Below are 54,384 nucleotides of genomic sequence, written 5' to 3'. Positions count from 1 at the left end.
TGTCCAGCTCGGGGAAGTACATGCCGCTCCCGCCGAACAGCTCCGCCAGCCGCACCGTGTCCGGTATGCCGATCTCACGCGCCATGGTCTGATAGGGCTCCGGAAAGCGTTCCGCGGGGAGCTCGTTCAGCCACTGCAGCTGCGCCTTGTCCAAAGCTGCCGGCCTCCTTTCCTATGCTCTTCCGGCCATCTTCCCCAGGATGCCGAACAGCTCGCCCACCGTGACGCCCTCGCTGAACTTCGCCGCCCAGTAGTCCGGGCTGTCGATGACTCCGGCCGCCTGGAGGGCCGCCAGGCCGTCCCGCTGCCACGCCGGGAACCCGGCCAGCGCTTCCGGCTCCGGGGACGGGGCGGGGCTCTGCGGCGTCTCCTGGGCCTGGATCTGCTCCAGCAGCTTCACGATGCTCGCCCCGTAGCCCGGGCCGGGGAAGGCCCAGCCCTTGCCCTGGGGGTTGTCCGCTGCGCCCAGCCACTCCACATACGGAGCGCACCCCCGCGTCACAAGGGAGAACCGGGGATCTACACAGGCGTTGGCCAGCGTATCCGTGCAGGCATATGCCTTCAGGTGCTGGATCTGCGCCCGCACACCGATCCGTGGATCGGGGAAGGTGGCCGCCTGCCCCTGGGCGTTTCCGTTCAGGGCCCCGATCCCTGCGTAGTTATTCTGCTCCGGGAGCACGATGCCCCCGTACCGGAAGAAGCCCGTCTCCTTCAGGCTCTGCGCCCAGGCCACGTCGCCGCGCACGCCCTCAGCCGCACCCTCCTCCAAAAACACTTGTGCAAGCTCCTCTACCGAGCAGGCCGGCAGCTTGGGCGCTGCGTTCCTGCTCCGGCAGAACAGCGCCATCTGCTGGGCCGTGGCCTGGGCCATGCCCAGGATGGCCGTCTTGCCCTCCGGTACGGCGCTCAAACCGTAGTGCTCCGCCAGCACCTCCGCCTCCGCCAGCGCCAGACCGGCCAGGTGGATGTCCGACAGCAGCCATTGCGCCGCCCGGGCGTTGGTGTGGAAGCTGTGCTCCACCAGCAGGTATTGCGGCGTGCCCACCGCCCGGGCCCCGCGCAGCACGCCGTAGTATTCGTTCCCGGCGCTGTTCTTCCGGATGGCCGTCCGCCCCGCCTGGGCCGTGCCCATCTCCGCGCCGATCCGCGCCGCCAGCTTACCCGCCAGCACGTCCGAGCCGTTCAGCCCGTCATAGGCCCGGTACACCACCGGGTAGTCCACGCTCTCTGTCCCGCAGGCGTTGGAGTGCAGGGACAGAAATACGTCGCACCCCTTGGACGCCGCGCCCCGGTCATACACGTCCATCTTCGTGTCGATGCTGGCCCGGGTGGTGACTACCTCAAAGCCCAGCGCCTCCAGCGCCGTCTTCAGCTTCAGGTGCAGGGACCACATAGCCGCGCTCTCGTAATACGTCTTTACTACCGGGCTCTGGTTGTACCGGCTTCCCACGTGCCCGGCGTCCAGGCAGATCCTGATCTTATTCATCGCCGTCGCCCTCCTCGCCCGGATCGTGGTAGATGGGTTCCCCATCCGCTTCATTGATCTCCGGCTCCTGGGCCGGTGCGCTGGTGGCCGCCGAAGCGGCCTGCCTGCTTGTCTTTGCCATGATAGATTACCTCCTATAGATCAAATCGGTATTGCTCCGGCGTCTCCGCCCGGACGGACAGCACCCGGACGTCGCCCAGCGGCTCCAGCAGGATGGCGACGTCCTCCTTGACGCCCTGGGCGTCCTCTGCCGGCGCATCTACTTTCACTACGATGGTCAGCATTCTTTCTCCCTCTCTTCCTTCAGGGCCCGCCTCGCAGCCTCCGACCATTCGAAGTCCGCGCACCCCTTGTAGCCTGGCAGCCAGTTCCAGCCGCCCGGGCGGAGGCAGCCCCGGTCCTCTTGCCCGTGCCACCGGCAGTTCTGGCAATCCCTCCGGTGCAGGGCGAGGTCGATGATGACGCCCATACTCCTACAGCTTCCACACCGGCATGACTACCTCGTCCACCAGCTCGCCGATGCTGTAGTCCTTCCGCCCCTCCGCCTCCAGCCGCGCCAGGAATCGGTCATACTCCACCGCCACCTTCAGCAGCTTGCAGATGCCCACCCGTTCCGCAGTCACCTCCGGCAGCTCTGGGCCCAGCAGGAACCCAATGGCGTGCAGCAATACCCATTCCGCATGGATGGGGTCCCGCCCCAGCAGCGCCTGGAACTCTAACCAGGTCTCCCGGGCAAACTTCTTCCGGTTCAGACGGGGCTTGTCCGGGGGCAGGACGCCCTGCTCCTGAAGCTCCTTTTTTGTCCTGGCCCGCAGGTCCTTCTCCCGCTGGGTCATGCGCTTGCGCTTCGCGGTCATACCGGCTTCATCCCTCCTCAAACTCCGGGCACGCCAGCACCCGGTAGCTCTCCAGATCTCCGTTCACCCTCCGCCGGCTGTCCTTCTGGATCTGCACGTCCCGCCGTTCCGCCGTCCAGCCGGGCACCGGCGCGTGCTCCTTCCGGCTCCAGCTGCATCCGGCCCCCGTCTCCGGGCTCGGCACCGCGTTCCGGCAGTGCCAGCACAGCGTTTCCCCGCCTTGCCGGAGCGGCGGCGGGGGCCCGGGGTTCTTTCTTCCGCCCATTCTCACTGGCCCTCCCCGTGCGGCTGCGGCTTCCGCTGGGCCTCCTCCAGCACGTGGGTCCTGGGGATATAGGTCCGGGTTTCCGTCTTCCGCTCCAGCTTCCGCAGCTCCCCCAGCAGGCGCTCCAGCCCTTTGACCGTGGCGCGGTTCTGTTCCGCCCAGGCCGCCACCGGTCCCGTCTGCTCCGCCGTATCCTTGGCTTCGCGGCGTGTGCGCCGCACCTCCCGCAGCTTCAGCGCCAGACGGGAGCGCTCCTTTGCATGGTGCTCCCCCAGCTCCAGCGCGTGCAGCAGATCCTGGGTGGCGGCGTCCGCCTCCGCCCGGCTGGCCTCCGCCATGCGGTGCCGCTCCTCTGCGTCCCGCAGATACGCCAAGAAGTCCTCTAGGCCCCTGCTCACAGGCTCATGCTTCATGGGCTGCCTCCCGGCGGGCCATGGCCTTCAGCGCCTCCGCCAGCTTCTGGCACTGCGCCGCCGTCAGCCACTCCTGCCGCTCCACCCCGAACATCCGCCGGGCAAGGCCGTTTACCACCTTCTCCGGCTCCGCCCGGCCCATCTCCCGGCACAGCGCGTACAGCTTCCGCCGCAGCGCCGCCGTCTCCGGGTTGCCGCCGGCGTCCGTCCGCTTCCGGCGCGGGGCCTGTTGCCCCCCGTCCTTCATCCGGCCCATGCTCACCACCAGCCGCCGCAGCTCCGGGTCCGTCAGCTCCGTCAGGCTCGCCCGCCCTGTCTCCCGGTATATGTATTCGTGCAGGCTCTCCCGGTCCATGCCAAGCCCCTTGGCCAGTCCGTACACGGCCCCATAGCGGTTCTTCTGTGCCGCCGCCATCCGGTCCACCCCTTTCCTAATCCGTGACGCCCGCCTTGATCTGCTCCAGCCGGGCGATATTCACCTCATACCCGAACACGTCCCCCTGCTTCCAGGTCGCGCCCACCGCGTTCACCGTGTCCTTCCCGTATTTCTTCAGGGCCTCCTTGCTGACCTTCTCCTCCACCACGATGCAGTCCGTCATCTGCCGGGACTTCAGCCGCCGGACGATCTCCTCCAGCTTCTCCTTCGCACGGGGCAGGGACACGCTGGTGGACAGCCGGAATCCCACCTCCCCGAAGGTCAGCGTCATACTCTTCGTTTTGCCCATATCCTCCCGGTGCTCCGTCACGAAGCCCTTGATCTCCCGCTCCAGACGGGCCACCTCGTCCTTATACGGCTTGCTTTCCTGCTCGGCCACCTTCTGCGCGCCCAGCACCTGCTTCTGCATTTCGCTCTCGATGTCTCCGATGGCGATCTGCGCCTCCGCGATCTGCCGCAGCGCCTCGTTCACGTCCTCCCAGCTCTTCAGCGCCGGGGCCTCGATCACTCGTTTTCTTCCCATGATACCTTACTCCTTTCCATTCGTTGCGCCGGCGTTGCGCCGGCTCCGCAGCCGCGCCGGGCAGTCCTGGGGGAGGGGGCCCAGCCCCTCCTCCGTACCCCTCGTTTCACCGGATGCCTCGCCGTCATACAGGATATAGCTCCGTGTAAACATCATGTACACTCCAAGCGGGCCCAGAAGCAGCGCCGCCGTCCCGTCCCGGTCCTCCGGGCGCTCGCCGGTACCGGCCAGCACGCACACCAGCGCCGCGACCCCCACCAGCACCAGCCCCATCAGCCGCTGTTTTCTCATTTTCGTTGTCCCTCCTCGCACGCAAGACAGACATACCAGGTTTGCGTCAGGCTGATGCGTCCGCGCAGCTTCCTGGTGTACTTGATCGACTGCTCCCTGGCAGGGATGTCCTTCCCGCATTTCCGGCAGATCTGAGCCCGGGAGGAGCGGGTATATCCGATCTCGATCTTCATCCCCGCTGCCTCACAGCATCATCATGGCCGACGCCTGCTCGATCACCTTCACCGTCACACGCGTCTCCCCGCTGTCCGCCAGGATACGCTTTACGTTGGACAGCGTCCGGTCCAGCAGCCGGAAGCACCCCGTCTGCGTATTGCACGCCCGGCCCTTCAGCTCCACCAGCGCCTCCGGCGTCACGTCGAATCCCTTCAGATACCCTTCCACCTCCGACGGCGACAGGCCCCGAAGCAAGGCATAGAAGTCTACCCGGTTCGCCATACGCTCCAGGTACGTCTTGATCTGCACCTCCAGCTTCGGCTCGCCCGCGATCACCAGCCCCACGTCGCTCTGGTCGAAGACGGCACGCAGGATCTCCATCTTCTTTTGGGTGTACTTGCTCACCAGCTTGTCCGCCTCGTCGATGATCAGCAGATAGCCCCGGTTCGTGTTGAAGAAGTCCCGGATGCCGTTCACCCGCTTCCAGATCGTCCCGTACCCGTTGGGCAGGCCCAGGCTCCTCTCGATGGCTTCCACCAGGTCCCGGCTGCTCATCGTGTCGTCGCACTCGATGTACGCCACCCGCGCCAGCTTCGCGTACTCCTTCAGCGTGTGGGTCTTCCCGTACCCGGACCGCCCCACCACGATCCCAAGCCCGATGTACTCCTGGCAGCTCTGGCATACCCCCAGCACCGCCTTTGCGTCCCGGCTCTCATAAAACCGCGGCGGCTCGCCGCCCCGCTGCGCCCCTCCCCGGGCGGGTACTTCCACCGCCTCGCCCGTGTGGGCCTCCAGGAATTCCGCCAGCTTCTCCTCCAGGGAGGCCGCGCAGGAGTCGTACTTCCCGGACAGATACCGGGATACCGACGTCCGGCTGTACCCGACCTCCTTCGCCACCGCGTGGATGCTGCTGTGCTGGGTGAGGATGTACGCGTTGACCCGCTCCGCCAGGCTCTGCTCCCCGGCTATGCCGCTGGTCCGCTCCACTGCTGTTCCTTCCATGCTGTTCGTCCTCCTATCCGTTCATGGCCCTCAGCTTCGTGAGGGCGCTCTCCGCCTTCGCCGCCAGGAACTCGTCCCCGGCTTCGGCCTTCTTCTTCCGGCTTGCCGCCAGCTCGCCTCGGAACTCCTTGTCCATCGGCAGGCTCACCACCTTCTGGGGCCGCGCGGCCTGGATGGTCAGATCCAGCCTGCCCACCACGGCGGCCTCCGCATCCATGCGCAGCTCCGGCGGCATGCGCCGCTCCTCCAGGAATTCCCGGACCAGCGCCTTGTTCCGGTTCTTCCGCCGGTGCAGGGCCTCCAGCGCTTCCTCCGACACCCGGTCCCCGAATTCCAGCAGCTCCGCCGCGTATGCCTCGCAGATCTTGGCCCCGCTCTTGACGTCGTACACATACATCCGGCTCACGTCCCCGGCGTCCCAGCGGATGTTTACCCACTTGCCCACATAGAACCCCAGCTCCGGGGCCGTATACAGGGTATGGAACCGGGTGAAGCCCTGGCTGTTCACCTTGGCCCGGCCTGGCTTCATCAGCAGCATCGCCGCGTACTCCCGCATGGGCGGGGCCTTCTCATAGTGCGGCGCGTGCTCCCACAGCGCGGCGGGCGTCGTCCACCGCTCGCCCGCATCCTTCAGGCCCCGGTGCTCGTGGGTGTCGTACCACCCGCTCAGGAACTGTGTCAGCGTCTCGTAGAACTCCTCCATCGTCAGCAGCTCCCCGCGCTCCAGCATCCGCTGCACGTCCTTCTCTACCTTGTCCTCCGTGCGGGAGCCTGTCAGGGTGCCCGTGTAGGACGCGAACTTCCGCGAGTGCCGCAGGCAGAACGTTTTGAAGGCCCGTTCGATGGGCTTGTCCCACGGGTGGTAGGGGAGGGACCGCGACCAGTCCCGGGCACCCATCGCCAGGTAGAAGCCCTTCAGCTCCGCGTCCATGGCCCGCTGCTCCATGGCCCGGATATTCCGGTCCTGGCCCAGCGTCTCCCGGTTGGCGAAATCCTTGCCGTTGTCCATGTGTACGTGCTTCGGGACCGTCCCCGCCTCGTAGCACATCTTGATGAACGACTCCTTGACCACCCGGGTGTTGGAGTGCTCGCACAGCACCGGGCCCAGGATGCGCCGCGTCCGCATATCCTCCCAGGCCACCAGCACCGGGCGGATCGCCTTCTTCTTCCCGTTGGGGGCCGTGTATTCCACCCACACGTCGAAGGTGTGACCGTCCGCCACCACGTACTCCATCACCTCCAGCGTGGAGGCGTCCCGCTTGCCCTTCACCTGCATCCGGTTCTCCCACGCCCGGTCCCCCCGGGCCGACAGGTACAGCGCGCTCTTCGCCGGCGGCAGCTCCATCAGGTACTTCACATACCGCCCCACCGTCTTCACGCTGGGATACTCCGTCCACCCACGCGCCGCCGCCTGTGCCTCAAACGCCGCGTACAGCAGCGTCACCGTGGGCTTGTTCTGCGAGAACCTCCGGTCAAACCAGATGTTCTCGATGATCGCCTGCTGCTCCGCCGTCAGCGTCGGGAACGTGTCCTTCTCCCGCGGCTTCCGGCACAGCGCCAGCGCACGGAAGTAGTCCCGGCTCTGCCCGTCCTCCCGCTCCAGCTTCAGCGCCCAGGCGTTCGCCTCCAGCACCGTCTTCATGTACCGGTACAGCGTCGGCGGACTCACGCCCAGCCCCAGCGCGTACCGCTCCGCGTAACCCGTCCGGTCCGGGCCGGTGTAGTCGATGAAGTCCTGCACCCGCGCCGCCAGCTCCACCGCCTCGTAGTACGCCGCCTTGTGCCCCGCGATGTAGCGGTTCAGGTCCGCGTCCACGTACCACGGCCTGCCCTCCGTCCGCTGCGCCACGATCGCCTCGCCTCCTTCCACCTTCTGCGCCGCCCGCCAGGCCCGCCGCCCCTTCGCGCTCAGGGACGAGACAGAGATCAGCACTTCGTCCTTCCCGCCCTCTTCGCGGCGGCGGGTCTGCGTCGTGTATTGCCTGGGATTGCGGGCGATGCGTGAAGCCATACCTTTATATGCCATACCTTCAAAATTTGCTGCTTCTGCCAGTGGGATAAATACTTCCGGCACCTCTGTCCCTCCCCTCCGCCGTCAGGCTGCGATGGCCTTCTCCACGTCCTCCGGGTCCAGCCCAAGGGCCGCGATGAGCGCTGGGATATACTTCGTGCCGGGCCGCACCCCGTGCAGGATGTAGCTCAGGTACACCGGTGTCGTCCCGATCTCCGCCGCCAGCTCCGACTTCGTCTTGTCCTGGTCCGCCAGCGTCTTCACCACCAGCTTCCCCAGCGCCGTCAGCCGCTTGTTCCCCTTCCTCATCTCGGCCCCTCCTTTCTCTATGGTTCGCGTGACTTTTTCAGTGCGCCTTGCGCGCTGGTTCGTCTTTGTGCAGAATATGCCGGATGCAGGCCGCTGCCACCGCAAGGAGCACCGCCGCCAGGATGACCGCCGGTAACCCGGTATGCAGCACATCGGCCCAGAACCGCAGGGACAGCAGCAGCAGGAATAACGCGGTCGTTCCGCGGAGGATATAGCCCAGGCACGTCGCCGCATCCAGCGCGATCTGCTCTCCCAAGGATTTCTCCTGTGCGACTGCCTCGACTGCCTCATAAGTTTCTTCGAAGATATCCGGCTTACAGGGGTATTGCTCGCCACGAAGGCCGGTGATGATCCAATCCCCTTTTTCCCCCTTCAAATCTCCTTCTAATGTGTGTATCGTGATCGCAGTATCTGTCTGGTACGCTTCGACAATCACGGGCTTTTTCCTATATTGCCCCATGCCTCTCCTGCTCCTTTCCAATTCCCGCCCCCTGCGGTATAATGTCCTCGGGCTTCCTGCCCGGATGGGGGGTGATGATGATGAGCGCTTTGATTCCTGGTTTATTGGTCGCTGTTGTTACCTTGGCTGGCACATTCTTGATCAACATGCTTCAAACCTGGCTTTCAAGCAGAAGGGCTGCGCGGAGAGAGGCATATGACAACTTCTATATTCCATTCATTGCACTCCTCTACAGTGCCGATGTGTGGAATTTGAATTTTTCCGAATTGCCCGAAAGAAAGCAGGTCGAATTCTATAAGCTGATCATAGAGAACATCCGCTACATGGATGACTCCATTCTCGAATGGGTTGATGTGTTCTACGGTCATCTAAGCGATTTCCTGTTTGGGAAACGAGCGGATACCCTCGATGCTGGCTTGCTCCGCCATTTGGATGAGGTGTTCGCCTGTGTTGTTGAATCTGTTTTGAAACAGGCCAATGGCCTGGCTAAGAAAATTCATCAGCCGCAGCTCGGCGGTCATGCTCTAAAGCTATACCAGGAAACCGGACCACACATCGGTGAGTACAGCAATTCACCCTGTGATCACGCCGATGGAAACGCAGTGGATAACAACGACGATGCAGACAATTAGGAAAATCGAAGTTAGGATCGCTGCTACCCCGAGTTTTATATCATCCCAATGCCGGATGGGCCATTCGCTCCAGATTTCGTGCAGCCCGATTCCTGCAGCGTAGACTGCGAGACAGATCCAGTACCCAAGGTGAAATCCAATCCAATTCACGGTCCACCTCCTATTCCCCGGAATCCTGCAGATACTCTGGAGCCGTCTGTCCAACAGGCGGCACCTTCTTTGCTGCCCGGTACTTCTGCACCGCGTAGTTATCCCGGTACATCCGCCGCAGCTCCTGGAACTCCTTCCGCAGCGCCCCCCGCAGCACCAGCGCCGGGTACCCGTCCGCCGTGTCCAGGGCCTCGTCCAGCTCCCGCGCCATCTGGAAGATGTTCCGGTACAACGCGCAGTCGTTGTCCGGGCACCCCGCCTCCAGCGCCAGCCCCAGGGCGTACACGTTCCGCGCCGGGGCTCCGCCCCCGTCCAGGTGGGCAAAGGTCTCCCGTGCCTCCGGCTCGGCACAGCGCCGGAACACGTCCGGCAGGGTGTAGCACTCCTCCTCCGGCAGCATGCCCAGATCGGTGAGCGCCACCTTGTACCCCTGCAGCGCGTGGGTCGCCGTCACCTCGTCCACCTCCGGGTGGTGCCGGCTTTCGATCAGGCCCCGCAGCGTCCGCTCCCACCCGGCGATCAGCATCTGCGCGTCCACTTCCTCCACCGACACGTCCTCCGCCGTCTCCGTGATCACCGTCACCTTCCGCTCCGGCTCCTCCACGTCCAGCTCGCTCTCCAGCCCCCGGGCCTGCTCGATGGCCGCCTCCAGGCTGTCCGCGTCCTCGTACTCGAACACGTCCCGGTCGATCTCCAGGTGCCCCGTGTACAGCTCTGCGTCGATCACCCCGTAAGTGCCCAGCGTCTCATACTCCCGCTTCTCGCGCTCGTTGAACCGCACGACCAGGTACCCGTTGATCTTCTTCAGTTTTCTCATTTTTCCTGTCCCTTCCTTTCGTCGCGCCCTGCCATCTTCAGACCTGGGGAGGGCTCCCCCGGGTGACGCCCCGAAGGGCGTTTCGGCTTATTCGCCTTTGGGTTCCAGTGCGTCCAGAGCGGCGGCCCGGGTCTCCATCTCCTTGGCCCGCTTCTCCTCCTTGCGGTACTCGGCGACTGACTCCTTGAAGCCCACACAAGCCGGATTGTCGGCACAGAGGGCCATCATGTGGGCGGCCTTTGCCATCCGAGCCCGGCTCTCCTCGGCCTCGCCCGTCGCCATCATCCAGAGATCGCGCCGGAGCTCCTCGGGGAAGGTGCGCTTCGCAAGTCTCACGGTGAGGGCTCGGTTCTCGTCCTTCAAGGTCTCCACCAATCGGCCCAGCTCCTCAAGCCGCTCCTGTGCGCGGGCGGCGTCTGTCTTGACGGCGTTGTAGTCCCCGCCCAGCTCCCGGAGCTTCTCCTCGGCGGCCTCGTATCTGGCCTTCATACTGAAAGCGAAGTCGTTCTCAATGTTGTCCTCGGCATCCTGGAAGCATCCCTCGAACGCGGTCGCGAGGTAGGACTGCGGGCCCAGATCCTCGACGAGTTTCTTGATGGTCGCCAGGGCGTCCCGCTCCTGGTCTTTGGTGGCGGGGACGTTCTCGGCGACGAGCTCGACGTCCGTGATGGTGCTGCCCTTGACGCGGACCTTGAACTCCTTACGGGCTGCGGCCTCGCTGCGCTCGACGATCTGCGTCTGCAAGCTCTTGTCCTCGAGCTCGTAAGTGATGCGGTAGTTGTTCATGCTGCTGCTCCTTCCTGTCTGGTGGGTTATTGTCCCAGTGCCGGAACCACCCGTATCCGGTCCGTGTGCTTGTGTAGGATGACCAGCCCCCCCGTCGGGGCCTCCCGTACCACCAGCCAGTTCTCCGGCGAAAGCCCTGCCTGCCCCAGCCGGATCTTCTGCTTCCGCGTCGGCTTCTTTCCGTGCCGCATAGTGTCCCTCCTTCTTTCATTTTCCCGTGAGGTGTGGTAGAGTAAAAGGGTACGGCGAGGGCCGTGTACTATGAAAAGAAATGAATTGTGTACCTACACATCGCTTGACGATCTGACGAGCAACTGCTGCAACAGTAAGCTCATCGGCTTGGTTTCAAGGAGGTGTTGGCCCTCGCCGCACCCTTTTACTCTACCGCTGCCCCCTTTTTCCCTTGCTTTTTTCCTCACGTGTGATATGCTGTCTGTGCTTAATTTTTTCATCTACAAGCATTATAGTAGTCCATTCACTAATTGTCAAGCAGAATTTAGCCCATTCACTATAATTAAGGAGCTTATTCACTATGAACATATTTGATAGAGTTCAGAAGCTCATCAAAGCGCAGGGCCTCACTGTAAAGCAACTTGAGAGAGAATGCGATCTTGCTAATGCAACAATTCGAAGATGGGAAACTCAGACACCTAACATTGAGAGCGTCCGAAGAGTAGCCCATAGGCTAAATGTAAGCACAGACTATCTCATCACCGGGGAGCGCCCAGATGCTACTACACATACTTTAACCTGTGATGGCATCCCGCTATCAGAGCTTGAATCAGACTTAATTGCTATGTACCGATGTCTCCCAATGGAAGATCAGGAAGAAATTTTTGCTTTTACCAAGTTCAAATATAATCGACAAGAGAGGAAAAGGGGCTCATCCTTTTCCGCCTATACCGGCAATGGGAAGACGAAAATAAGCGACCCCGGGGAAGATGAATCCACCTCTGGCATCGCTTGATTTTTTGCGCCTGTTTGATTAAAAAATAAATCACGAATATGCAGAATTCATCTAGCTAAAGTTCAGCCCTTCACCAATGCCGCAAACCATTGCGCCGCAGTCAATTCTGCAATTTTTCTGGTTCTCGTGTTGTTTGCAGAATTGTGAGCAGGCCCTTTTCATCTCTTAGGTACACACCCTCAGCCGAACTCGCACGCGCCGCGCACGCTGTTCCGCACGCCCGTGCATACCCGCAATCCCTTGCGCCGCCTCTGCTTTAGCCCCCGCGCGCTCGCGCCGCCCGCCCGCGTTTTCGCACGCGCGCACGTCTTGCCCTCCCCGCCCCGCTGTGCTATAATGTGCCTGGGCGGCTCTGCCGGCTCGGCCCTCGGGCCCCACCCCCGTTTGGCCCCGCCGTTCCGCCCTTGTCTGTTCTTTCCTTTATTCGTGAAAACCCCCGGAAAGCCTTGAGATATCAGGGCCTCCGGGGGTTTTCCTATTCTGGCCGGCCGCCGCGCCCCCGCGCCGATCCGCGCCGCTGCCCATAAAAAAAGAGCCCCGGCTCCCGCCGACGCCCTTCCCGGACAGCTTTGTTGAGAAATCCCGCTCTCATCCCGCCTCCGTCCCGCCTGTATCCCTTGAAAACACTGGCTTTTCCCATCCTGTCCCGTCTCATCCCGCCTTATCCCGCTTTTCTCAAATATCTTGTCCCCCTACAGTATCCTTGTTGATACAGAGCTTGTTGTAGGAATCTACATCCAGGTAGTTCCGGGAATACGCCTGACCAAAGAGCAAATAGAACTGCTTTAGGAAGCTCTCCACATAGCGATAGGAGAGGCCACGCCCGCAATAAAGTTCCGTCAGATAGTCAACCACTTCCGCTGCGCTGACTTCATCCACAAAGCGGCTGCCGAACCGAGCGGAAAGGTGGTTTTTCCACAAGCTGTCCTGCTTGCGGATGGTATTGTAGGCCCGATCACTACGGCCCGTGGCACAGTATTCTTGATAGACCTCCTGAATGGTTTTCCGTACCGTGGGTTTGGGCTTGCGGGAGTTCTGTTCCCGGTCAATGGCAGCTTGCCGCGCCTTCATTGCTTCCCGTTTTGTTTTGAAGGGCGTACCAAATTCATCTTTGGTTTTCCTGGCCTCCTTGCGGACGCCATTGACCATCACAACATAGCGATAGCCCCAATTCCCATTTTTCAATTTGTAGACCCCTGCGTCATTCTGCTTTGCCATGTCAAATCCTCCTGTGTTGTGGATTTTTTGTGGCAATAAACGGAATCGTCACAAATGAAAAATATCCAATTGTGGCAAGAGGGGAAATGACCAAAAACACCGAAGGAAGCCCAATTCGTGCTGTTGCACGCTGTCCGGCGCCGAACGGCGCAGCCGTTTGGCTACCTGGAGATGCGTGTGGACGCCGAGAACGGCGCTACCCAGGGCAAGACTGACCTGGCTAAGCTGGCCAAGCAGCACAACCTGGACGCCATCCACGACACCGTGCACGAGATGGCCCGCGACGAGGCCCGCCACGGCAAGGCGTTCGAGGGCCTGCTGAAGCGTTACTTCGGCTAAGAGAAAGGAAACGGCGAAACCATGAGTAAATATGTCTGCCCCTGCGGCTATGTCTATGACCCCGAGGTTGGAGATCCGGACAACGGCATCGCCCCCGGCACCCCTTGGGAAGAGGTCCCTGAGGATTGGGAGTGCCCGGTCTGCGGTCTGGGCAAGGACGCGTTCGAAGCGGAATGATCCCCGGCGGATACAGCAATAAGAGGGCGGAGCGAAAGCTCCGCCCTCTTCGTTTAGCGCAGAGGCCCCCGGCAACGCCAGGAGCCTTTGACCACGGGGTCAGCCGCACTTGGAGTAGCCGCAGTTCCGGCAGGTGACACAGCCGCCCTCGTGCTCCAACTGCGCGCCGCACTCCGGGCAGTACTTCGCCAGCTTGGACTCCGCGGGCGTCATGTCGGGGGCGGGCCGGCCCTTCCGGCCGGACCCCATGGGGGGAGGACAGGGGGGAATCTGGTTTGTTTTGCTGGCCTGCATCACCTTTTCGATGGCCTTGGCGATGGCGTCAGGGCAGGAGGTGACGGCCATGCCCTGCTGCCGGATGGTGGAGGGACAGCGGATGCCCTTGAGCTGCCGGATGAGCTCGTCGGAATCCACGCCGGCCCGGAGGGCCACCGACATGAGCCGGGCGGTGGCCTCCGACTGGGAGGGGCAGCCGCCGGCCCGCCCGGTGTTGGTGAACACCTCGCAGACCCCCTGCTCGTCGTAATTGACGGTGATATACAGGTTGCCGCAGCCGATCTTCACCTTCTCGGTGTAGCCCATGGTCACGTCGGGCCGGGGGCGGGGCTTGATGCTGCCGCTGCGCAGCAGGCAGGCGGTGGAGTCGCAGCCCGACTCCAGCAGCTTTTCCACATGGTCGGGGAGGGCGGTCTCCTGCTTGGCCTTGACCACCCCGATGTTGAGCACCTGCTCGTCCCGGGAGCCGTCCCGGTAGATGGTGGTGCCCTTGCAGCCCAGCTCGTAGGCCAGACGGTAGACCTCAGCCACCTCCTCCTGGGTGGCGGAGTTGGGGAAGTTCACCGTCTTGCTCACAGCGTTGTCGGTGAACTGCTGGAAGGCGGCCTGCATCTTTACATGCCAGATGGGCGAGACATCGTGGGCACAGACAAAGACCCGCTTGACCGCCTCGGGGATGCCCTCCACGTGGGCCAGGCTGCCGTGCTCGATGATCTGGCGCATGAGCTCATCGGAGTAGAGGCCCAGCTCAGTAAGCTTGTCCCTCAGGATCTGGTTGGTCTCGATGAGGTGGGTGTTGTCCATCACGTTGCGGTAATAGGCATAGGCAAAGACCGGCTCCACGCCGCTGGATACCCCGGCGATGATGGACAGGGTGCCGGTGGGGGCGATGGTGGTGACGGTGGCGTTGCGGAGAGGCGCGCCGTCCCGGTAGACGCTCTCGGCAAACAGGGGGAAGGGGCCGCGGACCTGGGCCAGCCGCTGGCTCTCCTGGTGGCCGATGGTCTGCACCAGCTCCATGACCTGAGAGGCCATGGCCACGCCCTCGTCAGAGTCGTAGGGGATGCCCAGATAGAGCAGCATGTCCGCAAAGCCCATGACGCCCAGGCCGATCTTCCGGGTCTTTTTGGTCATGGCGTCGATCTCGGGCAGGGGATACTGGTTGACCTCGATGACGTTGTCCAGAAAATGGACGGCGGTGCGGATGGTCTGCTCCAGCTTGGCCCGGTCCAGGGCGTAGCCCGTCCCGGTCCTGCGCAGGTGGCGGACCAGGTTGATGGAGCCCAGGTTGCACGCCTCGTAGGGCAGTAGGGGCTGCTCGCCGCAGGGATTGGTGGACTCGATCTCGCCCTGCCCGGGGCAGGGGTTGTCCTTGTTCAGCCGGTCCAGGAAGAGGATGCCCGGCTCGCCGGTCTGCCAGGCGGAGCGGACGATGGCCTCAAAAACCTCCCGGGCGTTGAGCCTGCCGGTGACCCGGCGGGAGGCGGGGTCCACCAGCTCGTATGAGCTGTCCGACTCCACCGCCTCCATAAAGGACTCGGTAAGGCCCACGGAGATGTTGAAGTTGGTGATCTCCTTCGTGTCGTTCTTGCAGGTGATGAACTCCAGGATGTCCGGGTGGTCCACCCGCAGGATACCCATATTGGCCCCCCGGCGGGTGCCGCCCTGCTTCACCGCCTCGGTGGCGGCGTTGAAGACCTTCATGAAGGAGATGGGTCCGCTGGCCACGCCGCCGGTGGAGTTCACCGTGGAGCCCTTGGCCCGCAGACGGGAAAAGGAAAAGCCGGTGCCGCCGCCGGACTTGTGGATGAGAGCGGCGTTCTTGATGGCGTCGAAGATGTCCTCCATGGAGTCGGCCACCGGCAACACAAAGCAGGCGGAGAGTTGCCCCAGAGGCCGGCCGGCGTTCATCAGCGTAGGGGAATTGGGCAGAAAGTCCAGCTCGGTCATCATGCGGTAAAAGCTCCGGGCGGTGTCGGCCACGTCGGCCTGGGGATCGAAACGGACGTCGGCGGCGGCAACGGCGTCGGCCACCCGGTGGAACAGCTCGTCCACCGTCTCCACGGCCTCGCCGTGCTCGTCCCGGATCAGGTAGCGGCGCTCCAGCACCGCGCGGGCATTTTCAGAAATGGGCATCTATCTCGTCTCCTCTGTAACTATGAATCAATCCTCTGTTGAACACCAGATATTGTAGCACAGAATTTGAACGTGTCAATATATAGAAAGAAAAAGAGGGCGTAAAAAATAAAAAGGCCGGTTCGCGCAGATGCTGGGGAGACAGAACGGAAATTTTATGATACAATAGAGCCCGCTGAACGGATGGGAGGAGAGGGGACATGTTTCAAGGCCTGAGTCAGACGCTGCGCTGGGAGGACCGCCAGGTGTTTTCCCGGGTGGGCTGGGCCATGACGCTGCTGGTGGTGCTCCAACTGGCGGTGCAGGTGTTAGGTCTGCGCCTGGCGGCGGCTCTGGCCCCCGGCCTTCTGGAGGCCGCCTGGTTCGACTGGGTGCTGTCGGCGGCCGGCAGCTATCTGGTGGCCTTTCCGGCGGCCTACCTGACCCTGCGGGCTCTGCCCGCCGTCCGGGCCGAGAAGGAGACTCCCTGGACGCCCGGCGGCCTTTTGCAGGGCTGGTTCATGGCCCTGGCGCTGATCTATTCGGCCAATCTGGCCACGATGGGGCTGGTCCGGCTCATCGACGGCCTGCGGGACACCCCCATGGCAAACCCGGTGGAGACCATGCTGGACCAGCCGGTCTGGTTCAATCTGCTGCTGGGCTGCGTTTTGGCGCCGCTGGCGGAGGAGCTGCTGTTCCGAAAGGCCCTGCTGGACCGGCTCAAGCCCTATGGCGAGGGGTTTGCCATTCTGGCCTCGGCACTGCTGTTCGCCCTGGTCCACGGAAACCTCTTCCAGATGCTCTACGCCTTTGCGGTGGGCGGATTTTTCGGCTATGTGGCCCTGCGGACCGGGGGGGTGCGCTGGACGATCCCCCTTCATGCGGGGGTGAACTTCGTCTCGGCGGGCCTGTCGCCCCTGCTGGAGCACTTCGGAGACCGGGGCGAGAGCGCCCTGTCCTATTTTATCCTCTTTTCACTGGTGTTCGGCTGGTATCTCCTGTCCGCCCGCTATCGGGACCGGGACCGGGACGAAGGGCTGGCCCCGGGCTCCGCCGGCATGGAGGCCGGGGAGAAGTGGGGGCTGTTCCTGGTGAATCCGGGCATGACGGTTTTCTGCCTTTTGATCCTCTTCGCGGTCCTGCTGGCCATGCGTATGTAAAAAGCGTTCGGGTTTGGCCCGAACGCTTTTTGATTACGGATAGGCGTCGGAGTAGGTCTGACCCGCCTCCAGGGGCAGACAGCGGGCGGCGAAGAGCTGTTCCACGGTGACGAAGAGATACCCCTGCTGGTGAAGTCGGTCCACGATTTGAAAGGCGGCGTCCACACTCTCGGGGAAAATGTCGTGCATGAGGATGATGGCGCCGTCCCTGGCGCTGGACACCACCTGCTCCACCACGCGGGCGGTGTTCTGGTCCTTCCAGTCCTCGGGGTCGATGGACCAGAGGATGATGGGGCAGCCGGCGTGGCGGCGGATGCCGTCATCCATGATGCCGTAGGGGGGGCGCAGCAGGAAGTCATTGTGCCCCAGGATGTTTTTCAAAAGCTGCCGGGTTCGGTCCACCTGGGCGTCGAAGTCGACCTTGCTCAGGCCGGTGAGCCGGACGTGGTCAAAGGTGTGGATGCCCACCTGGTGGCCCTCCTCGTCCATGCGGCGGACCACATCCTCGTTGTTCTCCAACTGCCCCCCGATGAGGAAAAAGGTGGCCTTCACGCCCCGCTCGGCCAGGCCGTCTAGCAGAGCGGTGGTGGTGGAGCGCCGGGGCCCGTCGTCAAAGGTAAGGGCGATGAGCTTGGGCTGCCCATCCCCGGACCGGACCTGGGACGAGGGCGGCCCTCCGCCCTCGTCGGTGAGAACCTGGGCGTCCGCCTGGACCGCCGGAGGCGGTATGGAGAGCACCAGGGCGAACCAAGGGGCGGCGGCGCCCAGCAGGAGCCCGAAGGCGGCCAGGACCGCCGCCCAGTCGGGATATGATTTGCGTCTGAACATGATGCGCCCGCCTTTCCTGTTCGTTCCCGAATAGGATGTACGGCGGGCGGCATTTTTCCTCATGTAAAATTTGTTAGAATCAAAGCGATTCAAACGATCAGGCCCTGGGGTCGGGGTCACCCTCCAGCGAAAGGAAATAGGCGTAATAGGGGGCCAGAAAGTCGTAGCCCTCCGCCAGGGTTTGGACCAGGTCCGGCGAGAAAAGCCGCTCGTCGTGGGGCCGCTGGCAGATGAGGGAGAGGTTCTTGCTGTTGTACCAGGGGGAGAGGAGCTTGCCCAGGTCCCCCTTTGGCTTTTTGTAGCACGCGTGCTCCAGCGTGAAGACATCCTGGCGCTCCAGGGTCCGGGCCAGCTTTTCAAAGGGCTTGGGGTCCCGGTCCAGCCGGGCGCGGAACCGGGCCATGGTGGCCGGCTTGGCGGCATAGTAGCCCATGCCGTAGGAGTAGCCCTCGGGGGCCAGCTCAAACCAGAACACCGGGTCGTGGGTCCACGCCTCCGAGGGGCGCTCCATGGAGAACCACAGCCGATCCTTATAGGGGCCGCGGCCCCGCAGCCGCCGGGCGTCCCGGTAGATGCGGGATACCCGGGTCGCCAGCTCCAGGTCCCCGTGCCGGTCCTGAAAGATCTCGTACACCTGGGCGGCCAGAGCCTTCATGGGCTCGTAGAAGTGGGCCCGGTAAGTCTCCTTGTGCTGCTCAAACCAGCTTTTTTCATTGTTGAACCGGATGCCCCACATAAAGTCGATGGTCTCGTTGGAAAAGCCCTGAAACATGGCGCGTCACTCTTTTCTGTTTGGTTTTCACCGTATACCACAACCGGGCGCAAACGCAAGCGGCACAGCTCGACAGGCTGCGGCATAGAATGAGCCGGAGGGATACAGTATGGACTTTTGCGACATTTGTCTGGACCCGCCCCGGCCGCTGGAGGGCCGAATCACCGGGGCAGTGCGCCTGGACGCTGTGGAGGGGAATCGCCGCCTGCTGGCGGAGCTCCCCCTCCGGGAGCCGGTCCGGCTCCACTTCGTGGAGGTGGCTGTCCGGGAGCGGCTGTGGGAGGCCGCCGAACGGACGGTCCGGGTGGTGACGGTCTACAACCGCTCCTCGCTGCCCCTGAGCGAGGTAGAGGTAGCCGGCGGCGGGGCCGTGCCCGGCTCCGTCCGGCTGAACGGCCTGCCCGAGCCGGAGGCCGACCCGGCCGCCGGCGTGGTCCTGCCCGGCCTGGGCGCGGGCTGCGCGGCCGCCCTCACCTGGGAGGTGGAGGACGGTGGGGAGCGGGAGCCCGTTCGGGTGCGCTACCAGTACCTGTTTGCAGGCGAGACCCTGACCGGCGAGGCCGCCCCCGCCTGACGGCAGAGAGGAAGGGAGCTGTCAGCCGACAGCTCCCTTCTTGCCTGTGGGTTACAGCAGAGTCAGGTCCGGGCCGCCGGGTGCCGCCCGAGCGGTGTCCAGCGCAGTGAGGAACAGCATGGAGGCCATGTGCTGGTAGGGCACCACATACAGGTCCAGCACCTGATAGAGCATCAGGGAGACCAGGTGCCACACCAGGAAGGAGAGCTGGAGGAGAAAGAAGTCCCGGCCGCTGCCCTTCAGCAGCCGCAGGCCCTGGCGCAGGGCCTGTCCCACGCCCAGCTCCGGCGAGCGGGCGAGCAGGTACTGGGCGGGGAGCAGCCGGACATAGCAGAAGTAGCCGGCCAGGGACCCCAGCAGGGTGAGCGGTAGGGCCAGCAGCACCAGAAAGTCCGGCGCGCCGGACTGGCTGCCCAGGATCGTGCAGACCAGGCCGGGGATCATGCACACAAGGGAGGTGGCGGTGCGCCACACGCTGAGCAGGAGCTGAAGCGCCACCGCCCTGCCGGTGAGGCGCAGGTCGAGATACCAGGAGAAGAGGCTGCGGAAGGGGAGAGGCTCCCCCCGGAGGATGTGCCAATACTGCTGGAGGGCCCCGTAGAGGATGGGGGTGGACAGCAGCAAGACCGCCAACTGGATGAGCAGGGCCATGGGGATCTGCCGGAAGGGGATCAGCAGCAGGTAGACCAGCCCGGCGGCGTCCAGCCGCAGAGCGCCCAGAAGGGCGCCCGCACCGCCGAATGCGGCGGGCAGGCCCACGGTGGTCATCAGACGGGCGGCGGCCCCGGCGTCCAGCCGCCATACGCCGGTCTGGAAGGGGTAGTCCTCCACGGCGGCGGAGAGGAAATAGGACAGGCTGGTGCCCGGGGTGACGGCCTGCACCACCTCCAGGAGAAGGGTGAACAGCAGCAGGGCGGCGGAGGCCAGCATGCAGGGCCTGGCCCAGCGGGCCAGCGTCTGTTTGGCCTGGGCCTTGAGCTCCCGGCGGGTGAGGGTGGGACCGCTCATGCCTCGCTCCCCCCTTCCGCGTTCTCCTCCGAGGCGGAGGGCGTATAGATGGGGATGCCGATGTCTGGGGCGGGGCTCGTCTCCGGCTCCTGGGAGGGCTCGGAGGAGGGCGCCTCCGGCGACGGAGAGGCGGACGGGTCGGGACTCAAGGCGGGGGATTCGCTCACCGCCGGGGATTCGCTGGCGGGGGGCTGGCTGCCGGTGGGGGAGGGGTTGATGGCCGGTGTGGAGGACGCTGCGCCGGGGGCCAGGGGCGTGCCGTCGGCGTTCAGACCATATTGGGCGGCGTCGGCGGGGTTGACCAGCAGGATGCGCTCCCGGACCTTGTACTTGTTGGTGGACTCCAGGGTGGAGCTGACCAGATTGCCCTCGGCGTCGTAGAGGTTGCGGTAGGTGTCGGCATTGCGGCCCTTATAGCCGTTCTGCCCCTCCTTGACCGTGCCGGCTGGGACGGCGGCGTCCACCTGATAGACGGTCTCGTACTCCACCCAGTTGTAGACCTTGTTGGTCATCTTCACATGGAGGTCGTCGGTCTTGGTGCCGTAGATGGTGACGGTCAGGTAGGTGGAGCCGCTGCTCTTGTAGCTCTTGGCGACCAGCTTGACGGGGTAGTCGGTGTCGTTTTCAAAGCGGAAGTCCAGGCTGCCGTAGTAGACGGTGGCGTCCAGGCCGTCGGGGACATAGCCCACGGCGAACTGGTGCTGGTGGCGCTCCACGATCTTCAGGTTGGAGTTGAGCGCGGCCAGGTAGAGGGTGGAGGAGGGCTGGCAGATGCCGCCGCCCACCTCGTCCACCGACTTGCCGCCCTTATAGACCGGGGCCATCAGATAGCCCTTCTCGGCAGTGCGGCTGCCGGTGGTGTCGTTGTAGGAGAAAACGTCGCCGGGCAGCAGGATGCGCTCGTTGAAGGTGGAGGCGGCCAGGGCCACGTTGGATTTCCGGTTGGCCGAGCCGGCGACCTTGCTGGTGGCCTCGCCCAGAACGTCCCGGAAGAGCAGCTCCCGGAGGTTTTCCGTGGAGATCTTGGGCTCGGTGATTTCCAGCGGCACGGCGCAGTCGCTGCCCCAGGCAGCTCCCTCCAGGAGCTGCCGGGCCTGGGCGATGTCGAAGGTCATGCCGGTGACGCTGGGGGTGATCTCAAAGGTCGTGGGGTCCAGGGAGGCGTCGGCCACCTCGGCGTAGAGCGCCCGGTGGATGGCCTCCAGGTCGGGGAAGGAGGGCTCGGTGGTGATGGGCTCCACCTCATAGGGCGAGCTGTCCAGGGCGGCCAGGCGGACCAGGACGGTCTGGCGCAGGGCCGCCTGGTCCACGCCGGTGCCCGGAGAGCCCATATGGAAGACCAGATGGTCCCCCTGGATCTCCCAGGTGGTCTCCTCCAGATCACCGCCCACGGCTTGGGAGATGTCCTCCAGCATCTGGTCCACCTGGGCGCGGCCCGTCTCGGAGTAGCGCAGGGGGGCCTCCACCTCGTGGCCGGTGATGAGGGTGGAAAGCAGGTATCCGCCCCGGGTGAGGAAGCCGCCGGTGCGGCCGTAGTTCCAGGCGGACTGGGCCACCCCCTCGGCGTCGGCCTCCACCAGCGCGCCGGTAAAGACGGCGGTCTGGCCGCTGTAAGTAAGGTTTACGGACGCATCGGCATAGCGTTCGGCCACGCCGGTATTCAGGCGCTCTGTGGCCTGCGCCTGGGTCAGGCCGCCCAGGCCCACCCCGGCGGCGGAGACCCGGGGCAGGATCGTGCTGCTGGCTCCCACCCAGGCGCACAGCCCCACATAGGCCAGCGCCAGGACGACCGCCGCGGCGGCCAGAAGCAGGGCCAGCGTCCGGCCCGCACCCTTGCCGCTGCCCGAAGCCAGCCGCTTGCCCGGTTTATGTTCTTCCATAGCATATATCCTCCAAATCGTCGCTGCGGGCGCCGCCCACAGCAAATCAGAGTATATTATATGATGCAGCCGGAGAAAAAGCAATTACAGAACGGTAACACCCCGGTAAAATGCGGCGCGGCCACTTTACATCCCCCCAAATCCGTTGTATGATAAAGACTACCGAAACGCCGGACCCGCCCTGGGGACCCGGCAATATGGAGGCCCGTTCATGGCTGATTACAACCACAATTACAATGGAGACCGGGGCGGCGATTTTGCCTCCTGGATTCCCACGCTGATTATGCTCTTCTGCTTCCCGCCGGTGGGGGTGGTCATGCTGGTGCTGAAGCTGATGGGCCTGGCGGGGAGCCCGCGCTCCCGCGCCAGCCGCCACCCCTATGACATCCAGCGGGAGCAGGGTGCGGCCCAGGGTCTGGGCGGGACTGCACCCGCGGCCGGAAAGAAAAAATCCGCCAAGCCCAAAACCGGCGCCCGCTTCGCCCGGGGCCGGGAGGGCCGGGGCCTGACCATCGCCGGGGCCGTCGTGGCCGGCGTGTTCGGCTTCGGCGGCCTTAGCGAGCTGCTGGACGCCCTCTCCTACGGGTGGTTCTGGACCAGCCTGTCCGACATTTTTATCCCTCTGGGCATCGCCGGGGTGGGCCTTATTATGCTCTACATGGGCGTGGCCAAGGGCAAAAAGGCCAGGCGCTTCCGCAAATATCTGGCCCTCATCGGCCGGAGGGAATCCATCTCGGTGGCCTCTATGGCCCAGGCCATGGGCCTTTCGGTACGGAAGGTGTGCGATGATCTCCAGGATATGCTGGACGAGGGCGTCATCCCCACCGGCTACCTGGACGTGGGCGGTGGGCGGCTGGTGCTCAACGACGAGGGCCTGCGGGAGGAGCCGCCGGCGCCCGCACCGGAAAAACAGGCGGAAAAGCCCCCCGCCGGCATGGAGCGGGAGGACGCCGTGCTGATGGAGATCCGGGAGGTCAACGATGCCATCGCCGACGAGGTGATGAGCCGGAAAATCGACCGCATCGGAGAGATTACCGGCAAAATCTTTGCCTATCTGCGGGAGAAGCCGGACAAAGAGGGGCAGCTTCGCAGCTTTTTGGGCTACTATCTGCCCACCACGCTGAAGATTCTCCGGGCCTACGCCCAGATGGAGGCCCAGGGCATTGAGGGAGAGAACATCAAGTCCGCCAAGGCGCGCATTGAGGGCATGATGGACAAAGTGGTGGACGGCTTTGAAAAACAGCTCGACAAGCTGTTTCAGGACGACGCCATGGACATCCGCACGGATGTGGAGGTCCTGGAGCGGATGCTGGAGAAGGATGGCCTGGGCGAACAGGGTATGACCATGGGTGGCACCTAAAATGGGCAGAAACACCAGAAAACAAGGGGAAATGGCGGCGTATCTTGTGCAGAACGCTTGCCGTTTCCCTCTTTTTATGTTAGGATAGAGGCAGAAGGAACAGGAGGAATGCGGACCGACGGAAGGAGGCCGGAACCATGAAAGCCAGGACGATCACCATCAGCCGGCAGTATGGCAGCGGCGGCCACGAGGTGGCCAAAAAGCTCTCCGAGGCACTGGGGCTCCCCTGTTATGACAACGAGGTCATCTCTCTGGCCGCCAAGGAGAGCGGCGCGCAGCTCTGGGAATTCCAGATGGCGGAAAATCTGCGGGACACCAATTTCATTTACAACCTGTCCATGATTGCCCCCCACAGCGACATTCAGGAGGAACCGTACAGCGTCAAGCTCTTCCGCGCCCAGTCGGAGGCCATGGCCGAGCTAGCCGAGCGCGGCCCGGCGGTCTTTGTAGGGCGGTGCGGCAACTTTGTGCTGCGGCAGGACCCGGAGGCGGTCCATTTTTTCATCTGCGGCTCCTTGGCCAAGCGAACCGAGCGGGCGGTGGCCCAGTATGGTTTGGCCGAGCGGGGCGCCCAGCGGGAGGTGGAACGAGTGGACCGGCAGCGCGCCGCCTACTATGGGGTCAACACCAGTTGGCGCTGGGGTGACGGCTCCTATTACGACCTGGTGATCAACACCGACCGCCTGGGCGTGGACGGAGCGGTGGCGACGATTTTGGATTATCTGAACCAGTTGGAATGAACGCTGAGACTCCCGGCGGGCCGCCAGAAAATTGGCGGCCCGCTTTTTTGGTATATTTGTCCATGCAGCGCCCGTCCGGCGGATGGAAAACATGCAGAAACATGCATTGCGCAGGGGGACGCGGGCTTTTATAATGACATTACCCGGCGAAAGGCCGGGAATCGGTACAAAAGGAGATCGAGAAATGAAAAAAACAGTCACTCTGGCGGTTGCCACTGCCGCGCTGCTGGCCATGCTGGCCGGCTGCGCCACCACAGGAGGGGCAGCGACGCCCGGGGCGGCAGAACCATCCCTTGCGGATGCGAACCCGAAGAAGAGCACCGAGAATTTCACCGACGAGATGAAGATCCCTTATGCCATCGACCTGTCTCCCGACGACGGAGCGGACTCGGTGGAGCGGGCGGGAGACCATGCGGACTCCCCCTACTTTGCACATCCGGACGTCTACCATCTGGAGTCCACCGACACCCTCACGGTCCTGACCCATTTCCGCACCATGCAGCAGACCAGCGAGTGGGCCTGCGGCGTGACCTCGGCGCTGATGGTGCTGGACTGGTATGACAGGCTGGACGACTGGAACGAGGAGACTCTGGCGGCGCTGCGCCACTCTCTGGACGGTACCGAGTTGGAGGGCTATCCGGGCACCACACTGAAGCAGGCCTTGGATATCTTTGACGGCGTGGGCGGCTTTACCTATACCACCACGCTGGAGCAGCCGGACATCTGGATGGAGGATATCCAGGCGTGGCTGGCGGAGGGGACCCCGGTCATGGTGTGCTGGAATGACTGGGGCGGACATTGGCAGGTCATCGTCGGTTACGATACCATGGGGACCGAGACCCAGCAGGACGACGTGTTCCTGGTGGCCGACCCCTATGACACCACCGACCACAACCAGGACGGCTACGGCGTCTATCCCGCCGAGCGGTTCCTGTATAACTTCAGCATGTACGATTCTTTCCCCGAGGAGGAGGGCGGAAACGACATGCTGTATATCGCCGCCAAACCGGCGGAGTGAAGAGAAAACGGGGCCCGGACAGCCAAGCTGTCCGGGCCCCGCTGGGTTATTGCTCCATTGCAGTGATGAGGCCCACCCGCCGGGCGTGGCGGCCGCCCTCGAACTCGGTGGTGAGGAAGGTCTCCACGATGGCCTCCGCCAGATTGGGGCCCACGATGCCCGCCCCCAGGGCCAGCATGTTGGCGTCGTTGTGGCGGCGGGTCATCTCCGCCATGAGCGGGTCGGTACACAGGGCGCAGCGCACGCCGTGAACCTTGTTGGCGGCGATGGAAATGCCGATGCCGGTGGTGCAGATGACGATGCCACGCTCACACTCGCCGGAGGCCACCGCCTCCGCCGCAGCCTTGGCAAAGACGGGATAGTCGCAGCTCTCTGTGGAGTGGCAGCCGAAATCCCGGTAGTCCAGGCCGTGAGCGTCCAGGTATTCGATGATGTGCTGCTTCAGGGCGTATCCGCCGTGGTCGGAACCCAATGCGATCATAGTGATACCTCCAGATTGAATTAAGTGGATGCTACAGTTTGACGAAGCGGGGCTTTCGCCCCTCGTAGACCGCGATGTACCGGAAACCGGCGGCGCGGATGAGGTCATAGGCTTCGGGGACGCCCTGGCCCACGTTCTCCGGCACGTGGGCGTCGCTGCCCACCGTGAGAATCTCGCCGCCCAGCTCCCGGTAGAGGGCCAGCCAGGGTCGCCACTCAGCCAGAGTGCAGCCATTGTAGGTGTTGAGCTCCATGCCCCGGCCCGAGGCGATGGCAATGGCCAGCGCCACCCGGATGCGGTCGGCATAGCGGTCCATGGAGACCTCGGGGCAGCCGCGGGCCATATAGCGCAGCGGGTAGATGATGTGCCCCAGCACGTCGTAGGCGCCGGCGGAGGCCAGCCGCTCCAGGGAGGAGACGTAGTCGTCCAGAGCCTGATAACAGGCCCCGGGGGAGTGGTAGTCTCCGTAGTAGAAATCGTCTCCCCCGGCGGCCAGACTGCGGTTGTGGACCGAGCCGATGACGAAGTCCAGCTCCGGCGGGGCGGCGGCCAGGGCGCTGCCGTCCAGGTGGCCGCTGCCGAACTCCAGGCCCAGCCGAAGGGTCAGGCGGCCCTGAAACTGCGCCCGGACCCGCTGAAACTGCTCCACTGCCGGGGCCCAGTCATAGGGGTCCATAGGGCCGCCGTGGAGCCCCACGGTGTCGTAGTGGTCGGTAATGCAAAGCTCGCTGAGGCCCGAGCGGACGGCGGCCTCGGCCTGCTGCTCCAGCGGGACACTACTGTCGGGGGAGAGCTGGGAGTGGGTGTGGTAGTCGATGAAGTAGCTCATAGGATGCCTCCGGATGAATGGGATATACGCTCAGAAGGGCCAGGCGCCGCCGGGAATCCACCGCAGGAAGCGGGTGGGATACCAGGAGGGCACCATCAGCCCGATGAGAACGGGGTAGAAGGCGGCGAAGAGGACCACGGAGAAGGCCGTCATGCCGTAGACCGCCCACTGCCAGCGTCCCACCTTCCGCTCCATCATGTCGTTCATGGCGTAGCTGATGGCCAGCACCAAAAACAGGGTGGAGGGGAAGTAGTGGTAGGCGAAGGTGATGCGGCCGATGGCGAACCAGGGCAGAAGCTGGGACAGATAGCCCACCAGGAGGAACAGGGCCTTACCGCAGCGGCGGCGGACCGTCTGGACCGCCAGGATGACCACCGACAGCAGGCCCGTCCAGGCCACCACCGGGTTGTTGAAGCAGGCGAAGGCCGCCTTGAAGCCGGGCACCGAGGTGGAGTCTAGGTAGTAAAGGATGGGGCGGCCGTCCACGAGCCACTGATACCAGCGGGACTCGTAGGGGTGGTGCTCGGTGACGCCCACGTGGTAAGTGAACATAAACTTCTGGTTCTCCAGCATGGCGTCCACCAGGTTGGCGGAACTCTTGAGGATGAGCTCCCGCTCGCCCCGCAGGACCTGGGGAAGCTGGACGAAGGGCCAGGAGAACAGCTCGCCCAGCATGTCGAGAAGCCCGCCGTCGTTGCCCCGGGCGGCGGCGTAGGGCCAGTAGGACAGGGTGTAAATGATCACCGGGATGACCACCCAGCACAGCACGGAAAACAGCAGAGTCTGGACCAGCCAGGGGGCGAAGGGGAAGTCCGCCGGGCGGTCCCGCCACTTGAACCACACGCCCAGGAAGTAGAGCAGGGCCAGGCCCGCCCCGGCATAGATCACCGTCCACTTGCTGGCCGCCCCGATGCCCCAGAACAGCCCGGAGAGGAAGAGCGGCAGGGCGCCGCCCCGGAAGGAGGTCCCGGCGGGAAGGGTGAGATAGCGGTACATGAAAAAGTAGGCCAGCAGGATGAAAAAGACCCCGTAGGTGTCGATGGTGGCGATGCGGGTCTGCACCAGGTGCATGAAATCGAAGGCGAACAGCGTGGTGCCGCAGAAGGCGATGGCGGTCCTGCCGAAGAGGTTTTTCAGGAAGACGTAGAGGATGGGGAGCATCAGCACGCCGAACAGGGTGCCCATGAACCGCCAGCCAAAGGGGGTGAAGCCGAACAGCCGGATCCCCACCGAGAGGATGAGCTTGCCCAAGGGCGGGTGAGAGACCTCATAGGGCTCGATGCCCCGGATGTGCTCATAGGCGGTGCGGGGATGATAGATTTCGTCAAAATAGGAGGAGTTGTACCAGGTGGATTTGTCCGGAACGGTGTCCTGCTCGTCAAAGAGGGCCAGGTCAGCGGAGGGGACGGCCTGCGCGGGCTGGGCAGCCACCACGGCGTCGGGGACGGCCCGGACTCCGTCCTGGTCGTAGAGGGCCAGCTCGCCCAGCTCCAGGGGGGCCTTGCCGGGGAATCCGGTGAGCCGCAGATACCGGACCTGGACCGGGCCGCCCTCCGGCTCGATGAAATACCACTTGAACAGGGTGTTGTACTTCTGGTGGATGGAGCGGACCGAGCCGGCCGGAGCGTTCCGGTCTACCGGGGTCCAGGCGTAGGCGGATTTGTTGTCCTCGTCCACGCTGACCTGAAGGGCGGTCCAGCTTTGCCCGTCGGCGGAGACCTCCAGGGAGTAGTCTCCCGTCCCCAGGCCGGTGTACCAGCCCAGCCGGGTCAGGGCGACGGTCCGGTCCAGGGAGAATTCCACGGTGGCGGTCTCGTCAAAGGACTGGAAGGACTGGGGATTGGTGAAGCTGCCCAACTGGAAGAAGGCGGTGCAGGCATAGGCCGCCGTCACCAGCAGCAGGGGCAGGGCGTCCTTTTTCCCCATGGGATACCGTTTGGCGGAGAAGGTCATGGGCCGCCGCTCCCGCATGGCAATCCACTCCAGGCTGTCCCGACGGGGAGCCTGGGCGTGCCAGTAGTAGAAAAAGAACAGCAGGACCAGGATCAGCGTGCCCAGGGGGAACACCAGGGTCCAGGACAGGTAGGGCAGGACGTATTGGTTCACAAGGTCCGCCGCGGACTGGAACAGGTCGGGCATGGTACACCTCCGAAGAGCGGTAGAAATAAAATAGAGGACAGTCCATATGGACTGTCCTCTATTTTATTTCTTTTTCCTTCTCTTGTCAAAAAGATTCTTAAGTGGATCACCGGAGTCCTCTTTTTCCTCCCCCATGGACTCGGCAAAGGCATGCAGGGCCTCCTTCTGGGCCCGGCTCAGGCCGGTGGGAACCAGGACCTTTACGGTGACGTACTGGTCGCCCCGGCCCCGGCCGTTGAGGCTGGGAATGCCCTTGCCGCGCAGACGGAAGGTGGTGCCGGTCTGGGTGCCCTCGGGCATGGAGTATTTCACCGTGCCGTCGATGGTGGGAATCTGGAGCTCCGCCCCCAGGGCCGCCTGGGCGAAGGAGACCGGCTGTTCCATGTAGACCGACGTGCCGTCCCGGCGGAAGATGGGGTGGGGCTGGACGGTGACGCCAATGAGCAGATCGCCCGCCGGCCCGCCGTTTTTGCCCGCGCCGCCCTGCCCCCGCAGGGAGACGGCCTGGCCGTTGTCGATGCCCGCCGGGATGGTGACGGACAGCTTCTTCTGCCGCCGGACGCTCCCCGCGCCGCCGCAGGATTTGCAGGGCTGGTGGATGATCTTTCCGGTACCGCGGCAGCGGGTGCAGGCCGCGGTGGTGGAGAAGGAGAAGCCGCCTCCTCCCCGCTGGATCCGGACCACGCCGCTGCCGTGACAGTCGGGACAGATCTCCGCCGTGGTGCCGGGGGCGCAGCCGGAGCCCTTGCACTCCTCGCAGGGCTCCGTGCGGGTGACGGTGATCTCCTTCTCGCAGCCGAAGGCCGCCTCTTCGAAGGTGATGGTCACCCCGGCCCGGATGGTCTCTCCCTTCTGGGGGGCGTTGCGGCTGCGGCCGCCTCCGCCTCCGCCGCCGAAGCCGCCGCCGAAGAAGGAGCCGAACAGGTCGCCCAGGTCAATGTCACCCATGTCGAAGCCGCCGAAGCCGCCGCCAAAGCCGCCGCCGGGTCCGCCGGCGCCGAAGTTGGGGTCCACACCCGCGTGGCCGAACTGGTCGTAGCGGGCCCGTTTGTCCTTGTCGGACAGGACCTCGTAGGCCTCGTTGACCTCCTTGAACTTGGCCTCGGCGGTCTTGTCGCCGGGGTTGAGGTCGGGGTGGTACTGCTTGGCCAGCTTGCGGTAGGCCTTTTTCAGTTCATCGTCCGAGACGCCTTTAGACACGCCCAGGACTTCATAGTAATCTCGTTTTTGATCAGCCATATCGTCGTCGCAAAGACCGCGCCGCATGAAACGACCGTCGCCCTTCCGTGCGGTGCCGCTTTGCTCCTCCTCTCCGCCCAAAACCCGCCGCGCTGGGCTTCGGGCCTGGGATACAGGGTAGCAGAGCCGCTGCAAGCAGCGGCTCTGCAAATACAAAATTTACGGATTGTCGTCGCCGTCCACCACGGTGTAATCGGCGTCCACCACGTTAGGGTCGGTGTCCGCGCCGGCGGCGGAAGCGCCGCCGGTAAAGCCCGCGCCGCCCATGTCCGGGCCCGCGCCTGCCTGGGGGCCGCCCGCCTGGTTGTACAGCTTCTCGCTGATGGGGTAGAAGGCCTTGCTCAGCTCCTCGGTGGCGGTCTTGATGGCCTCCACGTCGGTGCCCTTCAGGGCGTCCTTCAGCTTGCCCAGGGCGGCGTCCAGGGTGGCCTTGTCGCCCGCGTCGATCTTGTCCTTCAGGTCCTCCATGACCTTCTCGGTCTGGTACACCATCTGATCGCCCTGGTTGCGCACGTCCACCTCTTCCTTGCGCTTGGCGTCCTCGGCGGCAAACTGCTCGGCCTCCTTGACGGCCTTGTCGATGTCCTCCTTGGACATGTTGGTGGAGGAGGTGATGGTGATGTGCTGCTCCTTGCCGGTGCCCAGATCCTTGGCGGAGACATTGACGATGCCGTTGGCGTCGATGTCGAAGGTCACCTCGATCTGAGGCACGCCGCGGCGGGCCGGGGCGATGCCGTCCAGGTTGAACCGTCCCAGGGTCTTGTTGTACTGGGCCATCTCACGCTCGCCCTGGAGCACATGGACCTCTACGGAAGTCTGGTTGTCGGCAGCGGTGGTAAAGGTCTGGCTCTTCTTGGCGGGGATGGTGGTGTTGCGCTCGATGAGCTTGGTCATCACGCCGCCCATGGTCTCGATGCCCAGGGAAAGGGGGGTGACGTCCAGCAGCAGCAGGCCCTTCACGTCGCCCACCAGCACGCCGCCCTGCAGCGCCGCGCCCATAGCCACGCACTCGTCGGGGTTGATGCCCTTGAAGCCCTCTTTGCCGGTGAGCTTCTTCACCATGTCCTGCACAGCGGGGATACGGCTGGAGCCGCCCACCAGCAGGACCTTGGACAGCTCGCCGGAAGAGAGGCCGGCGTCGCCCATGGCCTGCTTGACGGGGCCGGCGGTGGCCTCCACCAGATGGGCAGTGAGCTGGTCAAACTTGGCCCGGGTCAGGGTCAGGTCCAGATGCTTGGGGCCGGTGGCGTCGGCGGTGATATAGGGCAGGTTGATGGCAGTGGAAGTGACGCCGGACAGCTCGATCTTGGCCTTTTCGGCGGCCTCCTTCAGGCGCTGCATGGCCACCTTGTCGCCGCTGAGGTCGATGCCGGTGTCCTTTTTGAATTCAGCGGCCATCCAGTCCATGACACACTTGTCGAAGTCGTCGCCGCCCAGGCGGTTGTTGCCGGCGGTGGCCAATACCTCGATAACGCCGTCGCCGATCTCCAGGATGGACACGTCGAAGGTGCCGCCGCCCAGGTCGTAGACCATGATCTTCTGGTCGGACTCCTTGTCGATGCCGTAGGCCAGGGCCGCGGCGGTGGGCTCGTTGATGATCCGCTTTACTTCCAGACCGGCGATGCGGCCGGCATCCTTGGTGGCCTGGCGCTGAGCGTCGGTGAAGTAGGCGGGGACGGTGATGACGGCCTCGGTGACGCTCTGACCCAGATAGGCCTCGGCGTCGGCCTTCAGCTTCTGGAGCACCATGGCGGAGATTTCCTGTGGGGTGTAGTTCTTGCCGTCAATGCTCACCTTAAAGCTAGAGCCCATCTCGCGCTTGATGGAGCTGATGGTCCGGTCGGGGTTGGTGATGGCCTGGCGCTTAGCCACCTGGCCCACCATGCGCTCGCCGTCCTTGGAGAAGGCCACCACGGACGGAGTGGTGCGGTTGCCTTCCGCGTTGGGGATGACGACGGCGTCGCCGCCCTCCATGACGGCCACGCAGGAGTTGGTGGTACCCAGGTCAATGCCGATGATCTTAGACATAATATATTCCTCCAATAATCAAGAAATTGGTTTTTACAAAAGAAATGCGGAGAAGCCGAAAACCGGGCGTTGGGGCGTGGCGGCCTGCCTCAGTTGGCTACCTTCACCATGGCGAACCGGATGACCTTGTCGCCCAGCTTGAAGCCAGCCTGGAACACATCCACGATGGTGTTCTCGCCAGCCGCTTCGTCCTCCACATGCATGACGGCGTTGTGGAGGTTGGGATCGAAGGACTCGCCCAGGGCGGGAATCTCCGAGATACCCAGCTTAGTCAGGATCTCCCGGAGCTGAGTCATGGTCATCTCTACGCCCTTTTTGAAGGCCTCGTCGGCGGTCTCCTGCTTCAGGGCCCGTTCCAGATTGTCGTAGACGGGAAGGAAGGCGGTGAGGGCGTCGGCCTTGGCGTCGGCGTAGATGCTCTCCTTTTCCTTCTGGCTGCGCTTGCGGAAGTTGTCGTACTCGGCGGCCAGCCGGAGGTACTGCTCCTCCTTGGCGGACAAGGAAGCTTTCAAATGCTCCAGCTCCTCCGGCAGCGGGTCCTGGGTTCCGGCGGCGGGCTCCTCCGGAACGATATCCTCCGGGACCTCGGCGCTCTCCGCGTGCTCTGACGCGGCCTGAGCGGCCTTCTGCTCCTGGTCTTTTTCACGTTTGCTCATGATGATTTTTCGGCCTCCTATCGGTCATCGTGCTCGGGGTCCTCCCCGGCGGGGGGAAGCCCGCCCTTGCCGAACATGCGGGAGAGACCCTCCGCAAAGTAGGAAAGACGGGCGGAAATCTTGGCGTAATCCATACGGGTGGGACCCACAACGCCCACGACGCCGCGCATGCCGTCGCCGATGTCGTAGCTGGCCATTACCACGCTGGTGTCCTTCAGGGCGTCCACCACGTTCTCCGGCCCGATGAGGATCTCCATAGGGTCCTTGTCGGGCATGGGGAAGCGGGCGGCGTCCCGGTCCTCGGACAGATAGGTCATCAGCGGCGCCGCCCGGTCCAGACTGTGGTACTCCGGGTGGGTCAAAAGGCTGGCAATGCCCGCCGTGTGGACGGTGCGCTGCTCCAGACTCTCCAGCACCTCCACGGCGAAGGAGACCACCAGAGAGATGAGGCCGTAGGCCTCGCCCGCCGCGTGGGAGGCCACCCGCATCAGCTCGGGGGTGATCTCGTCCAGCGTCAGACCGGTAAAGGTGGCGTTGAGAAGGGTGTTCAAAAGCTGGAGCTGAGCCTCCGACAGGTCGGAGGGCAGGCGCACCAGCCGGTTGCGTACCACGTTGGTGTCGGTCATGACCACAATGATGAAGGCGTCGCGGTCCACCATCAGCAGGTCGAAGCGCCGAATGGTGATCCGGTCGCCCCCGGCGGCCAGGGCAAAGGAGGGGTAGCGGGTGAGTTGGGAAATGATCCGCCCGGCCTGATCGATGACCTGGTCCAACTCCCGCATTTTCATGTGCAGCGCCTCATTGAGCCGCTTGGTCTCCTGCGCTGACAGGCGGTAGTCGGTCATCAGTTCATTGACGTAGATGCGGTAGCCCTTGGGAGAGGGGATGCGTCCTGCGGAGGTATGGGGCTGCTCCAGCAGGCCCAGGGCCTCCAGATCGGCCATCTCGTTGCGGATGGTGGCCGACGAGACGTTCAGTCCCGGCAGAGAGGCGATGGCCTTGGAGCCCACCGGCTCCGCCGTCTCAATGTAGTTTTCGATGATGGCGCGGAGGATTTTCTTCTTCCGGTCGCTCAGATCCATACCGCGCTCACCTTCTTTTTAAAATCGGAAGCGCCATCGCGCCTCTTTTAGCACTCATTATCCCTGAGTGCTAATGTAAATCTACCACCGCCCCGGGGAAAAGTCAATAGGAAGGTTGTAAATTAAATGTGAACGCTAAAAATGTTTGCAAAAGTGGGGCTGGATTGCCAAAACACCGCAGGGGCGCAGGGAAATTTTCGCAGGTGGCTGCCCGCATAGAACAAGGGAGATTTTCACATCCTTTTCCATAGAAGATGAACATGGAGGGAGATCCCGATGAAAAAATGCGCCGCGGCCCTGGTGGCCGCCGTTCTGCTGATCCTGCCCGCCGCCGCCGTCTCCGGTGGACCGGCGGTGGAAGCCGGTTCCGCCATCCTGATGGAGAAGGAGACCGGCACGGTGCTCTACGAAGCGAATGCCCACGACAAGCTGGAGCCCGCCAGCGTCACCAAGGTCATGACCCTGCTGCTGGTAATGGAGGCCATCGACGACGGGCGGCTCAAGATGGAGGATATGGTCACGGTTTCCGCCCAGGCGGCCTCCATGGGCGGCTCCCAGGTCTACCTGAAGGAGGGGGAGCAGATGACCGTCCATGATATGCTCAAGGCGGTGGCGGTGGTGTCGGGCAACGACGCCGCAGTGGCCCTGGCCGAGCACATTGCCGGCAGCGAGGAGGGTTTTGTGGAGCGGATGAACCGCCGGGCGGCGGAGCTGGGCATGGCCGATACTACCTTTATCAACTGCACCGGACTGCCCGCCGCCGGCCACCTGACCTCCGCCTACGACATCGCCGTCATGTCCCGGGCGCTCCTGGCCCACCCCGGCATCCGGGAGTTCACCACCATCTGGATGGACTCCGTCCGGGACGGCCAGTTCCAGCTCGCCAACACCAACAAGCTCATCCGGTTCTATGAAGGGGCCACCGGCCTCAAGACCGGCTTCACCGATTCCGCCCTCTACTGCCTGTCGGCCACCGCCGAGCGGGACGGCATGGAGCTCATTGCCGTGGTGATGAAGTGCCCTACCTCGGAAAAACGGTTTGAAGGCGCCAAGGCCCTCCTGAACTTCGGCTTCGCCAACTATACCCTCCTGGACGTCCACCCTGACCAGGCGCTGCCGCCGGTGGAGGTGGCCCTGGGCGAGTGCTCCACCGTCCAGCCCGTGCTGGCCCAGTCCGGCCGTATTCTGATCGACAAGGCCGAGCTCAACAACGTCACCACCGAGCTGCGCCTCACCGAGCGGGTGGAGGCCCCTGTGGAGGTCGGACAGAAGCTGGGAGAGATGGTGGTCTCGGTATCTGGTGTGGAGCAGCAGACCATCCCCATTGTGGCTGACCAGGCTGTGGAGCGCCTGACCATGCCCGGCATCTTTAAGCGATTCCTAGACATCCTGTTTATGGCCGGATAGCCCCGGGGCTTTGTCCCCCCATACGCCGCCGGCCGCCCGTTCCCTTTTACGGAATGGGCGGCCGGTTATTTTGTACGAATCCCTTTCTGGGACCTTACAGAAATTTTATAGGAAGGGTGGGGGCTAGACCTTGACTGACATCAAAAGGTGTTGTATAATTTATACAAATACCCGAAGAAAAAATTCCATCAATTAGTATCATTTACAACCAAGAGGAGGAACTGCTTCGGGTATTTGGATAATAATACCAAAGAAATGGGGAAGCCTTATGGAGCAGGAGCAGTGGACCGGGTCCGCCCCGGAGCTGGCACAACATATAAAGGAATACACCGACGGCCAGGCCATCCGGGCCTGGGAATACATGGGCGCCCACACAGCGGAGCGCGAGGGGCAGACGGGACATGTCTTCCGGGTCTGGGCGCCCCATGCGGCGGCCGTGTCGGTGGTGGGCGATTTCAACCAGTGGGTCCCCGGCTGCCACCCCTTGGAGCAGATGGAGGGGGGCGTCTGGGAGGGCTTTATCCCCGGGCTCCGGGAGTACGACCTCTACAAGTACGCCGTGGAGACGCCGGACGGCCGGATGCTGTTTAAGGCCGATCCTTACGCCTTTCACGCTGAGACCCGGCCCGGTACCGCCTCCAAGCTCTATGAACTGGGAGGCTATGAGTGGGGGGACAGGGGCTGGCTGGACTGGCGGAAGAAAAATCCAATCTACCAAAAGCCCCTCAACATCTATGAGGTCCACCTGGGGTCCTGGCGCCGGACGGGGGAGGGGGAGTTCCTCTCTTACCGGGACATAGCCGAGTACCTGGTGCCCTATGTCAAGGAGATGGGCTTCACCCACGTGGAGCTGATGCCCGTCACCGAGCACCCCCTGGATGACTCCTGGGGCTATCAGTGCACCGGCTACTTCGCTGCCACCAGCCGCTTCGGCACCCCTAAGGACTTCATGTATCTGGTGGACCAGCTCCATCAGGCCGGGGTGGGCGTCATTCTGGACTGGGTCCCGGCCCACTTCCCCAAGGACGCCTTCGGCCTGTACGAGTTCGACGGCCAGCCCTGCTACGAGTACACCGACATGCGCAAGGGGGAGCACGCCGACTGGGGCACCCGGGTGTTCGACTACGGCAAGAATGAGGTCCGCTCCTTCCTGTACTCCTCCGCCCTGTTCTGGCTGGAGATGTTCCACATCGACGGCCTGCGGGTGGACGCGGTGGCCTCCATGCTCTACCTGGACTACGGCCGCCAGGGGGGACAGTGGACCCCCAACATCCACGGCGGCAACGAGAATCTGGAGGCCGTGGACTTCATCCAGCAGCTCAACACCCGGATTTTCGGCCAGCACGACGACGTACTGATGATCGCCGAGGAGTCCACCGCCTGGCCCCTGGTGTCCCACCCGGTCAGCGAGGGCGGGCTGGGCTTCAACCTGAAATGGAACATGGGGTGGATGAACGACATCACCCACTATATGAAGATGGACCCCTATTTCCGGCAGTTCAACCATAAGGACATCACCTTCTCGCTGATGTACGCCTTTTCGGAGAACTTCATCTTACCCCTCTCCCATGACGAGGTGGTGCATATGAAGGGCTCTTTTCTCAACAAGATGCCGGGGACCTATGCCGAGCAGTTTGCCGGCGTGCGGGCGTTTTACGCCTACATGCTCACCCACCCGGGGAAGAAGCTGCTGATGATGGGCAGCGAGTTCGGCCAGTGGAACGAGTGGCATTTTGAGCAGTCCCTGGACTGGCACCTGCTGGCCAACGAGGAAAACCGGAAGACCCAGACCTTTTTCAAGGCGGCCAACGCCTTCTACCTGGAGCACAAAGAGCTGTGGGAGCTGGATTTCTCCTGGGAGGGCTTCGAGTGGATTCAGGCTGACGACAACCAGGCCGACACCGTGGCCTTCGTGCGCCGGGACAAGAAGGGCGGCGCTCTGGTGGTGGTGTGCAACTTCTCCCCGGTGGACCGGACGGGCTACCGCATCGGCGTACCTGCCGCGGGGCAGTATACCTGCATCTTCAATACCGACGACGAGGCATACGGCGGACAGGGCCGGGGGGACAAGGCTCCGGTAAAGAGCGAGTACGTTCCCTGCCACGGCCGTGGCCAGTCTCTCGTGCTCACGTTGCCGCCCATGAGCGCGGTGGTGTATCGCTGTACCCGGAAGTTCCCGCCCCGCCGGAAGAAGGCGGAGAGCCTTCCGGCCCGGAAGGACCCGGCAGACAAGCCGGCCATTCGGGAAAAGGCCCCCGCGCCGGCGGTGAAGAAACGGGCGGCCAAGCCCGCGGTGCGGGAGAAAAAAGCGCCCCCCGCCGTCCGGGAGCAGGCCGCCGCTCCGGCGGTCAGGACTCCGACGGCCAAGCCCGCGGTGCGGAAGCGCTCGCCTGTCCCGGCCGTCAAGCCGGAGAAGGACTCCTGAACCCAGCCCCCAGGGAATGGGAAGAACGATCTCCCCACTTCAACCAAGAGGTGATAGAATGAAGAAGACATGTGTGGCCATGCTCCTGGCGGGAGGCCAGGGCAGCCGGCTGAAGGCCCTCACCAGCAAGGTGGCCAAGCCAGCCGTCCCCTTCGGGGGCAAGTTCCGGATCATCGACTTTCCCCTGTCCAACTGTGTGAATTCCGGCATCGACACTGTCGGCGTCCTCACCCAGTATCAGCCCCTGGAACTCAACAGCTACATTGGAAACGGCCAGCCCTGGGACCTGGACCGTTCCGACGGTGGCGTCCACATCCTGCCCCCCTACGTCAAGGAGGGGGACAAGGGCACCTGGTACAAGGGGACGGCCAACGCCATCTACCAGAACATCGGCTTCATTTCCCTGTACGACCCCGACTATGTCCTGATCCTCTCCGGTGACCACGTCTATAAGATGGACTACGAGAAGATGCTGGAGCGGCACAAGGCGGCGGGGGCGGCCTGCACCATCTCGGTGATGGAGGTCCCCATGGAGGAGGCCCCCCGCTTCGGCATCATGAACGTGGACGAGCACGACATGATCTATGAATTTGAGGAGAAGCCCAAAAAGCCCAAGAGCAATCTGGCCTCCATGGGGATCTACATCTTTAGCTGGAAGCAGCTGCGTGAGTATCTGGTGGCCGACGAGGCCGACGAGAAGTCCTCCAACGACTTCGGCAAGAACATCATTCCCGCCATGCTGGCGGCGGGGGAGCGGATGGCCGCCTACCGATTTTCCGGCTACTGGAAGGACGTGGGCACCATTGATTCCCTGTGGGACGCCAACATGGATATGCTGGCGGTGGACAGCGGGGTGCAGCTTTTTGACCCCACGTGGCCCATCTACGCCCGCACGCCCACCAAGCCGCCCCACTTTATGGGCTCCAAGGCCGTGGTGTCCCACTCCATGGTTACCGGAGGCTGCGAGGTCTACGGCGAGGTGGAGAATTCGGTGCTGTTCCACTCGGTACGGGTGGAGGAGGGCGCCCAGGTCAAGTACTCCATCCTGATGCCCGGCGCGGTGGTCAAGGCCGGAGCGGTGGTGGAATACGCCATCGTGGCGGAAAACGCCGTTATCGGCGAGGGCGCCCGGGTGGGCGCGCCGCCGGAGGACGACAAGCCCGAGGAATGGGGCATCGCCGTGGTAGCCGAGGGCATCAAGGTGGGGGACGGGGCCAGGATCCCCGCCAAGTCCATGGTTACCCGTAACGTGAAAAGCGGAGGTGTAAGATGATGAACAAGATGCATGGGATCATTTTTGCCTACCGCTCGAACCCCCAGCTCCGGGAGCTCTCCCAGCACCGGAACACCTGCTCCATCCCCTATGGCGGCCGCTACCGCGTGGTGGACTTCATGCTCTCCAACATGGTCAACGCCGGCATCACCGACGTAGGACTGATCGTCCACGCCAACTATCAGTCCCTGCTGGACCATGTGGGTTCCGGCAAGGACTGGGACCTGAGCCGTAAGCACGGCGGCCTGCGCATCTTACCCCCCTTCGGCTACGCCGACAAGCGCCGGGAGGGGGACTACCGGGGCCGCATGGACGCCCTGGGCGGCGTATACTCCTATCTGGAAAAGATCCGTCAGGACTATGTGGTACTGGCCGGCGGCGACGTGGCGGTCAACCTGCCCCTGGGTGAGATCTTCGAGGAGCATCTGCGGTGCGGGGCGGACATCACGGCGGTGTGTACCCCCGTCCCCCGGGGCGACCCCCAGAACTCCGACTATTTTACCGTGGACGCCGACGGCTGGGTCACCGATGTAGCGGTGCAGCCGGTGTATCCGGCGGGGCTGGAGTCCATGGAGGTCTACATCATGTCCAAGGCCCTGCTGATCAGCCTGGTGGAGCACTGCACCGCCCACAACATCCCCTCCTTCAGTCAGGGGGTGCTGCTGTCCATGGCGGATAAGCTGAAGATCCGCGCCTACAGCTACAGCGGCTATGCCGCCCGGCTCCAGTCGGTGTCCGGCTACTACGCACGGAGCATGGAGCTGCTGGACCCGGTGGTGCGCGCTCAGCTCTTCGACCCGGCCCGACCCATCAAGACCAAGGACCGCTCCGACCCCTCTACCTACTACGGCCCCGGCTCCCGGGCGGTCAACTCCCTGGTGGCCGACGGCTGCATCATCGAGGGCGAGGTGGTCAACTCCATCGTGTTCCGGGGCGTCCGCATCGAGAAGGGGGCCAAAATTCAGAACTGCATTCTGATGCAGGGGTCGGTCATCCACCAGGACGCCGTCCTGAAGTATGCCATCACGGATAAAAATGTGCGGGTGAACCAGGGCAGGATGCTTATGGGTCACGAAACGTATCCCCTGGCCATTGCAAAGAATGCCGTGGTATAGGATAAAAGGCAGCGCGAGAGCAATGAAGCCACGCGTACTGCGGCAGACCGGCCGCCAAAGTTGGCCGGATGGAAAGGAGCGTTCCAAATGAATATACTGTTTGCGGCTTCCGAGGTAGCCCCCTTTATCAAGACAGGCGGACTGGCCGACGTGGCCGGCTCTCTCCCCAAGCATCTGGCCGCTCAGGGCCATGACGTGAAGGTCATCCTCCCCCTCTACGAGGGCATCGGTCCGGAGTGGAGGAAACAGATGAAGTTCCTCCTGCACTTCAACGTGCGGGTGGCTTGGCGGAACCCCTACTGCGGTCTGTTCGAGCTGCGGCGGGACAACGTGAGCTATCTGTTCGTGGACAACGAATACTACTTCAAGCGGGCCGCCATCTACGGCCATTACGACGACGGCGAGCGGTTCACCTACTTCTCCCGGGCCATTGTGGAGACCCCCGCCCACCTGGACTGGCACCCCGACGTGATCCACTGCAACGACTGGCAGACCGCACTGGTGCCCATCTACCTGCTGGAGGAGCGGGAGCGGGTCTGGGAGCTCCGCGGCACCAAGAGCGTCTTTACCATTCACAACATCGAATACCAGGGCCGCTACGGCGATCAGGTCCTGGAGGACCTGCTGGGCCTGAACAAGGGCTATATGAATGAGCATATGCTGGCCTATTACGGGGACGTGAACCTGATGAAGGGGGCCATCTTCGCCGCCGACTATGTGACCACGGTCTCTCCCACCTATGCCGGCGAGCTGCAGTACCCCTTCTACGCCCACGGGCTGGAGGGTGTGATCGCCCACAACGGGTATAAGATGCGGGGCATTCTCAACGGCCTGGATACCGGCCTGTACGACCCGGCTCAGGACAAGGGCCTGGCGATGTGCTATTCCGCCGGGAACCTGGAGGGGAAAAAGGCCTGCAAGGCGGCCCTGCAGCAGGCGGTGGGCCTGCGGGAGGACCCCAACGTGCCCATCATCGCCTGCATTTCCCGCCTGGTGAAGCACAAGGGCTTCGACCTGGTTACCGCCGCCATCCATGAGATCATGGGGATGGATGTGCAGATGGTGGTGCTGGGCACCGGCGAGTGGAACTATGAGGAGGCGTTCCGTCACGCCGAGAGCCAGTACCCCAGCCGCTTTGCCGCCCGCATCCAGTATTCCGCCGCCCTGTCCACCGCCATCTACGGCGGCGCGGACATCTTCCTCATGCCCTCCATCTCCGAGCCCTGCGGCCTGAGCCAGATGATCGCCATGCGCTACGGCACCGTACCCGTGGTGCGGGAGACCGGGGGCCTGAAGGACACCGTACCTCCCTACCGCTGGGACGCCGGCGAGGGCCGGGGCTTCTCCTTTGCGGACATCAACGCCCACGATATGGTGTGGGTCATCCGCGAGGCCGTGGACCTGTACCATCAGAATCAGGAGGCCTGGAAAAAGCTCCAGATCGCGGGGATGACCGCCGACTTCAGCTGGGACGGTCCCGCCCGGGAGTATGAGGATATCTACTGTTCCATCACCGGCCTGCCCCGGCCGGAGCCTGCAGCCGCAGCGGAGCCGGAGCCCGTGGCTCAGCCGGCCGTCCCCGCGGATCTCGCGGAGGCTGCGCCCGTTCCGGCAGAGGAGCTGTCTGCACAAGCGCCTCAGACCACGGGGGAGCCTGCGCCCCAAAAGTCTGCGGCGAAAAAGCCCGCCGCCCGCAAGCCCGCTGCCCGCAAGTCGGCGGCCAAGGCGGAAAAGGCCGCTGGGAAAAAGCCGGTGGCCCGGAAGTCCGCGGCAAAAAAGCCCGCGGCCGGGCAGGCGGAGCCAGATAAGCCGGAGGGCTGAGGCGTCCGGTCGGACGGTTGACAGCCGGCGTGTCCCTGTGATACACTTGGCCCGCAAACAGGTAAGCCATCCATGGACGCGGAGCGGTCTGGGGGCCGCTCCGCGTCCAATCTGTCTGAATAGGAGACAACCAAACCATGCCAGAGTATACAAAGAAAGATTTGGAAGAACTCATCATCGGCAAGCTGCGCCGGAACTTCGGCCGTGACGTGGACGAGGCCACCGCCATTCATATGTTCAAGGCCTGCGCCATGGTGCTGCGGGACATCATGTCAGCCCGGCAGCTCAAGACCGAGGACAAGGTGCAGCGCACCCACGCCCGCCAGATCCACTACCTGTCCCTGGAGTTTCTGATGGGCCGCTCTCTGATGAAAAACGCCTACAACTTGGGCATTCTGGAGGAACTGAAGGGGGCCATCGAGGATTTGGGCTTCTCCGCTCCCGACCTCTTTGAAATCGAGCCCGACGCCGGGCTGGGCAACGGGGGCCTGGGCCGCCTGGCCGCCTGCTATCTGGACTCTATGACCACCCTGGAGATCCCAGCCACCGGCTATACCATCTGCTATGAATTGGGCATCTTTAAGCAGAAGATCATCGACGGCCAGCAGGTGGAGCTGGCCGACAACTGGCTGCCTGTGGGCGACGCCTGGCTCATCCCCAAGGTGGATGAGACGGAAAAGGTCCACTTTGGCGGCCAGGTCAAGGACGTCTGGGACGAGAACGGAGGCCACCGGGTGGCGTACGAGGGCGGCACCGACGTATTGGCCATCCCCCGGGACATGGAGATCGCCGGTTACGGCACCGAGCACACCAACGTCCTGCGGCTGTGGGACGCCAAGAGCCCCGACCCGGTGGATATGAAGCTCTTCTCCACCGGCCAGTATCTGAAGGCGGTGGAGCAGCAGGCCATGGCCGAGGTCATCGCCAAGGTGCTCTACCCCGAGGACAACCACTACGAGGGCAAGTCCCTGCGGCTCAAGCAGCAGTATTTCTTCGTCTCCGCCACCGTTCAGTCCATCTGCCGCAAGCACAAGGCGGAGTACGGCACCCTGCGCAATTTCCATGAAAAGCACGTCATTCAGATCAACGACACCCACCCCACCCTGGTCATCCCTGAGCTCATGCGCATCCTGCTGGACCAGGAGGGCTACGGCTGGGACGAGGCGTGGCACATCGTCACCCACACCGTGGCCTACACCAACCACACCATTCTCTCCGAGGCCCTGGAGCGCTGGCCCCAGCAGCTCATCGAGACCCTGCTGCCCCGCATCTGGCAGCTTCTGATCGAGATCAGCAATCGCTATCAGGCCCAGCTCAACGAGGCGTTTCACGGCGACCAGGCCAAGGTGCGGGACATGGCGGTGATCTGGGGCGGCGAGGTCCGTATGGCCAACCTGTGCATCTGCGCCTGTTTCGCCGTCAATGGGGTGTCCGCGCTTCACTCGGAGATCCTGAAAAAGGACGTCTTCCACGACGCCTATACCCAGAACCCAGGCAAGTTCAAGAACGTTACCAACGGCATCGACCACCGGCGCTGGCTGTCCGAGATCAACCCCGCGCTGGACGCGCTGATCTGGGAATGCTGCGGCGGGGACGACTACCTGCTCCGCCCCGACGCCGTTCAGAAGCTGGAGAAATACCGGGACGACCCCAGCGTACTCAAGCGCCTGGCCGATATCAAGGCGGAGAACAAGCGCGCCTTTGCCAACTATGTGGCCCGTGAGACCGGCATCATCCTCAATACCGATGCCATGTTCGACGTGCAGGTCAAGCGGCTGCACGAGTATAAGCGCCAGCTCCTGAACGTGCTGCACATCACCTATCTGTACCAGCGGCTCAAGGCCGACCCCAACTTCCAGTTTACCCCCCGGGTGTACCTTTTCGGAGCCAAGGCCGCCCCCGGCTACGCCGTGGCCAAGCAGATCATCCACCTGATCAACTCCCTGTCCGCCACCATCAATGCCGATCCGGTGTGCCGGGACCGGCTCCAGGTGGTGTTCCTGGAAAATTACCGGGTCTCCCTGGCGGAAAAGCTGATGCCCGCCTCCGAGCTCTCCGAGCAGATTTCCACCGCCGGTAAGGAGGCCAGCGGCACGGGCAATATGAAGTTCATGATGAACGGCGCGCTGACCATCGGCACCCTGGACGGGGCCAACGTGGAGATGCACCAGCAGGTGGGGGACGAGAACATCTTCCTGTTCGGCCTCAAGGCCGACGAGGTGGCGGAAAAGAAGGCCAGAGGTTACCGCTCCTACGAGTATTACATGCAGGACGCGGCCCTCAAGGCGGTGATCGACCAGATCGCCCGGGGCTTCGACGACGGCGTGGCCTATACGGATCTGACCAACCGGCTTCTCTTCGGCAACGGAGCGCCCGCCGACGAGTATATGCTCCTGGCCGACTTTGCCAGCTATCGGGACGCCCAGGCCCGGGCGGGGCAGGCGTACCTGGATCCCAAAGATTGGAGCCGTATGGCCCTCATCAACATTGCCCGGTCCGGCATCTTTGCCGCCGACCGCTCCATCCGGGACTACGCCCGGGACATTTGGCATGTGCCGGTCAAACCGTAAAGAAGCGCCCGGATCGGGTAAAGATACTTTTGTCTTTGTTGAACAACAGCATGACACCGCGGTGTCATGCTGTTGTTCTTTTGCGCCATTCTCGGGAAAAATGCCCGGAGTAGGGCCGGGGTCAGGTCGGGCGGTTCAATGTACTTCCATACAATCTTTAGAAAACTCTGCATAAAATTTTTGTCAAGCGCCCGCTTGCCTGTTACATGTCGGGCCTGACGGTATCATCCGACCGCTCTGCACGGCTCAGCCGGAGCGTTTTCCACCCCCGGTACTGCGTCCAGGGGGAGAAGGCCCAGGCATAGGGCAGTGTAGGCCATGCCCACTCCGCAGCCGCACAGCACTCCATAGTCCAGTGACACCCCGGCCAGGGCGGGCCACCGCCCCATCCGGAGCGTAGATGGTTGATTACCAGGCGCCCATCCCAAAGAGCATCCGCTTTCCTCGAAATACCCTGGAGATTGTTTTCAATGTGTCAATCTGTGTCATGCAGATGTTGTTTTGGTTTCCGCAATTCACCAAAAGCACGTCACGTTTTTCTTGACAAGTCCATGAGACAAATGTAAAATAAAAAGGAAGAGACAACTGTCTCGAAAGAGAGGAGGGGAGTTGAGTGAGCTTACAGCGGCTGCCCGACGCGGAGCTGGAGGTCATGCAGGCCCTGTGGGGGCAGAAAGCCTATCCCGTTTCCTCCGGGGAACTGATGGCGGGGCTGTCGGGGCGGCACTGGCAGACCGCCACTCTGCTCAAGCTGCTCTCCCGCCTGGAGGAACGGGGCTTTGTAGGGCGGGAAAAGGCGGGAAGGGCCAATTTGTACCACCCCCTGGTGTCCCGCCAGGACTATCTGGCCCTGGAAAGCCGATCCTTTCTGGAGCGGCTCCACGGCGGGTCCCTGCCCTCTCTGGTGGCGGCCCTGATGGACAGCCGGGCCGTTGGCCGGGAGGATCTGGCGGAGCTGGAGGCGCTGCTGCAGGAGAGGCGAGGGGAGCCGGCGGAGCGGAGGGAATAGGATGGAGCAGTTTTTATCCATGCTGGCGGAGGTCTCCCTGGCCATGGCGGTGGTCATCGCCGTTTTGCTGGCGCTAAGCCGGGTGCTGGAGCGCCAATTTGTGCCCCAGTGGCGGTGCTGGGCCTGGCTGGCGGTGGCACTGCGACTGTGTCTGCCGTTCAATCTGAGCCTGGCCCAGGCCCCGGTGGTGCTGGAAGCGCCCCGGGCGGCGGTGCGGGTGGAGCGTCAGGTGTCACCAAAGGCCGGCCCCACCCGGTGGTCCTGGAACACCAGCCCGGCAGCGGCTGGGGCCCCTTCGATGGAGCGGGTGGTCCGGACGGAGGATGGGCCCGCGGGCTCCGGAGGGGAAGACGCCGCCCCCGTGGTCGAGGTGCGGCGCATCCCCGCCGAATGGCTGCTGGCGTTCCTGTGGGGCGCGGGGGCTCTCCTGTTTTTGGGGGATCAGATTCTGCACTGCCGGGCGTTCCGGCGCCGCATACGGCGCTGGAGCCGTCCCGCGGGGACGTATGGCGGAATCCCGCTGTTGGAGTGTGGCCTGGTGGGGACGCCCCTGCTGATGGGCTGGCTCCGTCCGGTCATTGTAACGCCGACCGGCGGGGCGGAGGAGGCGGCCCTGCTGCACGAATATACCCACGCCCGGCGGCGGGACCTGTGGTTCCAGCTCCTGTTGGTGCTGGCCAATGCCATCCACTGGTTCAATCCTCTGGTATGGGGCATGCGGCGGGTGGCGGAGCGGGACGTGGAGATGGCCTGTGACGCCCAGGTCCTCCAGGGCCGGAGCCTGGAGGAACGCCGGGCCTACGGCCGGGTGCTGCTCCGGGCAGTGAGCATGTCGGCCCCCGCGCTGACCACCTCGTTTTCCGGGGAGAAGCGGGCGCTGAAACGGCGGCTCCGAGCCGTAATGGACGGCGGTCCCAAGCGGCCGGGACGGGCGGCCCTGGCCGTGCTGTGTACCGCCGTAGCGCTGGCGGGCGGGCTGGGGGCCTGCCGGACGGCGGCGCTCCCCCAGACCCCGCCGGTCCAGGAGACGGGGGAGCCCCGGACCCCGCTGGAGCGCTTTGAGCCCCAGAGCCTGACCCTGACCTATACCGGCCCGGACGGCATGGGCATCAACTGGTTTCAGTTTGACCTGGAATACGCTTTCCTGGACGCGCGGGAGGAGGGGCAGGGGGTGGAGGTCACGGCGGACACCCTGCACTATCAGCTCCTGTTCGACCGGGACAGCCCTCTGCTGGAAGCGGTGGGGGTGACGCCCTTTGACGGGCAGCCCGACGAGTTGGGCGAGGATCTGCGCCATGGCTCGGTCCGGTTTCGCACCGGGCGGAATACGGCTGCCGAGGAGGAGCTCCGGACCGCGGTGGCCAGGGACCCCGCCTGCACCCTCCGGGTGACTGACGGGGCGGGGAGTGAGCGGACCTTTCCCATGACGGCGGCGTATCGCGCCGACGGGAGCGCTCTGTCCGACGGGGTCTACCACATGGTGCTCTACAGTGTGGGGCCCTCCTCCACTGGCGATCGGCTGGGCCCGCCGGACTCTCTGGCCGTGCTGGAGGCCGACGGCTACGATGAGGCGAAGGGCGTGTGGTATTTTTACGACCACAGCCGGGAGCGGGTGGCGGAGGGCCTGGCCCTGTACGCTGTGCCCGTTGCGGAGGACGCGGAGTACGTAGGCTTCCAGACCCGGTGGGGGCGGAGCACCGTCCACCCGGGCCAGGGCCTTCGGATGGCCACTGAGGTATCCTCCCAAACGCCGCCCTGGATGGGGTTGACCGTGGAGATGGAGGACGGCCGGGCGGTGCGCATCCAGCGGGACGAGGCTATGGAGAAGCGCTGGGAGGATCGGTAGACAAAACGCGGGACGCGCTGCTGCGCGTCCCGCGTTTTCCTTAGAAGAGGCTGCCCACCGCAGTCATGCCCTTGTCCAGGTCCAGCCGGTAACGGGGATGGCCGGGGTCCAGACTGTTGAGCACCACTCCGTCGCTGCCGGGGAAGGCGGTGGAGTGGACAAACTCACCGCCGCCGATATACACCGCCACGTGGCCGGGGAAGAAGAGCAGGTCGCCGGGCTTCATCCGCTCCCGGGGGATCTCGTGCAGAGGAAAGCCCTCCTTGATGCTGGCGTCCCGCCAGATGACCACCCCGTTGAGCAGGTAGGCCATGGAGGCCAGGCCGGAGCAGTCGATGCCCATGGGGGTCTTGCCACCCCAGCGGTAGTGGGTGCCCAGATAGCTCAGAGCCGAGTTGACGATGGCGCTGCGCAGAGCGTCCTCCTGGTCAAAGGCGGGCTTTTCATAATATTCGCCCAAAAAACTACTCTTTGTATAGCCCTCGCGGCCGTCGGGCAGCTCCACCCGGACCCAGCCCTTTTCATCGGGCTCCCGAACCGGGGCCACCAGCGCACCCCGGGTCAGGGTGACCAGAGGGAAGCAGGCCACAGCGGGGCCGGAGAGCACGTCGCAGATGGACTTGAGGACCACCCGCTTGGGCAGGGAGAGCCACCGCTGGACGTTGTGCTCGCCGAAGAGAAGACAGTCCGCCGGGGCGTAGTCCTCATAGCGGTAGGGGGTGCGGACCCGATACCAGCCGGGCAGGGTCTCTTCCAGCACCTCCACGGCCATGCCGAAGAGGGCCTCGTCTCCCAGCTCGCACTGGCGGGAGGGGCGGGTCATCAGGGGACAGATGGGTGCGTTGATCAGGGCTTTCATGCGATTACCTCCAATGTGCCGGCGTCGGCATCCAGTGTGAGCGTCGCTCCCAGGGGCAGGGCCATGGTGGGCAGTACATGGCCGCAGGCCAGGCCGGCCAGAGTGGGCTTGCCCGCCGGGAGAATGAGCTCCCGGAAGAGATCCGGCAGCAGCAGGGTCCGGTCGGGGTCTTCCGGCGGGCAGTCGGTCCAGGCGCCCAGCAGCACCCCGGCGCAGTCGTCCAATTTTCCGGCGTTGCGGAGTTGGGTGAGCATCCCGTCGATGCGGTAGGTCTTTTCCCCGATGTCCTCCAAGAAGAGGATTTTGCCCCGGGTGTCAATCTCCCAGGGGGTGCCCAGGGAGGCGGCCAGCAGGGACAGATTGCCGCCGCACAGAGGGGCGGTGACCCGCCCGCCCGCCAGGGTCACCGGCGGCTGGTCGGGCGGGTTGCAAAGGGGGCCCGTGAGGCAGCCGAAGAGGGCCCGCCGTAGGTAGTCCATGGAGTAGCAGTCCACCGGCTGGTAGTATTCGGTGGTGGGCATGATGGTGTGATAGGTGACGAAGCCGCACTCCTGCTGGAAGGCGGTGTGCAGGGCGGTCACGTCACTGTAGCCCGAAAAAAACTTGGGGTGGGCGGCGATGACGTCGAAGTCCAGCAGAGGCAGCAGGCGGTGAGCCCCGTAGCCGCCCCGGGCGCACAGGATGCCGTCGATGGACTCGTCGGCAAAGGCGGCGTTCAGATCGGCGGCCCGGCGGGCGTCGTCGCCGGAAAAGTAGCCGTGGAGCTCGGTGCAGGAGGGGTAGATCACCGGCTCCAGGCCCAGGGAGCGGACGGCGGCCACGGCGGGCGCCAGCCGCCCGTCCGGCACCGCCGAGGAGGTGCAGAGCAGGGCGACCCGGGCGCCGGGGAAGAGAGGGGCGGGCGTAAACATAGCGATCACCTCAATGATACACAGACGGATTGCCGCACCACAAGGATATGGTGCGGCAATCGGCAAAATTCCGTTACAGGAGCATCTTCCGATAGGCGTCCAGCTCCCGCTGGTTGCCCAGCACAAAGTGGCCGGGCTCCAGCTCGGACCATACCGGCCCGTCCTGGGTATAGTCGTGACAGGAGGGGTCATAGACCAGGAGCTTTTTGCCCTTTTCCGACGCCGGGTCCGGCATGGGTATGGCGGACAGCAGCGCCCGGGTGTAGGGGTGCAGGGGGTGGGCGAAGAGCTGCTCCGACTCGGCCAGCTCCACCAGCTTGCCCTTGTGGATGACGGCGATGCGGTCGGAGATGAAGCGGACCACGCTCAGGTCGTGGGCGATGAACAGATACGTGAGCCCCCGCTCCTTCTGGAGCTGCCCCATCAGGTTGAGCACCTGGGCCCGGATGGACACGTCCAGGGCGGAGATGGGCTCGTCGGCGATGATGAATTCCGGGTCCATGATGAGGGCCCGGGCGATGCCGATGCGCTGGCGCTGACCGCCGGAGAACTCGTGGGGGAAGCGGCTGGCGAACTCGGGTAGCAGGCCCACGTCGCTGAGAGCCTTGGCCACCTTCTCCTGCTTTTCCGCCTCGGTCAGGCGATGACCGCCCGCATAGAGCCCTTCGGAGACGATGTAGGAGACCTTGGCCCGCTCGTTTAGGGAGGCCATGGGGTCCTGGAAGATCATCTGGATGCTCCGGGTGACCTTGCGGTCCATCTCCCGGCTGATCCTGCCGCTGATGCGCTCCCCCTTGTAGAGCACCGCACCACCGGAGATGGGGTTGATGCGGATGATGGAGCGGCCGATGGTGGTTTTGCCGGAGCCGGACTCCCCCACCAGGCCGAAGGTCTCGCCCTTGTAGATGTGGAAGGACACATCGTCCACGGCCCGGAAGGGGGCGCGCTTGCTGCCAAAGGTGACGGAGAGATTTTGAACCTCCAGCAGCTTTTCCCGCCGGTTATTGGACATGGAGCTTCACCCCCTGTTCCCTCAGGACGCGGATGTGTTCGGGCGGCTCCACCCTGGGGGCTCTGGGGTCCAGCAGCCAGGTGCGGGCCCGGTGGGTGGGGGACACGTCAAAATAGGGCGGGCGGAGCTCAAAGTCGATCTTCAGCGCCTGGGGATTGCGGGGGGCGAAGGCGTCCCCGTGGACCTCATAGAAGAGGTTGGGGGGCGTGCCCGCGATGGAATAGAGGGGCTCGCCCTTTACGCCGAGCTGGGGCAGGGAGGACAGCAGCGCCCAGGTATAAGGGTGCTTGGGATCGTAAAAGACCTCCTCGCAGGAGCCCACCTCCACGATGTCCCCGGCGTACATGACGGCGATGCGGTCGGCCACATTGGCCACTACGCCCAGGTCGTGGGTGATATAGATGGTGGTCAGCTCCAGCTTCTTCTGAAGCTGCTTGATGAGGTCCAGGATCTGGGCCTGGATGGTCACGTCCAGGGCAGTGGTGGGCTCGTCGCAGATGAGGATCTTGGGCCGGCAGGCCACGGCGATGGCGATGACCACCCGCTGCCGCATGCCGCCGGAGAACTCGTGGGGGTACTGCTTGTACCGCCGCTCCGGATCGTCGATGCCCACGTCGGACAGCGTCTCCAGCACCGCCCGGCGGGCCTCGGCCCCCCGCAGGTGCTGGTGGAGGATCACGGCCTCCTCGATCTGCCTGCCAATGGTCTTGAGGGGGTTCAGAGAGGTCATGGGATCCTGGAGGACCATGGCGATCTCGCCCCCCCGGATGGTCCGCCACTGCTTTTCACCCTGATAAGCGGCCAGGTCCTTGCCGTCGTAGAGGATGGAGCCTGCGTCAATATAGCCGTTTTGGTCGGTGAGGCCCATGAAGGTCTTGGTAAACACGCTCTTGCCGGAGCCGGATTCCCCCACGATGGCCAGGGATTCTCCCCGGTATACGTCCAGGGAGACCCCGCGGATGGCGTGGAGGACGCGGCCCCGGAGGGTAAACTTCACGTCCAGGTCGCGGACGGAGAGAATGACGTCTCGTTCCATATCCTGACCTCCTTAGCTGACGTGATTTTTGGGATCGGCGGCGTCCGCAAAGGCGTTGCCGATGACATAGAAGCAGACGGTGACCACCGAGAGGGCCACGCAGGGGATGATGAGCTGATAGCTGAGGGAGGGGGTGGTCATCAGGGCCTTGCCCGCGATGATGAGGGTGCCCAGAGAGGGGGTGTCCAGGGGGAGACCCAGGCCGATGTAGGTGAGGAACACCTCGTCGGTGATGGCGGTGGGGACGGCTAGGGCGGTCTGGAGCATGATGATGGACACCAGATAGGGCAGTAGGTTCCGGAAGATGATACGCCCGGTGCCGGTGCCCAGGCAGCGGGAGGCCAGATTGTAATCCCGGTCCCGGATGATGACCACCTGGTTACGGGTGTAGCGGGCCATCTTCAGCCAGCCCACGAAGCACATGGAGAGGATGATGGTGGTCATGGATGGGCGCAGGATATAGGAGATGAGGATGAGGATGATGGTCCTGGGTACGTTGTCGATGATATTGTAAAGGGAGGTCAGTAGCTGGTCCAGCCGCCGGACGTAGCCCCACAGCACCCCCAGGGTGACGCCGATGACGGCGTTGACCAGAGCCACCACAAAGCCGATGAACAGACTGGTGCGGGTACCGAACCAGATTCGGGACCACAGGTCCTGTCCTACCTTGTTGGTCCCCAGAATAAAGCCCTCCGCCTGGCCGGGCTGCTTGTTGGCCAGGGGCATCCCGGTGGTTTCGTCGTAGTAGATGACGTTGGGGTCCTTCTGGTTGGGCAGATAGGGCTGGATAAAGGTGAAGGCCAGCAGGGCGATGAGCAGGATGACCAGACAACGGGCCACCCGGTTGCGCCAGAAGATGCGCAGGGTGGAACCCCAATAGGAATAGTTGGAGTAGCCGCCCCGCTCGGCGGCGGACTCGTCGTAGACGGCGGGGGCAAAGAGCCCGGCGTCCAGGCCCTGCAGGTCCTCGGCGGTGAGGGCGCCGGCGTCGGCGCGGCGGTGGAGCTCGTCCTCCAGAGAGGTCTCCAGCCGCTCGATGGTCTTTTTCCCGATCCTGGGCATATTACCGAGCCCCTCCCTTCTGATCCAGCCGGATACGCGGGTCCGCCAGCGTCATGAACAGATCGCCCAGCAGCAGCCCCAAAATGCCCACCGTGGCAAAGATGAGGACCAGGGCCTGGACCATGGTGTTGTCCTGACGCTTGATGACATCCACCAGCAGCCCGCCCATGCCGGGCACCGAGAACAGCGACTCCACATAGATGGAGCCGATGATGGTGTTGAGGAAGGAGGTGGGCAGGAGCTGGATGATGGGCACAAAGGCGTTGCGCAGCACGTGATGGTACATGATGTTCCGGCGGGAGACGCCCTTGGCCAGGGCCAGCTTCACATAGTCGGAGTTGAGCTGATCCACCATATACCGGCGCATCCACATGGCGTACTCCGCGATGTTGGCCAGGGACAGGCAGAGGATGGGCAGGATCCAAGTACGTACGTCGTTTTTGGAATAGAGCATGGGCAGGTTGAAGGCCCGGGAGCCGTAGAGCTGGATGACCAGATAGTATACCACCACCGGTACGGCGTTCAGAAGCACGATGAAGCCGGTACCCAGCTTGTCCGGCAGGCGGCCCTTATACCGGCTCATGGCCACGCCCAGGGGGATGCCCACCACCAGGGCCAGCGCCATGGCGATGCAGCCCAGGGTGAGGGAGACCGGGATCTTCCGGGCCAGGATCTCGGTGATGGGCACCTTGGGCTGGTAGATCCAGGAGGTGCCCAGGTCCCCGTGGAAGAGGTCCCGGTAGAAGCGGAAGAGCTGCTCGGGCAGCGGGTCGTTAAGGCCCAGGTTTTCCAGGCCGTTCTGGATCATCTCGGGGGACATCTTGTCGAAGTTGGGGAAGTAGCCCTCCACCGGCATGAGGCGCAGCAGGGAGAAGATGACGGCCGTAATGATAAACAGGGCCGCCACGGCGAAGGCCAGGCGCTTGAGGATGTACTTAAACATGAAACAGGCTCCTTTCAGAGGAGGATGGGGTCCGGCTCTGCCGTTTTGTGCGTTGAAAGGGAGGCGCGTCGGGCGCGCCCTCGTTTCAGCGTACAAGATACAGGGCAGGGAAGGCCCCGGCTTGCGGGGCCTTCCCTGGATCGGGCTTCCGGGAAGGGGGTCTTACTTGGAGGCGGAGGCGGCCAGAGCGGCCTCGCGGGCGGTCTCCCACTCGGCCATCTGGGCATAGTATTCGTCCATACTAATGGGAGTATCCAGCAGATGGGCGCCCTCATAGCGATAGTTGGCCACGCCGAAGGGGGCGAAGGGCCGGTCGAAGACGGACAGCTTGGAGACCACATAGCCGTCGCTGGCCTGGCGGTGGAAGGGGATCACGATGGCGTGGTTGATGAGGAAGGCCTCGGCGTTGGCGAAGGAGGTATAGCGCTTCTCGATGTCCAGCTTCTCGTCCTTGCCCTCCTGTACCATCTTGATGTAGACGGTCTCAGGGGTGCCGATGAACTTATCCTCGTCGAAGACGCCCTTGGACATGTCCTCGGCAGTGTAGGTGTAGCCGGTAAGGAGGTCGGCCTGGGTGGTCTTTTCAGGCCAGGAGTAGGTGTAGCCCAGGCTCCAGGGGTCAGAGTAGGTCTCGGGGTCGGCGTAGTCGGGCCCCCAGTTGCACAGCATCAAAGCGTACTTGCCGGTCTTGCGGACCTCGGACAGGAAGTTGGTGGAGGGGCCGGCCTCGACGATGATATCGATGTAGTCGGTGCCCAGCAGGCCCTCTAGCTGCTGCTCCAGGATCTGGCAGCTCTCGCCCCAGTAGGTGGTGCCGGGGTTATAGGGCATGAGGACCTTGATGGGGAAGGTGGCGCCGGCGGCGGTCAGCTCCTGGATGGCCTGCTCCTTATACTGCAAGGCCTCCTCTGCGTTAAAGGGATTGGTGTTGGACACGGCGGCCAGGTCGCCCATCTGGGTGTAATCGGTGCCGCTGTAGTCACAGAAGCCCTCGGGGGTGATGGTGTTGATGAGGTTGGCGTTGGGGTTGTTGGGCTCGTAGGGGAACTCAGCCTTGGCCCGGTTGATGCCGCGGGCAATGGACAGGCGGAAGGCCTCGTTGTTGACGGCGAGCTTCCAGTTGTCGGGCTCGTAAGCCGCGTCAAACTGGGGGTCAAAGTTGAACAGCCACCAGTAGGTGAAGTAGGAGGCGCGGGTGGGCCGCACCAGGTCGGCGGTGGAGGCGTCGTCCAGCCAGGCCTGCAACAGCTCGGAGGGGATCTTGGCCTGGTCCACCGAGCCCTGCTTATACATATCGGGGGCCAGCTTCAGAGCCTCGGCGTTATAGGTGCGCTCGATGCGGTCGATGTTCACGTTGTCGGCGTTCCAGTAGTTGGCGTTTTTGACCCAGACCTGGTTTTCCTGGGGGTTGAACTCCTGACAGATATAGGCGCCGTTGTAGAGGATGGTGTCGGCGCTGGTGCCGAAGCGGTCACCCACCTCAGCCAGGAAGTCGCCGTTGACGGGCATGAAGCACACATAGCTCAGCATGGACAGGAAGTAGGGGGTGGGCGCCTCCAGAGTGTACTCCAGAGTCTTCTCGTCCACGGCCCGCACGCCGATCTCGTTGGGGTCG

The 54,384-nt window shown here is 63.7% G+C and carries 55 protein-coding genes and 1 pseudogene (2 of these 56 only partly in view); 17 read left to right on the top strand and 39 right to left on the bottom strand.

Annotated features, from left to right (window positions below; all coding sequences use genetic code 11):
- From BN2154_RS00665 to BN2154_RS16520, 15 genes are all read right to left on the bottom strand, one after another.
- Positions 1 to 154, bottom strand: the start of a protein-coding gene (locus BN2154_RS00665) for a Mor transcription activator family protein (RefSeq protein WP_050616959.1). The gene continues 167 nt to the left of window position 1, outside the view; the window shows 154 of its 321 coding nt (coding positions 1–154); its start codon is at positions 152 to 154; its stop codon lies off the left edge, out of view.
- Positions 155 to 172: 18 nt separating this feature from the next.
- Positions 173 to 1,486, bottom strand: coding sequence for an N-acetylmuramoyl-L-alanine amidase (locus BN2154_RS00660; RefSeq protein ID WP_050616958.1), 1,314 nt, complete (start codon positions 1,484 to 1,486; stop codon positions 173 to 175).
- Positions 1,479 to 1,607, bottom strand: coding sequence for a hypothetical protein (locus BN2154_RS16400; protein ID WP_278319991.1), 129 nt, complete (start codon positions 1,605 to 1,607; stop codon positions 1,479 to 1,481). The genes BN2154_RS00660 and BN2154_RS16400 overlap by 8 nt, the downstream gene beginning before the upstream one ends.
- A gap of 13 nt (positions 1,608 to 1,620) precedes the next feature.
- A complete protein-coding gene (locus BN2154_RS15590; protein ID WP_154666605.1) occupies positions 1,621 to 1,770 on the bottom strand; it encodes a hypothetical protein in 150 nt (49 codons plus the stop codon).
- Positions 1,771 to 1,959: 189 nt separating this feature from the next.
- Positions 1,960 to 2,343, bottom strand: a complete 384-nt coding sequence (locus tag BN2154_RS00650) for a hypothetical protein (protein ID WP_050616956.1) — start codon at positions 2,341 to 2,343, stop codon at positions 1,960 to 1,962.
- Between the two features lie 7 nt (positions 2,344 to 2,350).
- Complete coding sequence (locus BN2154_RS00645) at positions 2,351 to 2,608, bottom strand: hypothetical protein (protein ID WP_050616955.1); 258 nt, start codon at positions 2,606 to 2,608, stop codon at positions 2,351 to 2,353.
- A gap of 2 nt (positions 2,609 to 2,610) precedes the next feature.
- Complete coding sequence (locus BN2154_RS00640) at positions 2,611 to 3,021, bottom strand: hypothetical protein (protein ID WP_050616954.1); 411 nt, start codon at positions 3,019 to 3,021, stop codon at positions 2,611 to 2,613.
- The gene (locus BN2154_RS00635) at positions 3,011 to 3,436 is read right to left on the bottom strand and encodes a regulatory protein GemA (RefSeq protein WP_050616953.1); all 426 of its coding nucleotides are present in this window, start codon (positions 3,434 to 3,436) and stop codon (positions 3,011 to 3,013) included. The genes BN2154_RS00640 and BN2154_RS00635 overlap by 11 nt, the downstream gene beginning before the upstream one ends.
- A gap of 16 nt (positions 3,437 to 3,452) precedes the next feature.
- On the bottom strand, positions 3,453 to 3,980 hold the full coding sequence (locus BN2154_RS00630; protein WP_050616952.1) for a host-nuclease inhibitor Gam family protein: 528 nt from the start codon (positions 3,978 to 3,980) through the stop codon (positions 3,453 to 3,455).
- 6 nt (positions 3,981 to 3,986) lie between these two features.
- Positions 3,987 to 4,271 carry a hypothetical protein gene (locus tag BN2154_RS00625; RefSeq protein WP_050616951.1) on the bottom strand — a complete coding sequence of 95 codons (285 nt, stop codon included), beginning with the start codon at positions 4,269 to 4,271 and terminating at the stop codon, positions 3,987 to 3,989.
- A complete protein-coding gene (locus tag BN2154_RS15585) occupies positions 4,268 to 4,444 on the bottom strand; it encodes a hypothetical protein (protein WP_154666604.1) in 177 nt (58 codons plus the stop codon). Before BN2154_RS15585 ends, BN2154_RS00625 begins: the two co-directional genes overlap by 4 nt.
- A 10-nt stretch (positions 4,445 to 4,454) precedes the next feature.
- On the bottom strand, positions 4,455 to 5,429 hold the full coding sequence (locus BN2154_RS00620; protein ID WP_050616950.1) for an AAA family ATPase: 975 nt from the start codon (positions 5,427 to 5,429) through the stop codon (positions 4,455 to 4,457).
- 13 nt (positions 5,430 to 5,442) lie between these two features.
- Positions 5,443 to 7,440 (bottom strand): transposase domain-containing protein, encoded by a 1,998-nt coding sequence (locus tag BN2154_RS00615; RefSeq protein WP_242853655.1) that lies wholly within the window; start codon positions 7,438 to 7,440, stop codon positions 5,443 to 5,445.
- 84 nt (positions 7,441 to 7,524) lie between these two features.
- Positions 7,525 to 7,749, bottom strand: a complete 225-nt coding sequence (locus tag BN2154_RS00610; RefSeq protein WP_050616949.1) for a helix-turn-helix domain-containing protein — start codon at positions 7,747 to 7,749, stop codon at positions 7,525 to 7,527.
- A gap of 37 nt (positions 7,750 to 7,786) precedes the next feature.
- Positions 7,787 to 8,209 carry a hypothetical protein gene (locus BN2154_RS16520; RefSeq protein WP_368013977.1) on the bottom strand — a complete coding sequence of 141 codons (423 nt, stop codon included), beginning with the start codon at positions 8,207 to 8,209 and terminating at the stop codon, positions 7,787 to 7,789.
- An 80-nt stretch (positions 8,210 to 8,289) separates the two neighbouring features.
- Here BN2154_RS16520 and BN2154_RS00600 point away from each other — a divergent pair, with 80 nt between their 5' ends.
- Positions 8,290 to 8,841: a hypothetical protein gene (locus BN2154_RS00600; protein WP_154666603.1), complete on the top strand. Its 552-nt coding sequence runs from the start codon at positions 8,290 to 8,292 to the stop codon at positions 8,839 to 8,841.
- Positions 8,842 to 9,001: 160 nt separating this feature from the next.
- Here the strand turns inward: BN2154_RS00600 and BN2154_RS15580 are convergent, their stop codons facing one another.
- From BN2154_RS15580 to BN2154_RS15955, 3 genes are all read right to left on the bottom strand, one after another.
- Complete coding sequence (locus tag BN2154_RS15580; protein WP_050616947.1) at positions 9,002 to 9,808, bottom strand: hypothetical protein; 807 nt, start codon at positions 9,806 to 9,808, stop codon at positions 9,002 to 9,004.
- Positions 9,809 to 9,895: 87 nt separating this feature from the next.
- A complete protein-coding gene (locus BN2154_RS00590) occupies positions 9,896 to 10,594 on the bottom strand; it encodes a hypothetical protein (RefSeq protein ID WP_050616946.1) in 699 nt (232 codons plus the stop codon).
- A 26-nt stretch (positions 10,595 to 10,620) separates the two neighbouring features.
- A complete protein-coding gene (locus BN2154_RS15955) occupies positions 10,621 to 10,785 on the bottom strand; it encodes a DUF6906 family protein (RefSeq protein WP_195892278.1) in 165 nt (54 codons plus the stop codon).
- A gap of 341 nt (positions 10,786 to 11,126) precedes the next feature.
- On the opposite strand from BN2154_RS15955, the gene BN2154_RS00585 reads away from it, so the two are divergent.
- Positions 11,127 to 11,561 carry a helix-turn-helix domain-containing protein gene (locus tag BN2154_RS00585; protein WP_050616945.1) on the top strand — a complete coding sequence of 145 codons (435 nt, stop codon included), beginning with the start codon at positions 11,127 to 11,129 and terminating at the stop codon, positions 11,559 to 11,561.
- A gap of 675 nt (positions 11,562 to 12,236) precedes the next feature.
- Here BN2154_RS00585 and BN2154_RS00580 read toward each other — a convergent pair.
- Positions 12,237 to 12,779, bottom strand: a complete 543-nt coding sequence (locus tag BN2154_RS00580) for a hypothetical protein (RefSeq protein WP_050616944.1) — start codon at positions 12,777 to 12,779, stop codon at positions 12,237 to 12,239.
- A gap of 165 nt (positions 12,780 to 12,944) precedes the next feature.
- On the opposite strand from BN2154_RS00580, the pseudogene BN2154_RS00575 reads away from it, so the two are divergent.
- Positions 12,945 to 13,118: pseudogene (locus BN2154_RS00575) on the top strand (NADH peroxidase); the annotation flags it as partial.
- 21 nt (positions 13,119 to 13,139) lie between these two features.
- Positions 13,140 to 13,295: a rubredoxin gene (locus tag BN2154_RS00570; protein WP_050616942.1), complete on the top strand. Its 156-nt coding sequence runs from the start codon at positions 13,140 to 13,142 to the stop codon at positions 13,293 to 13,295.
- A gap of 99 nt (positions 13,296 to 13,394) precedes the next feature.
- On the opposite strand, the gene BN2154_RS00565 is transcribed toward BN2154_RS00570, so the two are convergent.
- Positions 13,395 to 15,707 carry a vitamin B12-dependent ribonucleotide reductase gene (locus tag BN2154_RS00565; protein ID WP_050616941.1) on the bottom strand — a complete coding sequence of 771 codons (2,313 nt, stop codon included), beginning with the start codon at positions 15,705 to 15,707 and terminating at the stop codon, positions 13,395 to 13,397.
- Positions 15,708 to 15,907: 200 nt separating this feature from the next.
- Here BN2154_RS00565 and BN2154_RS00560 point away from each other — a divergent pair, with 200 nt between their 5' ends.
- Positions 15,908 to 16,846 carry a CPBP family intramembrane glutamic endopeptidase gene (locus tag BN2154_RS00560; RefSeq protein WP_050616940.1) on the top strand — a complete coding sequence of 313 codons (939 nt, stop codon included), beginning with the start codon at positions 15,908 to 15,910 and terminating at the stop codon, positions 16,844 to 16,846.
- A 33-nt stretch (positions 16,847 to 16,879) separates the two neighbouring features.
- On the opposite strand, the gene BN2154_RS00555 is transcribed toward BN2154_RS00560, so the two are convergent.
- Both BN2154_RS00555 and BN2154_RS00550 read right to left on the bottom strand, forming a co-directional pair.
- A complete protein-coding gene (locus BN2154_RS00555) occupies positions 16,880 to 17,674 on the bottom strand; it encodes a polysaccharide deacetylase family protein (RefSeq protein WP_050616939.1) in 795 nt (264 codons plus the stop codon).
- Positions 17,675 to 17,771: 97 nt separating this feature from the next.
- Entirely contained in the window at positions 17,772 to 18,446 is a 675-nt protein-coding gene (locus BN2154_RS00550) for a DUF2461 domain-containing protein (RefSeq protein ID WP_050616938.1), read from the bottom strand.
- Positions 18,447 to 18,555: 109 nt separating this feature from the next.
- Here BN2154_RS00550 and BN2154_RS00545 point away from each other — a divergent pair, with 109 nt between their 5' ends.
- Entirely contained in the window at positions 18,556 to 19,020 is a 465-nt protein-coding gene (locus tag BN2154_RS00545; protein ID WP_050616937.1) for a hypothetical protein, read from the top strand.
- A gap of 51 nt (positions 19,021 to 19,071) precedes the next feature.
- Here the strand turns inward: BN2154_RS00545 and BN2154_RS00540 are convergent, their stop codons facing one another.
- On the bottom strand, positions 19,072 to 20,028 hold the full coding sequence (locus BN2154_RS00540) for a DUF975 family protein (RefSeq protein WP_050616936.1): 957 nt from the start codon (positions 20,026 to 20,028) through the stop codon (positions 19,072 to 19,074).
- Positions 20,025 to 21,908: a VanW family protein gene (locus BN2154_RS00535; protein ID WP_050616935.1), complete on the bottom strand. Its 1,884-nt coding sequence runs from the start codon at positions 21,906 to 21,908 to the stop codon at positions 20,025 to 20,027. The genes BN2154_RS00540 and BN2154_RS00535 overlap by 4 nt, the downstream gene beginning before the upstream one ends.
- A 211-nt stretch (positions 21,909 to 22,119) precedes the next feature.
- Here BN2154_RS00535 and BN2154_RS00530 point away from each other — a divergent pair, with 211 nt between their 5' ends.
- From BN2154_RS00530 to BN2154_RS00520, 3 genes are all read left to right on the top strand, one after another.
- Positions 22,120 to 23,268: a 5-bromo-4-chloroindolyl phosphate hydrolysis family protein gene (locus BN2154_RS00530; RefSeq protein ID WP_050616934.1), complete on the top strand. Its 1,149-nt coding sequence runs from the start codon at positions 22,120 to 22,122 to the stop codon at positions 23,266 to 23,268.
- Between the two features lie 137 nt (positions 23,269 to 23,405).
- A complete protein-coding gene (locus tag BN2154_RS00525; RefSeq protein ID WP_050616933.1) occupies positions 23,406 to 24,008 on the top strand; it encodes a cytidylate kinase-like family protein in 603 nt (200 codons plus the stop codon).
- A gap of 184 nt (positions 24,009 to 24,192) precedes the next feature.
- Positions 24,193 to 25,026: a C39 family peptidase gene (locus BN2154_RS00520; protein ID WP_050616932.1), complete on the top strand. Its 834-nt coding sequence runs from the start codon at positions 24,193 to 24,195 to the stop codon at positions 25,024 to 25,026.
- Between the two features lie 46 nt (positions 25,027 to 25,072).
- Here BN2154_RS00520 and rpiB read toward each other — a convergent pair whose 3' ends face one another.
- From rpiB to hrcA, 7 genes are all read right to left on the bottom strand, one after another.
- Positions 25,073 to 25,507, bottom strand: a complete 435-nt coding sequence (rpiB, locus tag BN2154_RS00515) for a ribose 5-phosphate isomerase B (RefSeq protein WP_050616931.1) — start codon at positions 25,505 to 25,507, stop codon at positions 25,073 to 25,075.
- A 31-nt stretch (positions 25,508 to 25,538) separates the two neighbouring features.
- Entirely contained in the window at positions 25,539 to 26,336 is a 798-nt protein-coding gene (locus BN2154_RS00510) for a histidinol-phosphatase HisJ family protein (protein ID WP_050616930.1), read from the bottom strand.
- Positions 26,337 to 26,366: 30 nt separating this feature from the next.
- Positions 26,367 to 28,475 (bottom strand): phospholipid carrier-dependent glycosyltransferase, encoded by a 2,109-nt coding sequence (locus BN2154_RS00505; protein WP_094762286.1) that lies wholly within the window; start codon positions 28,473 to 28,475, stop codon positions 26,367 to 26,369.
- 63 nt (positions 28,476 to 28,538) lie between these two features.
- Positions 28,539 to 29,714, bottom strand: a complete 1,176-nt coding sequence (gene dnaJ / locus BN2154_RS00500) for a molecular chaperone DnaJ (RefSeq protein ID WP_050617574.1) — start codon at positions 29,712 to 29,714, stop codon at positions 28,539 to 28,541.
- Between the two features lie 159 nt (positions 29,715 to 29,873).
- Entirely contained in the window at positions 29,874 to 31,742 is a 1,869-nt protein-coding gene (dnaK, locus tag BN2154_RS00495; protein WP_050616929.1) for a molecular chaperone DnaK, read from the bottom strand.
- A gap of 89 nt (positions 31,743 to 31,831) precedes the next feature.
- A complete protein-coding gene (gene grpE / locus BN2154_RS00490; protein ID WP_050616928.1) occupies positions 31,832 to 32,398 on the bottom strand; it encodes a nucleotide exchange factor GrpE in 567 nt (188 codons plus the stop codon).
- A gap of 17 nt (positions 32,399 to 32,415) precedes the next feature.
- On the bottom strand, positions 32,416 to 33,480 hold the full coding sequence (gene hrcA / locus BN2154_RS00485; RefSeq protein ID WP_050616927.1) for a heat-inducible transcriptional repressor HrcA: 1,065 nt from the start codon (positions 33,478 to 33,480) through the stop codon (positions 32,416 to 32,418).
- Positions 33,481 to 33,756: 276 nt separating this feature from the next.
- Between hrcA and BN2154_RS00480 the strand changes: the two genes are divergently transcribed.
- The 6 genes from BN2154_RS00480 (at position 33,757) to BN2154_RS00455 (ending at position 44,091) form a co-directional block, all read left to right on the top strand.
- Positions 33,757 to 34,887 (top strand): D-alanyl-D-alanine carboxypeptidase family protein, encoded by a 1,131-nt coding sequence (locus BN2154_RS00480; protein WP_050616926.1) that lies wholly within the window; start codon positions 33,757 to 33,759, stop codon positions 34,885 to 34,887.
- 268 nt (positions 34,888 to 35,155) lie between these two features.
- Complete coding sequence (gene glgB, locus BN2154_RS00475; protein ID WP_050616925.1) at positions 35,156 to 37,312, top strand: 1,4-alpha-glucan branching protein GlgB; 2,157 nt, start codon at positions 35,156 to 35,158, stop codon at positions 37,310 to 37,312.
- Positions 37,313 to 37,370: 58 nt separating this feature from the next.
- Positions 37,371 to 38,585 (top strand): glucose-1-phosphate adenylyltransferase, encoded by a 1,215-nt coding sequence (locus BN2154_RS00470; RefSeq protein ID WP_094762285.1) that lies wholly within the window; start codon positions 37,371 to 37,373, stop codon positions 38,583 to 38,585.
- A complete protein-coding gene (gene glgD, locus BN2154_RS00465; RefSeq protein WP_050616924.1) occupies positions 38,582 to 39,700 on the top strand; it encodes a glucose-1-phosphate adenylyltransferase subunit GlgD in 1,119 nt (372 codons plus the stop codon). The genes BN2154_RS00470 and glgD overlap by 4 nt, the downstream gene beginning before the upstream one ends.
- An 87-nt stretch (positions 39,701 to 39,787) precedes the next feature.
- Positions 39,788 to 41,521, top strand: coding sequence for a glycogen synthase GlgA (glgA, locus tag BN2154_RS00460; RefSeq protein WP_050616923.1), 1,734 nt, complete (start codon positions 39,788 to 39,790; stop codon positions 41,519 to 41,521).
- 137 nt (positions 41,522 to 41,658) lie between these two features.
- Positions 41,659 to 44,091, top strand: a complete 2,433-nt coding sequence (locus tag BN2154_RS00455) for a glycogen/starch/alpha-glucan phosphorylase (protein ID WP_050616922.1) — start codon at positions 41,659 to 41,661, stop codon at positions 44,089 to 44,091.
- A gap of 224 nt (positions 44,092 to 44,315) precedes the next feature.
- Here the strand turns inward: BN2154_RS00455 and BN2154_RS15950 are convergent, their stop codons facing one another.
- Positions 44,316 to 44,480: a hypothetical protein gene (locus BN2154_RS15950; protein ID WP_195892277.1), complete on the bottom strand. Its 165-nt coding sequence runs from the start codon at positions 44,478 to 44,480 to the stop codon at positions 44,316 to 44,318.
- Positions 44,481 to 44,704: 224 nt separating this feature from the next.
- Here BN2154_RS15950 and BN2154_RS00450 point away from each other — a divergent pair, with 224 nt between their 5' ends.
- Both BN2154_RS00450 and BN2154_RS00445 read left to right on the top strand, forming a co-directional pair.
- Positions 44,705 to 45,100 (top strand): BlaI/MecI/CopY family transcriptional regulator, encoded by a 396-nt coding sequence (locus BN2154_RS00450; protein ID WP_242853654.1) that lies wholly within the window; start codon positions 44,705 to 44,707, stop codon positions 45,098 to 45,100.
- 1 nt (position 45,101) lies between these two features.
- Positions 45,102 to 46,946 carry a M56 family metallopeptidase gene (locus BN2154_RS00445; protein WP_050616921.1) on the top strand — a complete coding sequence of 615 codons (1,845 nt, stop codon included), beginning with the start codon at positions 45,102 to 45,104 and terminating at the stop codon, positions 46,944 to 46,946.
- 40 nt (positions 46,947 to 46,986) lie between these two features.
- On the opposite strand, the gene BN2154_RS00440 is transcribed toward BN2154_RS00445, so the two are convergent.
- The 7 genes from BN2154_RS00440 to BN2154_RS00410 all read right to left on the bottom strand — a co-directional run.
- The gene (locus BN2154_RS00440) at positions 46,987 to 47,805 is read right to left on the bottom strand and encodes a C40 family peptidase (RefSeq protein ID WP_050616920.1); all 819 of its coding nucleotides are present in this window, start codon (positions 47,803 to 47,805) and stop codon (positions 46,987 to 46,989) included.
- Positions 47,802 to 48,716: a S66 peptidase family protein gene (locus BN2154_RS00435; protein WP_050616919.1), complete on the bottom strand. Its 915-nt coding sequence runs from the start codon at positions 48,714 to 48,716 to the stop codon at positions 47,802 to 47,804. The genes BN2154_RS00440 and BN2154_RS00435 overlap by 4 nt, the downstream gene beginning before the upstream one ends.
- 73 nt (positions 48,717 to 48,789) lie before the next feature.
- The gene (locus tag BN2154_RS00430; protein WP_050616918.1) at positions 48,790 to 49,728 is read right to left on the bottom strand and encodes an ATP-binding cassette domain-containing protein; all 939 of its coding nucleotides are present in this window, start codon (positions 49,726 to 49,728) and stop codon (positions 48,790 to 48,792) included.
- Entirely contained in the window at positions 49,718 to 50,764 is a 1,047-nt protein-coding gene (locus tag BN2154_RS00425) for an ABC transporter ATP-binding protein (RefSeq protein ID WP_050616917.1), read from the bottom strand. The genes BN2154_RS00430 and BN2154_RS00425 overlap by 11 nt, the downstream gene beginning before the upstream one ends.
- 12 nt (positions 50,765 to 50,776) lie before the next feature.
- Entirely contained in the window at positions 50,777 to 51,826 is a 1,050-nt protein-coding gene (locus BN2154_RS00420) for an ABC transporter permease (RefSeq protein ID WP_094762284.1), read from the bottom strand.
- 1 nt (position 51,827) lies between these two features.
- Complete coding sequence (locus BN2154_RS00415) at positions 51,828 to 52,769, bottom strand: ABC transporter permease (RefSeq protein ID WP_050616916.1); 942 nt, start codon at positions 52,767 to 52,769, stop codon at positions 51,828 to 51,830.
- 162 nt (positions 52,770 to 52,931) lie between these two features.
- On the bottom strand, positions 52,932 to 54,384 hold the 3' portion of the coding sequence (locus BN2154_RS00410; protein WP_094762283.1) for a peptide ABC transporter substrate-binding protein. It continues 500 nt past the right edge of the window; only the last 1,453 of its 1,953 coding nucleotides appear in the window; its start codon lies off the right edge, out of view; its stop codon occupies positions 52,932 to 52,934.

The organism is Intestinimonas massiliensis (ex Afouda et al. 2020), from assembly GCF_001244995.1.
GTDB lineage: Bacteria > Bacillota > Clostridia > Oscillospirales > Oscillospiraceae > Intestinimonas > Intestinimonas massiliensis.
This window is presented reverse-complemented; position numbering and strand designations above follow the sequence as displayed.

What these genes read in the sequence shown, in the direction of transcription:
- BN2154_RS00415 (WP_050616916.1), bottom strand. Translation starts at nt 52,769, where the DNA reads ATGTTTAAGTACATCCTCAAGCGCCTGGCCTTCGCCGTGGCGGCCCTG.
- rpiB (WP_050616931.1), bottom strand. Translation starts at nt 25,507, where the DNA reads ATGATCGCATTGGGTTCCGACCACGGCGGATACGCCCTGAAGCAGCAC.
- BN2154_RS00615 (WP_242853655.1), bottom strand. Translation starts at nt 7,440, where the DNA reads ATGGCTTCACGCATCGCCCGCAATCCCAGGCAATACACGACGCAGACC.
- BN2154_RS00470 (WP_094762285.1), top strand. Translation starts at nt 37,371, where the DNA reads ATGAAGAAGACATGTGTGGCCATGCTCCTGGCGGGAGGCCAGGGCAGC.
- BN2154_RS00625 (WP_050616951.1), bottom strand. Translation starts at nt 4,271, where the DNA reads ATGAGAAAACAGCGGCTGATGGGGCTGGTGCTGGTGGGGGTCGCGGCG.
- BN2154_RS00525 (WP_050616933.1), top strand. Translation starts at nt 23,406, where the DNA reads ATGAAAGCCAGGACGATCACCATCAGCCGGCAGTATGGCAGCGGCGGC.
- glgD (WP_050616924.1), top strand. Translation starts at nt 38,582, where the DNA reads ATGATGAACAAGATGCATGGGATCATTTTTGCCTACCGCTCGAACCCC.
- BN2154_RS00610 (WP_050616949.1), bottom strand. Translation starts at nt 7,749, where the DNA reads ATGAGGAAGGGGAACAAGCGGCTGACGGCGCTGGGGAAGCTGGTGGTG.
- BN2154_RS00570 (WP_050616942.1), top strand. Translation starts at nt 13,140, where the DNA reads ATGAGTAAATATGTCTGCCCCTGCGGCTATGTCTATGACCCCGAGGTT.
- BN2154_RS00645 (WP_050616955.1), bottom strand. Translation starts at nt 2,608, where the DNA reads ATGGGCGGAAGAAAGAACCCCGGGCCCCCGCCGCCGCTCCGGCAAGGC.
- BN2154_RS00650 (WP_050616956.1), bottom strand. Translation starts at nt 2,343, where the DNA reads ATGACCGCGAAGCGCAAGCGCATGACCCAGCGGGAGAAGGACCTGCGG.
- BN2154_RS00635 (WP_050616953.1), bottom strand. Translation starts at nt 3,436, where the DNA reads ATGGCGGCGGCACAGAAGAACCGCTATGGGGCCGTGTACGGACTGGCC.
- BN2154_RS00505 (WP_094762286.1), bottom strand. Translation starts at nt 28,475, where the DNA reads ATGCCCGACCTGTTCCAGTCCGCGGCGGACCTTGTGAACCAATACGTC.
- BN2154_RS00600 (WP_154666603.1), top strand. Translation starts at nt 8,290, where the DNA reads ATGAGCGCTTTGATTCCTGGTTTATTGGTCGCTGTTGTTACCTTGGCT.
- BN2154_RS00425 (WP_050616917.1), bottom strand. Translation starts at nt 50,764, where the DNA reads ATGGAACGAGACGTCATTCTCTCCGTCCGCGACCTGGACGTGAAGTTT.
- glgB (WP_050616925.1), top strand. Translation starts at nt 35,156, where the DNA reads ATGGAGCAGGAGCAGTGGACCGGGTCCGCCCCGGAGCTGGCACAACAT.
- BN2154_RS00545 (WP_050616937.1), top strand. Translation starts at nt 18,556, where the DNA reads ATGGACTTTTGCGACATTTGTCTGGACCCGCCCCGGCCGCTGGAGGGC.
- BN2154_RS00540 (WP_050616936.1), bottom strand. Translation starts at nt 20,028, where the DNA reads ATGAGCGGTCCCACCCTCACCCGCCGGGAGCTCAAGGCCCAGGCCAAA.
- BN2154_RS00585 (WP_050616945.1), top strand. Translation starts at nt 11,127, where the DNA reads ATGAACATATTTGATAGAGTTCAGAAGCTCATCAAAGCGCAGGGCCTC.
- BN2154_RS00440 (WP_050616920.1), bottom strand. Translation starts at nt 47,805, where the DNA reads ATGAAAGCCCTGATCAACGCACCCATCTGTCCCCTGATGACCCGCCCC.
- BN2154_RS15590 (WP_154666605.1), bottom strand. Translation starts at nt 1,770, where the DNA reads ATGCTGACCATCGTAGTGAAAGTAGATGCGCCGGCAGAGGACGCCCAG.
- BN2154_RS16400 (WP_278319991.1), bottom strand. Translation starts at nt 1,607, where the DNA reads ATGGCAAAGACAAGCAGGCAGGCCGCTTCGGCGGCCACCAGCGCACCG.
- BN2154_RS00435 (WP_050616919.1), bottom strand. Translation starts at nt 48,716, where the DNA reads ATGTTTACGCCCGCCCCTCTCTTCCCCGGCGCCCGGGTCGCCCTGCTC.
- BN2154_RS15580 (WP_050616947.1), bottom strand. Translation starts at nt 9,808, where the DNA reads ATGAGAAAACTGAAGAAGATCAACGGGTACCTGGTCGTGCGGTTCAAC.
- BN2154_RS00590 (WP_050616946.1), bottom strand. Translation starts at nt 10,594, where the DNA reads ATGAACAACTACCGCATCACTTACGAGCTCGAGGACAAGAGCTTGCAG.
- BN2154_RS00555 (WP_050616939.1), bottom strand. Translation starts at nt 17,674, where the DNA reads ATGTTCAGACGCAAATCATATCCCGACTGGGCGGCGGTCCTGGCCGCC.
- BN2154_RS00640 (WP_050616954.1), bottom strand. Translation starts at nt 3,021, where the DNA reads ATGAAGCATGAGCCTGTGAGCAGGGGCCTAGAGGACTTCTTGGCGTAT.
- BN2154_RS00565 (WP_050616941.1), bottom strand. Translation starts at nt 15,707, where the DNA reads ATGCCCATTTCTGAAAATGCCCGCGCGGTGCTGGAGCGCCGCTACCTG.
- BN2154_RS16520 (WP_368013977.1), bottom strand. Translation starts at nt 8,209, where the DNA reads ATGGGGCAATATAGGAAAAAGCCCGTGATTGTCGAAGCGTACCAGACA.
- BN2154_RS00520 (WP_050616932.1), top strand. Translation starts at nt 24,193, where the DNA reads ATGAAAAAAACAGTCACTCTGGCGGTTGCCACTGCCGCGCTGCTGGCC.
- BN2154_RS00480 (WP_050616926.1), top strand. Translation starts at nt 33,757, where the DNA reads ATGAAAAAATGCGCCGCGGCCCTGGTGGCCGCCGTTCTGCTGATCCTG.
- BN2154_RS00455 (WP_050616922.1), top strand. Translation starts at nt 41,659, where the DNA reads ATGCCAGAGTATACAAAGAAAGATTTGGAAGAACTCATCATCGGCAAG.
- BN2154_RS15585 (WP_154666604.1), bottom strand. Translation starts at nt 4,444, where the DNA reads ATGAAGATCGAGATCGGATATACCCGCTCCTCCCGGGCTCAGATCTGC.
- BN2154_RS15950 (WP_195892277.1), bottom strand. Translation starts at nt 44,480, where the DNA reads ATGGGGCGGTGGCCCGCCCTGGCCGGGGTGTCACTGGACTATGGAGTG.
- grpE (WP_050616928.1), bottom strand. Translation starts at nt 32,398, where the DNA reads ATGAGCAAACGTGAAAAAGACCAGGAGCAGAAGGCCGCTCAGGCCGCG.
- BN2154_RS00550 (WP_050616938.1), bottom strand. Translation starts at nt 18,446, where the DNA reads ATGTTTCAGGGCTTTTCCAACGAGACCATCGACTTTATGTGGGGCATC.
- BN2154_RS00660 (WP_050616958.1), bottom strand. Translation starts at nt 1,486, where the DNA reads ATGAATAAGATCAGGATCTGCCTGGACGCCGGGCACGTGGGAAGCCGG.
- BN2154_RS00620 (WP_050616950.1), bottom strand. Translation starts at nt 5,429, where the DNA reads ATGGAAGGAACAGCAGTGGAGCGGACCAGCGGCATAGCCGGGGAGCAG.
- hrcA (WP_050616927.1), bottom strand. Translation starts at nt 33,480, where the DNA reads ATGGATCTGAGCGACCGGAAGAAGAAAATCCTCCGCGCCATCATCGAA.
- BN2154_RS00420 (WP_094762284.1), bottom strand. Translation starts at nt 51,826, where the DNA reads ATGCCCAGGATCGGGAAAAAGACCATCGAGCGGCTGGAGACCTCTCTG.
- glgA (WP_050616923.1), top strand. Translation starts at nt 39,788, where the DNA reads ATGAATATACTGTTTGCGGCTTCCGAGGTAGCCCCCTTTATCAAGACA.
- BN2154_RS00535 (WP_050616935.1), bottom strand. Translation starts at nt 21,908, where the DNA reads ATGGAAGAACATAAACCGGGCAAGCGGCTGGCTTCGGGCAGCGGCAAG.
- BN2154_RS00510 (WP_050616930.1), bottom strand. Translation starts at nt 26,336, where the DNA reads ATGAGCTACTTCATCGACTACCACACCCACTCCCAGCTCTCCCCCGAC.
- BN2154_RS00445 (WP_050616921.1), top strand. Translation starts at nt 45,102, where the DNA reads ATGGAGCAGTTTTTATCCATGCTGGCGGAGGTCTCCCTGGCCATGGCG.
- BN2154_RS00580 (WP_050616944.1), bottom strand. Translation starts at nt 12,779, where the DNA reads ATGGCAAAGCAGAATGACGCAGGGGTCTACAAATTGAAAAATGGGAAT.
- dnaK (WP_050616929.1), bottom strand. Translation starts at nt 31,742, where the DNA reads ATGTCTAAGATCATCGGCATTGACCTGGGTACCACCAACTCCTGCGTG.
- BN2154_RS00630 (WP_050616952.1), bottom strand. Translation starts at nt 3,980, where the DNA reads ATGGGAAGAAAACGAGTGATCGAGGCCCCGGCGCTGAAGAGCTGGGAG.
- BN2154_RS00560 (WP_050616940.1), top strand. Translation starts at nt 15,908, where the DNA reads ATGTTTCAAGGCCTGAGTCAGACGCTGCGCTGGGAGGACCGCCAGGTG.
- BN2154_RS00530 (WP_050616934.1), top strand. Translation starts at nt 22,120, where the DNA reads ATGGCTGATTACAACCACAATTACAATGGAGACCGGGGCGGCGATTTT.
- dnaJ (WP_050617574.1), bottom strand. Translation starts at nt 29,714, where the DNA reads ATGGCTGATCAAAAACGAGATTACTATGAAGTCCTGGGCGTGTCTAAA.
- BN2154_RS15955 (WP_195892278.1), bottom strand. Translation starts at nt 10,785, where the DNA reads ATGCGGCACGGAAAGAAGCCGACGCGGAAGCAGAAGATCCGGCTGGGG.
- BN2154_RS00430 (WP_050616918.1), bottom strand. Translation starts at nt 49,728, where the DNA reads ATGTCCAATAACCGGCGGGAAAAGCTGCTGGAGGTTCAAAATCTCTCC.